This is a genomic window from Embleya sp. NPDC056575 (genome assembly GCF_042793325.1).
Taxonomy (GTDB): domain Bacteria; phylum Actinomycetota; class Actinomycetes; order Streptomycetales; family Streptomycetaceae; genus Embleya.
Genome location: NZ_JBHTVA010000015.1, coordinates 127,545 through 172,285, shown reverse-complemented (window position 1 = coordinate 172,285; position 44,741 = coordinate 127,545). Strand labels below are relative to the sequence as shown.

The window sequence follows — 44,741 nt, the reverse complement described above, 5'->3', positions numbered from 1 at the left end:
GTATAAGAGACAGCGGTTACAGGGCCACGCCGAGGATCGCGTCCAGCGCCCGCGAGGCCACGCCCGGGGCGGACATGTCCTCGCCGCCGTCGGCGAGTTGCCGCGCCGCCCAGGCGTCCATCGCGGCCAGCGCGCCCGGGGCGTCCAGGTCGTCGGCCATCCGTTCGCGGATCGCGGCGAGCAGTTCGGTGGTGTCCGGCCCGTCGGGACGGCCGACCGCCGCGCGCCACGTGGCCAGCCGTGCCTCGGCCTCGGCGAGGACCGTGTCGGTCCACTCCCAGTCGCTGCGGTAGTGATGGGCCAGCAGGGCCAGGCGGATCGCCATCGGGTCCACGCCCTCGCGGCGCAGCTTGGAGACGAACACCAGGTTGCCGCGCGACTTGGACATCTTCTCGCCGTCCAGCGCGACCATGCCCGCGTGCACGTACGCCTTCGCGTACGGCACCTCGCCGGTGACCACGTGCGCGTGCGAGGCGCCCATCTCGTGATGCGGGAAGACCAGGTCGCTGCCGCCGCCCTGGACGTCGAAGCCCATGCCCAGGTACTTCAGCGCGATCGCCACACACTCGATGTGCCAACCGGGGCGCCCCGCGCCGAACGACGCGTCCCAGGACGGCTCGCCCGGCCGCGCCGCACGCCAGAGCAGCGGGTCGAGCGGGTCCTTCTTGCCGATCCGCTCGGGGTCGCCGCCGCGCTCTCCGAAGATCTCCAGCATCCGGGCGGCGGTGTATCCGGACACGCCGCCGAAGCGCTCGTCCGACACGATCGAGAAGTAGATGTCGCCGTCGACCGAGTAGGCCGCCTCCTTGGCGAGCAGGTCCTCGATCAGCGGCACGATCAGCGGGATCGCCTCGACCACGCCGATGTAGTTCGCCGGCGGGAGCACCCGCAGCGACGCCATGTCCTCGCGGAACAGCGCGGTCTCGCGCTCCGCCAACTCGACCCAGTCGACGCCGTCGCGCACGGCCCGCTCCAGGAGGGGGTCGTCCACGTCGGTGACGTTCTGCACGTAGTCCACGGTGTGGCCGGCGTCCCGCCAGACCCGCTGGAGCAGGTCGAAGGCGACATACGTGGCCGCGTGGCCCATGTGGGTCGCGTCGTACGGCGTGATGCCGCACACGTACAACCGCGCGACCGGTCCCGGGGTGACCGCCACCAGCTCGTGCACGGAACTGTCGTGCACGCGCAGGGACGCACCCTGACCAGGGAGAACGGGGAGCTCGGGTGCAGGCCAGGCATACATACGTATGAGCCTAACGTCCGCGGGGGGTGAAGATCTTCCAGGGTTGGCAGACGAATTTCCGCGTCTTTACCCGCGCCCGGGGCGCGCCGGCCGGCACCGTCGGTCCGGAAGGCCCGGTCGACTCGTGCATTTCATGTCGAGTCAGATCGGCGGCCACGGAATCACGTGCCGGCGGCCGTCCGGCTTCGGCAGCCGGCCCTCGGCGAGCAGAACTCTCACCCGTTCGCGGGTGGCCTCGACCTCGTCCGGCGTAATCAGCTCGCCCAGCCGCACGCCCAGCGCGCCGTGCAACTCCTCGGCCAGCGAGGTCAGCGCGGCGCGCGCGGAGGCCGGCAGCGGCTCGCCCGCCCAACCCCACAGGAGGGTGCGGAGTTTGTCCTCGACGTGGAAGCAGATGCCGTGATCGATCCCGTACACGTGGCCGGCCGGGCCGGGCAGGAGGTGGCCGCCCTTGCGGTCGGCGTTGTTGATCACCGCGTCGAACACGGCGATGCGCCGGAGCGCGTCACCGGCGGCGTGCACGAGCAGCGCGGGCTGCTCCTTGCCCTGGTCGTCGGGGACGACCACGTGCGCGATCGGCTTCCACGCCGGTCCGGGGTCGACCGCCGGCAGGATCGCGACCGGCTCGGGCTCGTCGTCGGCCCGCTTGTGGTCGATCCACAACTGGCACATGCCCGCGCCGTACGGGCCCTCGCGGAACACCGTGGTCGGCACGATGTCCCAGCCCAGCGCCTGGGACACCTCGTACGCCGCCACCTCGCGCCCCGCGAGCGTGCCGTCGGGGAAGTCCCACAGCGGACGCTCGCCCGCGACCGGCTTCCACACGCACGGCAGCGACACGCCGTCGAGCGTCGCGACGCAGTACAGCGTGGCGTTGGAGGCGTCCTCCAGGCGCGCCCGCACCGTCAGCTCACCCCGGCGCAACAGCTCCGGGACGGCGGCGGCGTCCAGGACCGTGTCGGTCAACGCCGGTACCCGTTGGCGCGCGGGCAGATGTGGCCCTCGGCGTCCATCGGCAGCCCGCAGAACGGACACGCCGGCCGCCCGGCCGCGACCACGAGCAGCGCGCGCTTCGCGAACGCCCGGGCCTGACCGCCGGTGAGCCGCACCCGGAGCAGCGGCGGGCCGTCCTCGTCGTCGTCATCGCCGAGCAGGGTGTCCTCGGGGGAGTCGTCGTCGGGGACCTGGGCCTGCGCCTCGACCACGAGGCGTTCGTCGTCGGCGTCCCACGCGAGGGCCATCGTGCCGACCCGGAACTCCTCCAGGATCGGCGGCAACAGCGGTCCGGAGTCCTCCAGTTCGGCCGGCGTCACGGCCGGTACGGCGGTCTCGCCCCCGGTGCGGCGCACCAACTCGTCGAGGAGTTCGTCGACACGTTCGGCCAGGACGGACACCTGGGTCTTCTCCAGCGCGACGCTCGTCACGCGGCCGGCGGCGGAGGCCTGGAGGAAGAAGGTTCGCTGGCCGGGTTCACCCACGGTGCCGGCGACGAAACGGTCCGGGGGGTCGTACAGGAAGACCTGGCGGGGCACGATCTGCTCCGTGTTTCTGTCGAGAGCTGGACGGGGTGGTCGATCGGGTCGGTCGGCCAGGGCGTGCGGGGGGAGCGCGCCCTCCGAAGAACCCTACGGCGCGCCGGCTCCGCCGCCCACCACCGCGTCGCCGGACGCCGGCCCGTGCCGTCCGTCGGGCGGCGGCAGCAGGCCGGCCACCGAGCCGCCGGTGTCGTTGAGGCGGCCGACGGACGGCCGGTGGGTACCGTACGTGATCACCGTGAGCGAGCACGGATCCACCTGGATCCGCTGGAACAGGTCCAGGTGCATCCCGAGCGCGTCCGCGACCAGCGCCTTGATCACGTCGCCGTGCGAGCAGACCAGGTACATCGCGTCGGGTCCGTGCTCGGCGGCGATGCGCTCGTTCCAGTCGCGGACCGCGTCCACCGCGCGGGCCTGGGTGGTCCGCAGCGCCTCGCCGCCCGGGCCGGGGAAGGTGACCGCGCTCGGGTGTGTCTGCACGGTCTGCCACAGCGGGTCCTCGGCGAGCTTCTTCAGCTCCTGCCCGGTCCAGTCGCCGTAGCGGCACTCGCCGACCCGCTCGTCGACCTGCGCGCCCGCGTCGAGCGCGAACTTGGTCCCGAGCCGGGCCGTCAGCACCGCCTCCGAGGTCTGCCGGCAACGCTCCAGCGGGCTGGTCACCACCGCCGCGAGCGGCACCTCGGCGATCCGCGCCGCCAGCGCGGCGGCCTGTTCCTCGCCCCGAGCGTCCAGGAACACCCCCGGCGTCCAACCGGCGAGGACTCCGGAGGAGTTGGCCGTGGTCCGTCCGTGCCGAACAAAGAGCACCGTCGTCATGGGGTCAAGCCTATGTCGGCGTGGTGCGGGCGCCGTGCGCGAGGCGCGCGTGAGGGGTGGGTGGAGCGTGGGCGGGGTGTGAGTGGGGCGCGGCCGGGGTGTGGGTGGGGCGTGCGTGGGGGAGGTGCGGTGGTGGGTCGGGCCGGGTCGGTCGGGCGCGTGAGCCGGCAAACTGGCCGGGTGATCGTCGACTGCGCCATCTACACGAACGGCCGCCGGACCGAGGGACCCTCCGACTTCTCCGACGCGCTGGACGAGGCTCGGCGGGTCGGTGACTCGTTCCTGTGGATCGGGCTGCACGAGCCGACGCCGAGCGAGTTCGACCTGGTCACGAGCGAGTTCGGGCTGCACCCGCTGGCGGTCGAGGACGCGTTGCACGCGCACCAGCGGCCCAAGCTGGAGACCTACGACGACTCGATCTTCCTGGTCCTGAAGACGCTGCACTACTACGACGAGACGTCGTCCGTGGAGACCGGCGAGCTGATGATGTTCATCGGCGACTCGTTCGTGGTGACCGTCCGGCACGGTCCCGGCGCGGAGCTGAAGTCGGTGCGCCGCCGGGTGGAGAAGCAGCCCAAGCTGCTCAAGCACGGCCCCGGCGCGGTGATGTACGCGGTCGCCGACGCGGTCGTGGACGCCTATCTCGCCATCGCCGGCGAGCTGGAGACCGACCTGGAGGAGCTGGAGGCGCGGGTCTTCTCGCCGAGCCGGGAGAACGACGCCGAGCGGATCTACCTGCTCAAGCGCGAGGTCCTGGAGTGCCGCCGCGCCGCGCTGCCGCTGATCGAGCCGATACGGCGGCTGGCAACGTCCGAGATCGCCTTCGTCCCGGCCGACACCCGGCCGTTCTTCCGGGACGTGGCCGACCACGTGACCAGGGTCACCGAACAGATCGAGTCGTTCGACCGGTTGTTGTCGGACGTCCTGGGCGCGCACCTCGCGCAGGTGGGCGTGCGGCAGAACGAGGACATGCGCAAGATCTCCGCGTGGGCGGCGATCTTCGCGGTGCCGACGATGATCGCGGGCGTGTACGGGATGAACTTCGAGCACATGCCGGAGCTGAAGTCGGTGTGGGGGTATCCGGGGGCGGTGGCGCTGATGGTGCTGTCGTGCGTGGGGTTGCATCGCATGTTCCGGCGGAGCGGGTGGTTGTAGTCGTGGGGGCTGTGCCGGCTCCGTGTTCGGCCGCCGCCGTGCCGGTTTCGGTGGCCGGCGCGTCCGGGGCTGCGGTCCCGCGGGCGTGTCCTTTGTCGGCTGTGGTCGTTGAACTCGGTACCGGCCGTGGCGGGGATGCACTGGACTCCCCCGCCGCGGCCTGATTTCGTTCCGTGAGCGATCAAGCGGTGGACGCCGGCACCGCCCACGCCGGACTCTCGTAGGCTTCTGCTTGTACAGACGCGGCGGAAGCAGGTGGGGATGTTCGGCAAGTCGGGCAGGCAGCGCACATCGGGGACGCGCCCGGCCCAGGTTCCGGGGGCCGGAGCCGCCGGGGCCGACTGGTCCGCGCACACCCAGCTGGAGGACGCGGTGCGGTCCTACCTGCTGCACCCGGACGTGGCGATGGAGGCCCTGGGCTCGGTGCTGGGGCGCCGTCCGGTGCGCGGCTTCACGCTCGAACGGGTCGTGGACATCAACGCGAACGGCACCTCGGTCTGGCAGGAGGCGGCGGTCTGCGACGACCGGCGCCTGGTGTTGTGGCACAGCGAGGACATGACCGACCCGTCCGCGCCCGGCGGCACGGTGCTGGATTCCTCCGTGCAGGTGATTCCGCTCGGCTCGGTGTCGCACGTCGGGATACGCACCCTGGTGGGCACCGACAACGACGGACGGCGGCAACTGCGCGGCGCGTTCGTGTTCCTGGCCACGCCGACGCTGCAGGAGGTGGCGACGGTGCGCGGGGAGGACGGCGCGTCGACAGGGCGCTTCCGGCAGGAGGCGTACCGGTTCAGCAAGTCGTTGGAGGACGGCGGGCCGGGGCAGATTCGCCGGCTGTTGGAGTTCGCCGAGGTGATCGCGGCGCGGGTGCCGGGGCCGCGCTGAGGGTGTCGGTGCGGGTGGGTGCTTCCGGTGCCTCCGGCGTTTCGGGTGCTCCCGGTGTTTCGGGCGCGGCGTGATCGGACGTGCGGCGGGCCCGAGGTGTGTCGGGCCCGCCGTCGGGCGGGAGCCGGTGGCTCGGGTCAGGAGCCGGTGCCGGAGAGGTCCAGCGCCTCGGCGGCCAGGCGCAGCGCCGCCACCCGTTCGTCGAGGGTGCTGCCGTTGGGCGCGATGGTCAGGGTGGTCACGCCGGTCTCGGCGTAGGCCTGCATACGCTCCGCGATCCGCTCCCGGCCGCCGAGCAGGCTGGTCTTGTCGATGAAGTCGTACGGGACGGCCGCGCCCGCGCCGGCGTAGTCCTTCGCCAGGAACCTGTCCTGGATCTCCTTGGCCTCGGCCTCGTAGCCCATGCGGACCGCGAGCCGGTTGTAGAAGTTCTGGTCCCGGCTGCCCATCCCGCCGACGTACAACGCGGCGTAGCCGCGCACCTGGTCGGCCGCCTGCCGAGGGTCGTCGCCGACCACGAGCGGGACGGTCGGCACGACGTCGAAGTCGGTCATCGCCAGGCCGGCCTTCTCGCGGCCGGCGCGGATGTGTACGAGCGATTCCTCGGCGTGCTCCGGGGCGTGGAAGACGCCCAGCCAGCCGTCGGCGATCTCGCCGGTCAGCTCCAGGTTCTTCGGGCCCACGGCGGCGATGTAGAGCGGGATGTGCTCGCGAACGGGGTGCACGGTGAGCTTGAGCGGCTTGCCCGGGCCGCCGGGCAGCGGCAGCGTCCAGTTGGCGCCCTCGTGGGTGACCCGCTCGCGGCGCATCGCCTTGCGGATCACCTCGACGTACTCGCGGGTGCGGGCGAGCGGCTTGTCGAACTTGACCCCGTACCAGCCCTCGGACACCTGCGGCCCGGACACGCCCAGGCCGAGCCGGAACCGGCCGCCGGAGAGCACGTCGAGCGTCGCGGCGGTCATCGCGGTCATGGTCGGCGTCCGGGCCGGGATCTGGAAGATCGCCGAGCCGACGTCGATCCGGGTGGTCTGCGCCGCGACCCAGGACAGCACGGTGGCCGCGTCCGAGCCGTAGGCCTCCGCGGCCCAGCAGACCGCGTAGCCGAGCCGGTCGGCCTCCTGGGCGACCGCCAGATTGTCGGCGTCGTTGCCGGCGCCGAAGTAGCCGAGGTTGATTCCGAGTCGCATCTCCGCGGACCCCCTGTTCGACGTCTGTCCGACGTCCGTCTCACGCCGGGACGGCGTTCGTCCGGCGTTCGTCCGACTGGTTGGCGCTGCCTGTCGCCTCGGCCGACCCTACCGCGTGACCTACCCGTCGGTAACCTGTCTCGCCGGCATACCGCCGAACGGCCCCGCCAACGGCGGCGCGGGGGAGGGAACGGCTAGTCTCCGGTGCCATGGAGCAGCGACATCTCGGCCGCACCGGCCTGCGGGTCTCCCGCATGGGGCTGGGCACCATGACATGGGGACGAGACACCGACGAGCACGACGCGGCCGACCAGATGAAGGCGTACATGGACGCCGGCGGGAACCTCGTGGACACCGCCGACGTATACGCCGACGGTGAGGCCGAGTACATGATCGGCCGCCTCCTCGACGGGTACATCCCGCGCTCGGAGGTGGTGATCGCGACCAAGGCCGCGAGCGTTCCGTACAGCGAGCGTCGCTTCGACGGGTCGCGCGGCCACCTGCTCCAGGCGCTCGACCACTCGCTGGCCCGCCTCGGCACGGACCATGTCGACCTGTGGCAGTTGCACGCGTACGATCCGTCGACGCCGCTGGAGGAGACCCTGCACGCGCTCGACCTGGCGGTCACCAGCGGGCGGGCCAGGTACGTCGGGGTGTCCAACTTCTCCGGCTGGCAACTGGCGAAGGCGGCCACGTGGCAGTCGGCGGCCCCCGGCCGGGTGGTCGTGGCCAGCACGCAGGTGGAGTACTCGCTGCTGCAACGCGGCATCGAGCGCGAGGTCCTGCCGGCGGCCCTCGACCTGGGCGTCGGCCTGCTCCCGTGGTCGCCGCTGGGGCGCGGGGTGCTGACGGGGAAGTATCGCCACGCCATGCCGGCCGACTCCCGGGGCGCCTCCGCCCACATGGGCCCCTTCGTCGCCCCGTACCTGGACGACCACTCCCGCCGCATCGTCGACGCCCTGGCCACCGCCGCCGACGGCCTGGGCGCGGCCCCGATCGAGGTGGCCCTGGCCTGGGTCCGCGACCGGCCGGGCGTGGTCGCGCCGATCGTGGGCGCCCGCAACGCCGGCCAGCTCCGGGCGTCGTTGGCGGCGGAGTCCGTGACGCTTCCGACCGAGATCCGGAACGCGTTGGAGGACGTCTCCCAGCCGATGACGGGTTACCCGGACGATTCGTGGAGCCAGGCTTAGGCGGGGTGTCGGTGATCCGATCGGCTCGGGCTGGTCGGCCGGAGGAACGAACTCCGGGGCCTGGTCGGTCGGTACGGAGCCGCCGGTGATGCGAGTCGGGATGTTTTCGCAGACGGGGTCTGCCCGGTCGGGGTGTGGCGTGGCGCCTGCTTGCCGATCGGCGGGGGTTCCACCCACTCCGGCGTGTCGAAGAGGTCGACGTACCGCGTCGGGAGCCGGCCGGGTGTCGTAGCCGTGCGACATCCCCGCATGTGATCGAGGCTGCCCTCGGTGACGCGCGTGTCGCCCAGGGTGTCATCCGGGCTCCGACGCCCCGGCGGCCGATGGGCGTCTTGTCGGTCGGTCCTGGTTGGTTGGGTGTGGAGCGTGCGGTCGGCGGGACGTCGGGACGGATGGTCGGGTCTGCGTTGGTCGCCGTTGGTCGGGGTGAGGTCGGTGTTCGGGGGTGCGCGGGTCGGGGGTTTCGCTGGATGGGGTGGGTCGACGGGGGCGGCTGCGGTGCGGCGGAAGGTGTCGGACGGCCGGGTACGGCAGTTTGGGACCATCGATTCCGGCGAGGGTCGGTGACACCGGCGCGGCCGGTGTGTGTCGGGGTGTTCGAGCGGACGATGTGGGTCGGGTGTGGCTGACGTGAGTGTGGGCGGCGTGAACGGCGGCGGTGCGGGAGCCGATCCGGAGGATGTGACCGAGCGTCGGACCGGGGCCGGTCCCGGGGCCACGGAGACCCGGGCCGGCTCCGAGCACGCGCCGTCGGATCCGGAGCCCGAACCGTCGGACGCCCGGGACAGCCGGCCGAAGGCCGACCCGGTGGCCCTCCTCCGCGACCAACTCGCGAGGTTGGCTCGCGGCGAGGCCCCCGAGGTCGTCGGCGGCGTGGCGCATATCGAGACCGCCGACCCGACCCACGCCGAGCGCGCCCGCCGCCGTACGACGGTGGCCGCGGAAGCCGCCGAGGCCGCCGCGATTGCCGCCGCGGAGGCCGAAGCGAAGGCCGCCGCCGAGAAGGCCAGGGGCGAAGCGGCCAGGGGCGAGGGGGCTTCGGCCGACTCTGCCGCTGGGGAGGATCCGGCACCTGCTTCCTCTTCCTCTTCCTCGTCGACGGACGAAGAGGCCCGCCGAGAGGTCGAGGTCGGCGATGACGCGCCGTCTCGTCGAGATGACGAGGCCGGTGACGAGGCAGCGCCTCATCGAGAGCCGGAAGCGGGTGCCGAGGCACGGTCCCACCGAGAGCCCGGGGCCGGCGACGAAGCGCCGCCTCGTGGGGAGCCGGAGGCCGGCGACGAAGCGCTGCCCCATCGAGAGGCCGAGGCCGGTGAGGAAGCGCCGCCTCATCGGGGCACCCGGCGTGCCCCTCGGCGCATCCATGATCTGGACCTCCCGCCGGAGCCGGACAACGAGGGCGCCGCCGTCGAATCGGACGGACCGGCCCCTGTCGACGCGTCGCCGAGCCCGGCCACCGGCGACGTCGCCACGACCGAGCCGGTTGACGAGGGTACGGAGGCCGACACCCCCGACGGCACCGCTCTCGCCCCTCAGCCGTCGGAGCCGGTGGGCGGCCCGACCAACCGGGCCGGCAGCGGCGACGCCCCACGCGCGGCCGATGAGAGCGCGGTCCGACCGCCGACCGCCGCCGACGCGGCGGCCGCGACGCCCCGGCCCGCCGACGAGGGCGCCGAGCGCGCCGACCGGGATCGGGCAGCGGAGGCGACGTCACTTCATGCGGAGGCTGCGCGCGGCGCCGACGCCGTGGAGGCCGTCGACGTCGGTACCGAGGACGCTTCCCCCGGCGTGGACGCCGAGAACGATGTTGTCGCTGCTCCGGATGGCGACGGCGATGGGCCGGGCCCCGTGCGGGGCGGTGGTGCCCTCGCTTCCGGTGGTGACGGCGGCAGGTCCCCGTTGGCGGGCGAGAGCGGTACGCCTCGGCGGCCGGGCGTTGCCGAGGGTGGTGGGCGTGAGCCGGGGGCCTGGGGGCGGCCCGGTGGTGGCGGTGCCTCCGACCCGGAGGTGGGGGAGGTGGAGCGGCGGCCATTCGCTGTTGTGGTTGCCGATGTTGCCCGGCTGCTGGGGGCCGCCGGGGCTCCCGAGGGGATGGCTCCCCAGGTGGTCGCCGCACTGGGGGGTGAGGCGGCGGAGTTGTTGGCGGGTGATCCGTGGGCGTTGCTCGGCGTGGCGGGGATCGCGCCGCAGCAGGCCGACCTGTTCGCGCGCGGGGCGTTGGGTGTCGCCTGGGCCGCCGACGATCCTCGGCGGGTGCGGGCGATTGTGCTGTGGCTGCTTCGCCGGGCCGCTCGCCAGGGGGATACCGCGATCGAGGCCGATGCCGTTCGGGCGGCGCTCGGGCACTTCGAGGTGGGTGAGCCCGACACCGCGTTGCGCGCCATATTGGCCGAGGGCCGGGTGATGGCTTTCGCCGCCGTACCGGCCGCCTCCGCCGAGGCGGGTGGCGGGGAGGACGGCGACTTCGACGAAACGGACGACGGCGACGGGGACTTCGAGGCGGACTTCGCCGCCGACTTCGAGGAGCCCGACGAACTCGCCGCCGTCGGTGGTGTGCTGCTCGCCCTGGACGACTACGCCCTCGCCGAGGAGGCCATCGCCGAAGCGGTCGTGCGGCTGATGTCGACGGTCGATCCCTGGCCGGAGTTCGGCGACGGCAAGCTCGATCGTGCGCTGGCCTCGACCGGCGTCGTGCTCTACGCGGCCGGTCCCGGTGAGGAGCCGCCCGCCGCGATTTCGGCCGTCGTCGCGAAGGTTCGTGCGGCCGGACGTCGGGTCGCCATGGTCGCCCCGACCACCGACGGTCGGGATCGCCTCGGCGCCGGTGCGGTCGGTCTGCGCGAGTTGGCCGCGATGGAACGTGGCCCGGACGGCACTCTCGAACTCGACCTCCTCGTCGTCACGGACGCGACCCTGCTCGACGTCACGGCCGCGGCGGCGATCTTCGAGGCGGTCCCCGACGGCGCCAGGCTCCTGCTGGCCGGCGACCCGGCCGGCCTCGAATCGACCGGTCCGGGACGGGTGTTCACCGACTTGGCCGCCACCGGCGCGATCCGTGCGCTGGTCGCGCCGAATGTCCCGGACGGACCCCTCGAAGCACTCGCGGACGGCATCCGGGACGGCCGGCTGCCACCGATTCGCGATCCCGAGCGCCGCGTCGTACTGATCCCCGCCCGCACCGGCGAGGAAGCCGTCCATCGCTGCGCCCAGTTGATGGTCGACTCGATTCCGAGGGCGATCGGCATCGCGGCGCGGGACGTGCTGGTCGTCGCTCCCCTGGCCACGGGGCCCGCCGGCGCGAACGCGCTCAACGCCGCCCTGAAGGCGCGGCTCAACCCGGGTACCGGCGGCGGGAGTTCGCCGACGCCGGGCGCCATCGACGTCGGCGACCGGGTGATCCGGGCCACGATCGACCCGAGTTGCGGGGTGGTCCAGGGGACGGTGCGCGAACTTTTGCCCGACGGTCGGGCGGTCGTGGTCTTCGGGACGGCCGCGCCGGAGGCCGTACCTCCGACGGAGCTTCGTCACGGCTGGGCCTTGACGGCCCGCCAATCCCTGGGCGTGCGGCGCCCGGCCGCGGTGGTCGTACTACCGGCCGAGGGCGCCGACGCCTACACCAGGGCCCTGATGTACACGCTCGTCACGCGAGGCGAGCGCCACGTCTCGATCGTGCACGCGGCCGGTCCGGCCCTCGCCGCCGCGGTGGCCGCCGACCCGAGCCGGCAGCGAACCACCCACCTGCGGCAGGCGTTCGGGGAGGCGGCCGGCTGAGGGACCCTCGGCGCCCGGGCTCGGTGAGCCCGGGCGGGGGCGTGCGCGCGGGCGTGGAGTTCAGTCGGCGAGGCGTTCGCCGGTGGACGTCGAGAACTTGTGGATCTCGTCGACGCGTGGGGCCACCCGCAGCGTCTCGCCCTTGTGCGGAACCCGGTTGCCGGGCACCCGGACGACCAGGGACGCGGGCGAGCCGTCTACCCGGGCGGTGCCGTATACGTAGGCGTCGGAGCCCAGTTCCTCGACCACGTCCACCATGACGGGCAGGCCGTCGGCGTCGGAGGTGACCTCCAAGTGCTCGGGGCGGATGCCGATCGTGATCCGCTCGGCCTTCTCGGCACGGGCCGTTTCCAGCGCCTCGCGGGTGAGCGGGATCGGGACGTCGCCGAACCGGAAGCCGTCCTCGGTCAGTTCGGTGTCGATCAGGTTCATCGACGGCGAGCCGATGAAACCGGCCACGAACACGTTGTTCGGGTGCTCGTACATCCGACGCGGGGTGTCGACCTGTTGGAGGATGCCGTCGCGGAGTACGGCGACGCGGTCGCCCATGGTCATCGCCTCGACCTGGTCGTGCGTCACGTAGACCGTGGTGGTGCCCAACCGCCGTTGCAGGCCCGCGATTTGGATGCGGGTCTGGACGCGGAGCTTGGCGTCGAGGTTGGACAGCGGCTCGTCCATGAGGAATACGCGCGGTTCGCGGACGATCGCGCGGCCCATCGCGACGCGTTGACGCTGACCGCCGGAGAGCGCCTTCGGCTTGCGGTCGAGGTATTCGGTGAGGTCGAGGATCTTCGCGGCCTCGGTGACGCGTCGGGCGATCTCGTCCTTCGGCCGATGTGCGATCTTGAGCGCGAAGGCCATGTTCTCGGCCACCGACATGTGCGGGTAGAGCGCGTAGTTCTGGAACACCATCGCGATGTCGCGGTCCTTGGGTTCGAGGTTGGTGACATCGCGGTCGCCGATGCGGATCGCGCCCGAGTTCACGTCCTCCAGGCCCGCGAGCATCCGCAGGGCGGTGCTCTTCCCGGAGCCGGACGGGCCGACCAGGACGAGGAATTCGCCGTCGCCGATCTCGAGCGAGAGCTGGTCGACGGCGGGCCTGTCGCCCTTGGTGTACCGGCGGGTGGCCCGGTCGAACGTGACGGTAGCCATGGAGTCGCGCCCCTCACCCGGCGGGAACGTGCCGGACGGTCCTAGGTAGTGGGGGTATCAGCGTGTCGAGGGAGCGGGGGTGTGGGGTCGGGGCGCGCGGACGATGTCACCCACGTGAGTGACGCCGGTGCGCCGGGTGGCGGGGCGGGGGCGGGGTGGGGCGGGTGGTGTGACGCGGTGCGCGCGGGGCCGGCCGCGTCGTGGTCCGTCAGTCCGTTTCGAGGACTTCGAAGGTGTCACCCACGTGGAGGATGCCGGTGGTGTGGGCGGGGAGTTCGGGGATCAGGTTCTGGCCGAAGATCAGCTTCGTACCGAAGCGGCGGTGCCTGCCCAGGGTCCGGAGCGGTTCGGGGCCGCGTTCGCCGGTCCACTGGTCGGTGGTGGTGATGACGCAGCGCGAACACGGCTTGACCACGCGGAAGACGACGTCGCCGATCCGGATCCGACGCCAGTGGTCCTCGGCCCAGGCCTCGGGTTCGTCGATGACCACGTTGGGGCGGAAACGGTTCATCGGCAGCGGGGATTCGACGAGACCGTTCAGCGCTTCGAGTGAACCCGTCGTGGTCAGGAGCAGCGGAAAGCCGTCCGCGAAGCTCACTCGATCGGATGAGTCCGCGTACCTCTGATCGGGCAACCGTCGGGTCGGGTCGTCCAGGTGGACGAGCCGCACGTCGATGCCCAGCAACTTCCCGAACCACGTATGCGCGTCGTCCGGGCCCATGGCGGCCTCGACCTCGTCGTTCCAGACCGTCACCGGCACGAGCCGGACCTCGGCGGGCGGCTCGACCCGGAGTTCGTCCATCGAGGGCGCCCGGACGACCAGTCGTCCGCCGTCCTCCTGACGTACCGTCACGGTCGCGAGCAGGGGCTGCTTGCGCTGGCTGAGAAACCGTCCGGTGGCGTCCACCAACATCCAACGCCGGTCCCCGGCAAGGCCCCACGGCTCGACCACGGCCTCGGAGAGGTCGATGCCACGGGCGGACTTGATCGGGTACAGGTGCAGGGAGGCGAGATGGCGGTGGTGCATGGCTTCACTGTTTCACGCCGGCCCGTGAGGGCCGACGGCGGCTCGGCGCGGCGCTTCGGCTCGGGGACGGCCACGCGGGACGTACGGGTATGACGACTCTCGGTACTCGACCTCGTTCGGGCGTGCGCTCGGCGGCGTTCGCTCAGTAACGGGGCGGGAATTGGCCCGGCTCGCCCATGTTCGGCACACGCGGCGCGGGCACCTGCGGCGGCTGGACGTACTGCGCGGCGTACTGCCCGGCACCCGGCTGCGACTGGTGCACGGCCGGCTGCGGAGCCTGCGGCGCGGCCGGGGCCATCGACGCGTAGCCCGACATGGGCGCGTTGTTGTACTGACCGCCCCCGTACTGCGGAGCGCCACCGTACTGCGCGGGCACCGGCAGCGGCGCGGGGAGCGCGGGCATCGGCGCGGGCGCGTTGTAGCCGTAGCCCGGGGTCGACGAGCCGTACGCGGGCGCGGGCGACGAGTACGAGGAGGGCAGCGCCGGGAGGGCGGGGAGCGCCGGTCGTTCGCCGAAGAGCGGGTGCATGGCGAAGTCCGGGAGGGGCACGTTGAAGGGGCCGATCTCCGGCCGGCCCCGTTCGGCCACCAGCCGGTCGTAGATCGGGGTCTCCGAATACGGCGAGTAGATGCCGCCGTCATAGGCGCGAGCCGAGGTCATGGCCGATAAGGTACGCGATTCGCGGCGCTTGCGAACCCCCTGGGTCGTGACGAATTTCAGCGGGTTGCGTCTGAACTTCGTCAAGGCTTGCCAACAGCCCGCGCCGGGGTGCTTCCGCCACCTGCGCGGGCGATGTGATAGGGCGTCACATTTAGGTCGTTTCCGCAACTCCCGACACCCGGCGTCAACCAAGCCAACGGGCGTGTCGGGAAGGCGGCGCGGGGCACGGGGGGGCCGAGCCGGAGGGCCTGGCCGCCGCGACGGGAGGCATGCGGCTTTGTGTGCGGGGGCGGGTGGGGGTGCGGTTGTCGGTTTGGCGGGGCTTGGTCGTGATGGGAGGTATGCGGCTTCGGGTGCGGGTGCGGGTGCGGTTTCGTGCGCGGGTGCGGCGGTCGGTTTGGCGGGGCCTGGTCGCGACGGGAGGCATGCGGCTTCGTGTGCGGGGTACGGCTGCCGGACCCGGCAGGGCCCGACCCTGACGGGAGGCATGCGGCCTCACTTCCGGGGCGGGTTGCGGGGCGCGGCGGCCGATCCTGGCGGGGCCGACGCTTGACGGTAGGCCGCGGGTCGCGCCCTGGGACGGCGGCTGCGGGGCGCGGCTGCGTGACTTGGCGGGGCCCGACGTCGACGGCAGGTATTTGGCCTCGCCTGGGGACGTCGGCTGGGGCACCGGCGCGTGACTCGGCGGGCTTCAACCTCGACGGCAGGCCCAGCCGTCGCCTGCGGACGCCAACTCCGGCGGGCGGTATCGGACTTGGCGGGGCCAACCTCGACGGCAGGCTTCTGGGGTCGCCTGGGGACGTCGGCCGGGACGCGCCGCCGCGTGACCTGGTCGGCCCCAACCTCGACGGCAGCCCTCGCCGTCTCCTGCGGAGGCCAACTGCGGGGTGCAGCCGCGTGACCTGGCGGGCCCCAACCTTGGCGGCAGGCACTTGGCCTCGCTTGGGGACGTCGGCCGGGACGCGCCGCCGCATGACCTGGTGGGCCCCAACCTCGACGGGAGGACGTGGGCCTCGCTCCTGGACACCCATCGCGCTGACGGGCAGGCCCTCAGGTCGACCGCAGGAATCGGGCCTCTCTTGCGGACGTCCGCTGCGAAGTGGCGTCGCTAGACCGCCAAGCCGACCGCAGGGCTGGGGACTTGCTTGCGGACGTCTGCGGGGATGCACCGCTGCTGCTCCATTCGGCGGGTCCTCAGGCCGACCGCAGGCCTGGACCTCCTCTGGGACGTTCGCTGCGATGTGCCGCAGCCCGACCCCCAAGTCGACCGCAGGCATCGGCCCCACCTCGGACGCTTGACGCGCCTCCCGACCCGGCGGCCCCCTCAGCCGACCGCAGGGGTCGGGCCTCACCCTCGGCCGCCCGCCGCACCGCTGCGCCGGACCTGGCGGGCTCAACCTCGACGGCAGGGCTCGAGCCCTCGCCTGCGGACACCGACTGCGATGCGCCGCCGCGCCCGACCCGGCGGGCTTCGATCCCGATCACGGGGCTCGGGCCACGCCCACGGCCGCCCACGGCTGCCCGCGCCTGCCTGATCTGGCAGCACCATGCCGACCGCAAGGCTGGGACCCCGCCCCTGGACACCCACCGCGATGCACCGCAGCCCGACCCGGCAGACCGCCAAGCCGACCGCAGGGCTCGGCCCTTGCTTTCGGACGCCCGACGCACCGCAGCCCGCCCGGGCGAACCGCCGAGTCGAGTGCGGAGCTTGGGCCCGGTCGGGTTTCCCGGGGGCCTTCCCGGTTGGTCGGATGTTTCCGGGGGCGTCGCGCTTATTGCTTCGGGCTGGCTGGTGCGGGGTTGGTCCGAGTCGGTGGTGGGCCGCCGCCGGCGTGCGGGCTCCATGACCCGAAGCTCCCGACGAGACGGGCCTGTTGCTCGGCGGAAAACCGGCCGGCAACGGCGGGCAGGGTGGCGGTCGGGTCGAGACCTTCGGGGTGCCCTTCCCAGGGAGTCGGCTGCTCTCGGCGGGCGTTGCGCTTTTGGTGGCGGGTGGCTGGTGCGGGGCCGGTCAGAGTCGGTGGTGGGCCGCCGCCGGCGTGCGGGGCTCCGAGGCTGCCGGTCTTCGGCGAGGCGGGCGCGTTGGTGGGCGAAAAAGCGGCCAGCAGCGGCGGGCAGGGAGGGCGCTCGGGTGGGGTCCTCCGGGTGGCCTTCCCGGGTGGGTCGGGTGCTTCCGGCGGGCGTTGCGTCTTTGGTTGCGGGTGGCTGGTGCGGGGTTGGTCTGAGTCGGTGGTGGGCCGCCGCCGGCGTGCGGGGCTCCGAGGCTCCGGCTTCTGGCGATACGAGCGTGTTGCACGGCGAAAAACCGGCCGGCAGCGGCGGGTGGGGAGGGCGGCCGGGTCGAGTCTTTCGGGTGGCCTTCCCGGGTGGGCCGGGTGTTTTCGGCGGAGGTTGCGTTTGTGGTTGCGGGACCGGCTGGTGCGGGGTTGGTCTGAGTCGGTGGTGGGCCGCTGCCGGTGTGGGGGCTTGGGGTGTGGGGTTTCGTCGGGGCGGGGGCCTGGGTCGGGGGAAGGGCGACCTGCGGCGGGTGGCCGGGGAGGGGGTCGGGTTGGGTTCCGCCGGGCTTGCGTTCCCGGGTGGGTCGGGTTTGTTTCGGCGTGCGTTGCGGCTTTGGTTGCGGGTGGCTGGTGCGGGGCTGGTCAGAGTCGATGGTGTGCCGCCGCCGGCGTGCGGGGCTCCGCGCCGTCGGCTCCCGACGAGGCGAGCGTGTTGGTCGGCGAAAACCGGCCGGAAGCGGGAGGGCGGTCGGGTTGAGTCCTCCGAGGAGCCCTTCCTGCTGGGTTGGGACGTTTTCGGGGGTGTTTGGAGGGGAGTTGGGGTTCGAAACCGGATCGCGGTGGGTGGTTGTGGGCTTCGGGCTTCGGTGACCTGCGGTTTTGTGGGGTCGGGATGGAAAGTCGGGCGTCGAGTGCCGGTTTCGTGCGCTCCGGCCTCCTCAAGACCGCCGTGGAGACCGAAACTGCCCGGTCGGGGTCGGCTTCGGGCGCTGCGATCTCGCAGAGGCCGTCGAGCCAACCGAAAGTGCCCAGTGGGAGCCGAAACCGGATCCCGAAGCACACGAAAAAGCTTCCCTCCCCGCTGACCTGCGGTTTTCTCTCGTGCCGAGACTGCGGCACTCCACGCCGTCCGGTTTCGTGAACTCCCGCCCCCACACAAGCCCACCGCACCTCGAAACGCCCTGCCCAACCCACCCGGGAAGGCCCTCCGGAGAACTCGACCGGGCCGCCCTCCCCGCCCACCGCTGCCGACCGGTTTTCGCCGACCAACACGCTCGCCTCGTCGGGAGCCGACGGCGCGGAGCCCCGCACGCCGGCGGCGGCACACCATCGACTCTGACCAGCCCCGCACCAGCCACCCGCAACCAAAGCCGCAACGCACGCCGAAACAAACCCGACCCACCCGGGAACGCAAGCCCGGCGGAACCCAACCCGACCCCCTCCCCGGCCACCCGCCGCAGGTCGCCTTTCCCCCGACCCAGGCCCCCGCCCCGACGAAACCCCACACCCCCAAGCCCGCACACCGGCGGCGGCCCACCACCGACTCAGACCAACCCCGCACCAGCCGGCCCGCAACCAAAGCCGCAACGCCCGCCGAAAGCAGCCGACTCCCTGGGAAGGGCACCCCGAAGGTCTCGACCCGACCGCCACCCTGCCCGCCGTTGCCGGCCGGTTTTCCGCCGAGCAACAGGCCCGTCTCGTCGGGAGCTTCGGGTCATGGAGCCCGCACGCCGGCGGCGGCCCACCACCGACTCGGACCAACCCCGCACCAGCCAGCCCGAAGCAATAAGCGCGACGCCCGCCGAAAGGGCCCGGCTCACACGGCAAAACCCCCGGCGGGCTCGACCGGAGTGCCCTCCTTCCCCGCTGCTGCCGGCTGGTTTTCGCCGAGACATGCTCGTTGCGCCGGGAGCTTCGGGCCTTGGAGCCCTGCACGCCGGCAGCGGCCCCTCACCGACTCGGACCGGCCCCGCACCAGCCACCCCCAACCACCGGCGCAACGCCCGCCGAATGCACCCGAGCCACTCTGGGAGGCCCCTCGGCGGACTCGACCAAAGCGCCCTACCTCACCGCCGTTGCCAGCCGGTTTTCGCCGACCAACAGGCCCGTCTCGCCGGGAGCCCTGCGCCTTGGAGCCCCGCACGCCGGCGGCGGCCCATCACCGACTCTGACCAGCTCCGCACCAGCCACCCACAACCCCAGGCGTAACGGCCGCCGGAAACACCTGACTCATTCGGGAAGACCTCTGGAAACCCGACCGGACCACCTTCCCGCTCTCGCGTTGCCCGGCCGGTTTTCGCCGAGCGACTGAGATGCCGTTGACCTTCCGGAAAGTGATCCCGCGTAAGCGTGCAGGATCGTGGCCCACGCGGCCTGGCGACGCGCACCCGCGCGTCCCCGACCTGGTCCGCCCGCGATTTCACCACGGCCCGGCCGGGAGCCAAACTTGTCGGCGGCGTCGTCTCAATTCCGGCCCGGGAGGGGTTTCCTTGCCTTGCTGTCGTTATCGACTGCTGCGTTGAGGGTTTTTGCAATCGCTGACAAATTCTCTCAAGAGTGAGCTATTACATGCCGCTCGAAGCCCTGCGGGACCACGACGAATCCAGAATAGCGGCGTGAAAGGACAACAAGCAGAAGGCATTTCGGAAGACGTGAAGTGTCTCAGCTACGTCGTTGGGAGACGGGGTGGCCGGGCATTGGGTATCGAAGTCGGCCGGTTCGAAGCAAGAGGTTAAATTCAAGGCCTCCTCGGGATGTTCGAGGATGGCGATCGGATTCGTGAAAGTTGGCTTTCGGGTGGCCTGGGGCGAGGTTGCTTTTCCCGAGATGATCGGCTTGGGTGGTGATTTTATGGCGGGCCTGTGAGGTAACCCGATAAAGGCGAGCGCCGGTCGAAGATGATGAGGGCGAATTTGTCTGCGGGGAGTGATTTAGCGGGGGATGATCACGGCGACGGTCTGAGTAGTGGCGAACGGTCGGCGTCGAAAATGCATGACTGTGAGATCGTCGTGCCCGATACGGTTTGTTATCAGATGATTTAGTCCGAAATGGTCGCTATCAAAATAGGTCTCAGGGATGGACGCTTCGAGGCGTTTAACTCCGTGATGCTTACTTCAAGATGATTGGTGCTTAATTATGTGCTCTGGATATTAGTTCTGCTGAGATGAGTGGTGCTGAGATGATTGAGGCTAGGATGATTTGGCTTGAGATGGGCGCTCCGGAGACCGTTGGCCCCGAGATGCTTACGGGATGGATCGTTCTGGGCAAGAGCTTTTGGACCGGGTGTGATTCCTGGGAGCGTTGATGGGGCTCGATGGCTTTTGGGAGATGGATTGTTGCGAGACGGGTTGAGTCGGGAAAAGGGTGCGTTGGTTGATGAGCTGCTGCCGCCGGCCGGGGGGATTGATCCGCCGCCGGTTCGGGCCGTGTTGTTCGATCGGATACACGGGGGATGGATCGGGCGATGCCTTGGTGTTCATGAAGCGAGGCGGGGATCGGGTGCCGGGCTTGCCGAGGATCGCAGTGACGCGGTGGATCGGGCGGTTTTGAGTCTGCGGGTTTTGGAGTTGTACGGGCCGGGGTTCACGAGTGCGCAGGTTGGCGGATTGTGGTTGCTTACCATGCCGTTCCTACGGCCTTTTGGGGCGGAGCAGGCCGCGTTTCTGCGTCTGCTTGAGGGCGAGTTGCCCCCGGCCACGGCAGGTGACGGGAGTGGGTCGGGCGCATCGGGTGAGGCGATGATGCGGGCCGACCTGTACGGCTATGTGGCACCCGGGGATCCCCGGCGGGCGGCTCGGTTGGCTCGGAAGGATGCGGTGGTGTCGCATGCCGGGGAGGGGATGTACGCCGCTATGTGGTGTGCCGCCCTTGCGGCGGCGGCCTTCACGGCTCGGGATGTGGTGCAGGCGGTGGGAGTTTCGTTGCGGCACGTTCCGGTGGAGTCGGGGGTGTCGCGGGTGGTTCGGGACGTGTTGGTTGCGTATGCGCGTGGGTGGGCCTGGGATCAGGTGGTGGCCGACGTGGGGCCGGGGTCCGGGAGCGATGATCGGCACGACGCATCGGCGAGCGCGGGGCTGATCGCGGCTGGGTTGTTGTGGGGAGGCACCGACCCGGCTCGGCAGATTGGGCTGGCTGTGCGCGACGAGTGGGATGTTCATGCCATCGCGCCGCTGGTGGGCTCGATCGCGGGTGTGTTGTACGGCGCCGAGGCGGGATGGCCGGCGGAGGCGGCGACTCGGGTCGAGACCGCGTTGCCCGGGGAAGCTGCCTGCGCGTTGCGGGAGTTGGCGCGGCGCACTCTTGCGGTGAGCGGTACGGAGTTGCCCCTGAGGTGATGCTTGGACCACGGGCTGAGCGGCTTGGGGCGGCTGGGGCCTGGTCGATACCGGGTTGGTTGGCGGTTGGTTGGTTGGCAGGTTGGTTGGTTCGTTCGTTCGTGCGCGGGTTTTGTGGCCGGGCGCGGTGTGGCGGCCGGCTGCGGGTCCCCGTTGGGCGATTTGGATTATGGCGACTGCTGACGACTGCTCCGGGGAGGCGTCGGTGTGTCTGCTGGGGTAGTTGCGTTGTGGGTGTCGGCCGTCGGCGGTGCCGGACTGCCTCCTGAGGTGACGCTTGGTGGGTGGCCGCCGTTTGGGTTGGCGGCGGGCGACGTGTGGGGGCTGATGCGGGCGCCGGGTTGGACGAACCGGGTCCGTGGGGGTGTCCCGCCAAGGTCTTTGGGCGCTGGGGTAGTTGGCGCGGTGGACGTTGGCGGTGAGTCGTGCGGTGTTGCCTCCGGAAGGATCGGGGCGGTTTTGGTGGGTTGGGCTGGGGCCAAGGTGTGGTGGCTGGGCGCGGGGCCGGGTGTGTGGTGGCCGGCTGGCTGGGTGGGCCTGGCCGTGTCCGGCTGCGTCGCCAAGGCATCTGCTTTTTTGGGGAGTTGGCGGGGTGGCGTCGGGCAGCGGGTGGTGCTTGCCGGTGAGGGATGCGGCTGGGCTTCTGGTTCGGCGGGGGCGGCTGCGTTGAGAGGGGGCCTCGCCGGCGTGGGTTGGTTGCTGGGGCTGGTGGTGCGTGGGGTGTGGTGGCTGGTTGGACGGGCTCGGGCATGGCGGTTGCCCTGGTGGGGTGTGGCTGGCGGCGGTGGGGGACGGGCGGGCCCTGAAGGGTGGTTGGGCTGTGGGCTTGGTGGGGTGGGTGGACTGTGGTGGTGGTGGGTTGACCTCGGGCTTTCACGACGGGCTTGTGCTGTTCTTGATCGGATAGCCGGAGAGTACTGCTGAGCTGCAACGATGCGGCTTGCCGGGAGTTCTGTCCGCGCTGCGAACGAAGAAGCACTCCCCGGGTGAACGAGCGCATCGGGCCGCTCCCACCTGTTCGAGCCCTTGTCGGCGGTGGCGGTGGCGCGTAAGGACCCGCAAAATGGCTGGTCGCGGGTGTGACCTGTGCTGGATTCTGAGCGTATGCCTCGACGTCTGATGTTCGTGCAGTTGAAGACCGGCTACAACACCGACCGCGGACCCTCGTGGATCGGGTGGGTGGACTTCTCGAAGACCTGGAGCACCGCGTACTTTCATGGCCGGACACTGCGCCGGGCAGCGGGGATGTTCGACGCGAACTTCTACGACGTGCAGACCAACGAGGAGTTCTGGGTCTCCGGGCCGAAGCGGGACCGCACCGACACCCGCTACGGCCCCTCCAACTCCGAAATCGAGCCGGACGCCGTCGAGACCTATCACGCCTTCCTGGAGGGTGCTGCCCTGCCGGGCCGAGAAAACGGCTAGCCGCGCGCTCTCGTGAGCCGGCCTGTCCGCTTCTTGATCAGACACATGGAGAGTGCTCTGACCTGCAACGATGGGACTTGTCGAGGGTTCTGTCAGCTGCAAGGAAAGAAGCACTCCCCGGTGAAGCAGGCCATCGGGTCGTATCCGCCCGTCCGCGTCCGCGTCCGGGGCGACGGGGGCGCAATCGTCTCGCGGGCCGGCGGTGTGCTCCTGCTGGAGATCGTTCGCAAGTCCGGTCCGGAAGCGGCGATATCGGCGGCGTTGACGCCGTGGCGCAAACAGCGTGCGGTGCACGATCCGGGCACGGTGCTACCGGACCTCGCCCTCGCCCTGGTGGTGGCGCTGGGCGGGGGCTTCCTGGCGGACGTGGCCGGCCGTGCTGTGGGCCGAACCGCAACTGTTCGGGCCGGCGGCATCCGGCCCCACCGTCTTGCGCTTGGTGGAGACCCTGTCCGTGGCCGGGCCCCGCGCGCCGACCGCGATCCGCCGAGCCGGGGCCGAGGTTCGGACGCAGGTCTGGAAGCTTGCCGGGGTCGATGCCCTCGACGCGGACGGGCAGGTGATCGTGGACATTGACGGGGTGCCGGTGCCGGTGTCGGTGCACTCCGGGAAGCAGGGCGCGGCCGCGACCTGGAAGCGGACCTTCGGACACCACCCCCTGATGGCGTTCGTCGACCACGGAGCGGCCGGGTCCGGGGAATCTGTGGCCGGGCTGCTGCGACCGGGCAACGCGGGCGGCAACACCGCCGCCGACCACATCACCACCACCCGCCTGGCGCTGGGACAGTTGCCTGAGCACTACCGGTGCGGACGGCGGACCCTGATCCGCATCGACTCCGCCGGCGGCACCCACGCGTTCCTGAACCGGCCGACCGCGCGCGGCCGGTGGCCGTCCTACTCGGTTGGGACGACGATCACCGAAGTGGTCCACCACGCGGTGCCGCATATCCCGGCCCAGTCCTGGACGATTGCGCTCGAACCTGACGGCCAGGTCCGCGACGGCGCCCGGGGCGCCGAACTCGCAGGCGACGTCCTGAAGGGCCGGTCGATCGGGATGCGACTGATCGTCCGTAAGGAACGCCCGCACCCCGGTATGCAGTTGAGGTTCAACGACGTCGACGGGCTGCGTCTGACCCGTTTCGCCACCAACACGAACGGTACGGCGATCGCGGCCCTGGAACTGCGGCACCGCCAACGAGCCCGTGCCGAGGACCGCATCCGCGCCGCCCGCGACACCGGACCGGCCTGCGCAACCTGCCCCTGCACCACAGCGCCCAGAACCGGATTCGGCTGGAGATCGTGCAACTCGCCTTGGGCCTCCTCGCTTGGAGGCCGATGCTCGCCCTGACCGGCACCGCCCGCCGCTGGGAACCCAAGCGCATGCGTCTGCGGCTGTTCTCCGCCGCCGCCCGCCTGGCCACCACCGGGTGCCGCCGAATACACCGACTGGCCCGCCACTGGTCCCGGACGGATGCGATCACCACAGCCTTCGCCCGGCTACCAGCACTACCGAACCCCGCCTGACCTGCGGCAACGACTCACCGCGACGAGCGACCAAACACCCCGGAACCGCGGAACCCGGCGCCCACCCGACGCGACGGTCGAGCCCACAACATGGCCGCCACCGCCCCGCCAAGCCGAAGCGGCCCGCCAGGCAAACCGGCAGACCGTCACGAAAGATCGAGGTTAGGCGATCCAGGGCGGGGTGATTTGGGGGGATTGGGATTGGGATTGGGAGTCGGAGTCGGGGTCGGTCGTGGGAACGTATGCGTGGGAATGGGCGGGAGATGTGGCTATTGCGGAGAAGCCGGATTCCGGGTGGGAGTGGAGTTGGCGGGGGGTGTTGGCCGGGAGGATCAGGGTGTCGCCCGTGGTTGCGGCGAATTGTTCGCTGTCGATGGTGACGGTGAGGGCGCCGGCGATGATGGTCCAGATCTGTTCGGTGTCGATGACGTGGAGTGGACCGGAGATTGCCGGGGGCATGTCGACACGCCACAGGGCTGTGTCGGTGCCGCCCTGGGTGGGGGAGGCGTAGGTGGTCATGACGGCGTTGGGGGTCTTGGTGACGCGGGCTTCGGTGCCGCGGATGACAGGCATGTGGTGATCTCCTAGACTCGTGCGCAATTCGACAACGTTGTTGTCTTTGCTGGTGGCTCAGATAGTGAACCAGGTTGTCTATCTGTGTCAAGAGAGTCGTCAGGAGACGTGTTCATGGCTGCTTCGGGAGTGGGCGGAGCCGATGCGGACGGTGCGGCCGCGGAGCCGCCCGGCTTCGAGCTGCCGTTGCGGCTGTTGATGGCCTTTCGGGTGTTGATCGACGAGGTGCATGCGGAATTGGCTCGTCAGGGGCATCCGGACATGCGGCCCATGCATGGCTTCGTGTTTCAGGCGATCGGTCCACACGGGACCACGGCGGCGGATCTCGGGCGGCTGTTGGGGGTTTCGAAGCAGGCGGCGGGCAAGACGATCGATGGGCTGGAGCAGCTGGGCTACGTCGAGCGGCACACGGATCCGAACGACGCGCGGCGCAAGCTGGTTGGACTCACCGCGCATGGGGTCGACTCGTTGGTGAAGTCGGCCGCGATCTTCGAGGACGTCAGGGCCAAGTGGGCGGACCGGCTCGGCGCGGATCGGTTGCGTGCGCTGGAGGCGGATCTTCGGCTGATGACGCCCGGGGACGCGATCCACCTCGACATGCCGGCCTGGTTCGGCGGCGGCTGAGCGGCCGACCCGACGGCGGGCGAGCGGCCGAGTTGCTCGAACGGATCCGGGTCAAGTGCCTGCCGGTGCCCATCGGCGAATCCGCCCCGATCACCTCGGTGGCGACGAGGCCGGCAGCTCCCGCCGGGAGCGGCGCCACCTGCGCGGACCGCTGGATCAAGCACACCACCCCCGAACCGAAGTACCGCGCGTCACCCGCCGAAACGGAGGCAGCCGAGGCAGCCGAGGCGGCAGGCCGGCCCGGTTCGACAAGGAGAGGTACAAGCGACGCAAAGAAGTCGAGCCTACGATTACCGGCTCGAGCGTCCAGGAGCGTGGCCACTCGACATGACCGGCGTGCCTACGTGTTCACGGGCACCGTCACCGCGGCCTCGATCCGCCCGGGCTCGGGCCCCGACGCGCCGGTCCCGTCAGCGGGCTTCCAACTCTTCGGCCCGCCGCTCGAGTTCGGCCGCCACATCGTCCCAGTCCGGACCGTGCAGCCAAAGGTTCCGCGCGGCCTCCCGGAGAAGAGCCGGCTCGTCCGGCCGCTGTAGCAGTACGAGGCGATAGGCGAGGTTGCGGATCCACACCGGAAGCCGGCCGTCGACCAGGTGTGGACAGAGCTTCCGCAGCATCGACAAGATCGCGTCCGCGTCAGCGAACGTCAGCTCTTCGACGAAGTAGTGCTCACGGTGCTCCCGACCGCACGCCGGTGTCGGATCGTACTCATCTCCGTAAAGACACCGGGCGTGCTCGGTCAGCGTGCTGTGCATGCGCCGCAGCCTACGACGTCGTGATCCGCCGGACAGGCCCTACGAGGCGGCGTACGGCGGGGCGGGCCATCGGGCGGCGCCGATCGGGAACGCGGTTGCTGCGGGGTAGGGTTGCCCCCGCGCCGGGGCGGGGCGGCTCGCAGACGAAAGCGCGCTGCCCCGGGGAGCCCGTGCATCTGGCATCCGCGCTCCCGCGCCCGGGTTCCCGCTCGCGGCTCCACTTGGGCACACGTCCGCGCCGCGCCTTGATGCCGCGTTGGGCTCCGCGTCTGTGCCGCCCGGCCCTTTGCGCTCGCGCCCCGCGCCTTTGCGTCTCGCGCCCCGCGCCCCGCGCCCCGCGCCTCGCGCCTCGCGCTGTGTCCGTTCCCGGGGACTTCGCCCCTGTACCTCGTGCCGCGTTGATTTCCGGGGCGGGCTTGGGTTTGCGGTTCCGGTGCCCGGGAGGTGGGGGCTCCGGCTTGGGGCGGGGGGTTACTCCTCTGGGATTAGTGGGGGTCCCTTGACGTCGGGTGGAGTAATGCGGAGATCGGTCCTTGGCCGGACGAGTGGGGTGGGGTTGGGCGGAAGCCTTGGGGCATGGAGATTTTGGCGCGGGAAGAGAGCGGCTCGGGGGTCGACCCGGGCGTGCCCGTACGGTCACGGCCACGGCCGCCGCGGCGGGGGCGGTTGTGGGGGTTGCCGTGGGTTGTGGTGGGCGGATGGGTGCTGGTGGTGCTGGTGGCGGGGATGTTCGCCGCCAAGCTCGGTGACGTGCAGCGCAACGAGGCCGTGGACTACCTGCCCGCCAACGCCGAGTCCACCCAAGTGGCCCGGATCCAGGGCGGGTTGCCGGGCGGCGACGCCATGGACGTACAGATCGTGTATCGCCGCGACGGCGGATTGACGCCCGTCGACCGGCAGACGGCCGCCGCGGGGGTCGCCGACGTGGTGGCTCGGCATCCGCTCGTGGGTGGTGCGGCGCCGGCCGTGCAGGAGTCGGTCGATCACACCACGCTGCGCTACGCGTTGTCCGTCGACCGCCGGGGCGCCGAACCGGACGACATCGTGCCGGACATCCGAACTCTCGTGGAGCGGCATCCCGACGGGCTCGACGTGCGCGTCGGTGGGCCCGGCGGCATCACGGCGGACATGCAGGAGGTGTTCTCGTCCATCGACGGGACGCTGATGCTCGCGAGCGTGCTCGTGGTGGCCGTCTTGCTCATGCTGACCTACCGCAGCCCCTACCTCTGGATCGTCCCGCTCGTCTGCGCCGGAGTCGCGGTGGCCGTCGCGACGGCGACGGTGTACGGGTTGGTGCGGGCGTTCGGGATCACCGTCACCGGGCAGAGTTCCGGCGTGTTGACGGTGCTCGTGTTCGGGGCGGGCACCGACTACGCGCTGCTCCTGGTGGCCCGCTACCGCGAGGAACTGCGGGTACACGAGCGGCCGTTGGCGGCCATGCTCGCCGCGCTGCGCGGTTGCGGGCCCGCCGTGCTGGCCTCGTCGGGGACGGTCGTGGTCGGGCTGCTCTGCCTCACCGCCGCCGATCTGAACAGCAGTCGGGGCATGGGGCCGGTCGGGGCGGTGGGCGTGGTGTGCGCGCTCGCGGTGATGACGACCCTGCTGCCGGCGATCCTCGTGTTGCTCGGGCGGCGGGTGTTCTGGCCGTTCGTGCCGGTGTTCGGGAGTACGCCGAAGCCGGGGCGCGGGGCCTACGCGCGGATCGGAACGTCGGTGTCCCGGCGGCCGATCGCCGTGCTCGTCGCGGGAGTGGTGCTGCTCGGAGCCGCGGCGTTGACCGCGTTCGGGCTGCCGGGCGCGCTGCGGCAGAGTGACGGCTTCACGAAGAAGCCCGAGTCGATCGTGGCCCAGGAGATGTTGAGCGCGGCCTTCCCGGAGCAGTCCGGTGCGCCGATCGCGGTGCTGGTGCGGAGCGAGCGGGCCGAGGCCGTGCCGGCGGCGGTGGGCTCGACCGAGGGGGTCGAGCATGTGCGTCAGGGACGAACGGCCGGTGGGTGGACGGAGATCCTGGCCTTCGCGAAGGATCGACCCGAGTCGGCCGGGGAGCATGCCACGATCGAGCGCCTGCGGGCGATACCCGATGTCCGAGTCGGCGGCCCCACCGCGCAGCAGATGGACACCGCGCACACCACGGCCAGGGACCGCCGCGTCGTCGTGCCGCTCGTACTCCTCGCGGTACTGCTGGTGTTGATCGTGCTGTTGCGCAGCCTGGTGGCGCCGCTGATCCTGGTCGCCGCCGTCGGGTTGGTCTGGGCGGCGTCGCTCGGACTGGGCGGGCTGGTCTTCGAGCACGGCTTCGGGTACGCGGGCGTGGACGCGCAAACGCCGCTGCTGACCTTCGTGTTCCTGGTCGCGCTCGGAGTGGACTACGGCATCTTCCTGATGCACCGTGTGCGGGAGATGGCGCTGCGCGGGGATTCGGTCCGGATCGCCGCGCCGGCCGCGCTGGAGACCACGGGCGGGGTGATCGCCTCGGCCGGGTTCGTGCTCGCGGCGACCTTCTCGGTCCTCGCGCTGCTGCCGCTGGTCTCCCTCGTGGAACTCGGATTCGTGGTCGCGGTCGGGGTGTTGATCGATACCTTCCTGGTCCGGACGTTCCTGGTCACCGCGGCGAGCGTGGCGCTGGATCGGTGGATCTGGTGGCCCGGCCCGCTGTCCCGACGGTCCACGCGGGACACGACCGGGACCCGGCAGGCGCAACCGCCCGCGTCGTCCCGGAAGATGGCGGTGTGACGACACGAACGAGGTGGGGTGGGGCGTCCGCCGCGGACGCCCTGCTCGCCGTCCTGTTGGCGGCGGGGGCGCTCGGCGCGGCGCGGGTGTGGTCGGCGCAGCGGGCGCTGGACCCGGTCGGCGTGGCGCTGTTGGTCGGTGCCACGCTTCCGCTCGCCTGGCGTCGGGTCCGGCCGGGGACGGTGCTGGTGCTGACGTTCGCGCTCACCGTGCCCTACCACCACCGCGAATATCTGCACGAGAGCGCCGCGGTGCCGGCGTTGGTGGCGTTGGGGACATACGCGGCGTACGTGCGGCGCGGGGCGGCCGTCGTGGTCGGGGTGGCGGCGCTGACCGTGGCGATCGTGGCGATGACCCTGGGTGGTAGCGACGGGCCGAGCTGGCGCGATCGTTGCGGGATGGCGGGCTGGGTGGTCGCGGCGGTGATCGCGGGTCAGGCGTGGCGCAGCCATCACGACTACGTGAGCGCGATCATCGATCGGGCCGAGCGGGCCGAGCGCACCCGGGACGAGGTGGCCCGGCGCCGGGTCGCCGAGGAACGCCTGCGGATCGCGAGGGACTTGCACGATCTGCTGGCGCACAGCATCACGCTGATCGGCGTCCAGGCGGGGGTGGCCGCGCACCTGGCCGCGCAGGAGCCGCCGGCCGACCGCACGGTCATGGTGGGCGCGTTGGACACGATCGCGCAGACCTGCCGGGACGCCCGCCACGAGCTGCGGGCCACGCTCGCGGTGTTGCGGGACGCCGAGGAGGTCGCGTCGTACGAGGCGGTGCCGGGCCTGTCCGGTCTCGACGGCCTGGTCCCGCTGGCGGGCGCGGCCCGCTCCGCCGGCATCGACGTCACCCTGACCGGACACGACGGCCCGACGCCCGCGCCCGAGGTGGGCGTCGCCGTGTACCGGATCGTGCAGGAGGCGCTGACGAACGTGGTCAAGCACTCGCAGGCGCACACGGTCCGGGTGGAACTGATCGCCGATGACGCCGAGTTGCGGGTGAGCGTGGTCGACGACGGGCACGCGAAGGGGGTCGGGGAGGGCACCGGCTTCGGCATCCTCGGAATGACCGAACGGGCCCGCAGCGTGGGCGGCACATTGGTCGCGGGCCCGGCTCCCGAAGGCGGGTTCGCGGTCTCGGCGGTGTTGCCGATGGCACGGTCGGAGGACGCGGGGTGAAGGCGACGCCGTCGTGCCGACTGCCCGGCCGCGCCGGTTGTGCCGGCTGTGCCGACCGCCCCGGCCGGCGGGTTTCGGATGAACGGGGGAGTGTGTGATGGGCGATACCTTGCGGGTGTTGCTGGCCGACGATCAGCATCTGGTGCGGTCGGCGTTCGCGATGTTGGTGGCCTCGGCGGCCGACATGGAGGTGGTCGGTGAGGCCGCCGACGGGCGGGCCGCGCTCGAACTCGCCCGGGAGTGCGAGCCGGACGTCGTGGTGATGGACATCCGGATGCCGATCCTCGACGGCATCGAGGCGACGCGGCTGATCGCGGCGGATCCGGAGTTGTCCCGGGTCCGGGTGCTGGTGTTGACGACCTACGAGGACGACGAGAACGTGCTGGCCGCGTTGCGGGCGGGTGCCGGCGGGTTCCTGGTCAAGGACACGCGCCCGGCCGAACTCCTGGCCGCCATCCGCACGATCGGGGCCGGCGAGGCGCTGCTGTCGCCGGGCCCGACCGCACGGTTGATCTCGCGCGTGTTGCGGATGCCGGCGACGGCGAGCACGGGTGCGCCGGGCTCGACGCGGGTGGCCGACCTGTCGGCGCGCGAACGCGAGGTGTTGACGCTGGTCGGACGAGGGCTGACGAACGCGGAGATCGGCACGCTGCTCGGGCTCAGCCCGCTGACGGCCAAGACGCACGTGAGCCGCATCATGGCCCGGCTCGGCGCCCGGGACCGGCCACAACTGGTGGTCATCGCCTACGAGTCGGGGCTGATCGTGCCGGGGGACGACCTGTCGCCGACGTAGCGTTCGGGCCACGGCGTACCGGGACCGCCACCGAGGCCCCACCGAAACCACGACCCCCGGACCCCGACCCGCCCGGACGGCCCGCGCCGCCCCCCGGCTTCGCGCGCCGCTCAGTCCCGGTACTCCGCCTCCGGCGCCGTCGCATCCCCCGACTCCGGGATGTAGCGCCCCAGGTAGGTGTCGAACAACCGACGCCAGGTGCCGTCGCGCCGGATGCGTTCGAGGGACGCGTTGACGAAGCGGACCAAGTCCGTTTTGCCCTTGGCGATTTCGAGCCCATAGGGCTCCCTGGTCAACTTGGGCCCGACCATGCGGATGAAGCGGTCCTGCGCCTGGAGGCCGGCCATGACGGTGTCGTCGCCGACCGCCGCGTCGGCTTGGCCCTGCTGGATGCGGACGAGGCAGTCCGTCCAGTTGTCGCCGGTGACGTCGACCAGGCCCCGCGTGGCGTGTACCGCGTCGGCGGCGGTGGTGCCGCCGACCGTACACACCCGGGTCCCGCTCGGCAGACCGGCGAGGCCTTTCGTGTGGTCGGCGCCCGCGGCCGGGGTGTCGTCGACGATCAGTACCCGCTGGCCCGACTCGTAGTAGATCGAGCTGAAGTCGACCACGGCCCGGCGTCGGCAGTTGACGGTGACGGACTTCGCCACGATGTCCACCGTGCCGTCCGCGACCGACTGTTCGCGGATGTTGTTCGGCACCACCCGAAAGCGCAGTCGATCCGGGTCGTTGCCGCCGAACAGGTCCGCGGTGATCTCCCGCACCAGGTCGACGTCGAAGCCCTTGAGCCGGTTGTGGTCGGTCACGTCGGCGTAGCCGAACGGGTAGGCGCTCTGGTCGATACCGACGATCAGGTAGCCCCGCTCCAGGATGCGGGTGAGCGAACCGTCGGTGCGGTAGTCGGCCGCGCGGGGCGGGCCGGAGGCGGGCCGCAGGCTCGCGGTGGGGTTCCCGCAGGCGGCGGGTGGTTCGGTGCCGGCTCCAGGGGCGAACCCGGGTGCGGTCGCGCCGGCGTCGGCGGGTGCGCCTGACGTCGTGGAGCGGGCGGACGTACAGGACGCCAGTGCCGCGAGCACGATCAGTGCGACCGCCATCGACAGCGCGGACGTCCGCCGAAGTCCGGTTCTCCGGCCTCGCCGAAGCCGGACCCCCCGGTCGCTCCGACGTCGCGGGTGTCGAGCCGCGCGCGGAGCGCTCCCGTCGGGACACCGAAGTCCCGTGCACGGTAAGGCCCGAAGCGGGCGGCGGGTCGTGCCGTGCGGTCGCACCGCGTGCCTGTACATGACGCGTCACCTCCCGGGGCGGTGTGCGCGACACCGCTCGACGCGGCCGATACGGCCTTGATCGAGACGCTACCCGGGCGAACTCGCGGGCTACCGGGGGTAATCCCCCGGATTGTCGAGACCGTACGCGGGCGCCCGATCGGCGTCGGGGCCGTCGGCCCCCAGGCTCCCCGTCAAGCAGCGTTGGATCTGGGGACCGAGCCAGGCGACCACCTCGGGATGCGTCATGGCCACGATCGGTGGCAGTCGCAGAACGTATCGGCACAGGGCGAGGCCGAGTACCTGGGTGGCGATCAGGCCGGCGCGCCGGGGCGCCTCGGCGGGGTTCGGGCAGGTGCGGAGTACGAGCGGGGCGAGCTGGTCCGCGAAGACCGCGCGCATACGCTCGGCGGCGTCGTCGTTCGTCAGCCCGGTCCGCAGCAGGATCAGCATCGCCTCGTCCCCCTCCCACCGGTCGAGGAAGTGTGCCGATAGCACCGCTCCGAGCTGTGAGCGCGGGACCGCGTCGAGCGCGGGCAATCGCAGATCGACGTCCGCCGCAGCGGCGAACAACTTCTCCTTCGTGCCGAAGTAGCGCATCACCATCGACGGATCGATCGCCGCGTCCGAGGCAATCGCCCGAATCGTCGCCCGTTCGTAGCCGTCGGCGCCGAATCGTTCCCGGGCGGCGGCCAGGATCACGGCCTTGGTCTCGATGGACGACCTTCGCGGAGTACTCATGCCAACGATTGTAGGCCAACGTCTGTTGACTTGGCGCCGCAGGTGGGCCATGGTTATGCCAACAGACGTTGGCCAACAAACGTTGGCCTTCGTGTCCGGCTTTCGGTCTCGGCCTTCGACCCCAACCCCAGGAGCCCCCGATGAGCACCCGACTCCCCGCCACCACCGATGTCCTCGTCGTCGGCGCCGGCCCCGCCGGACTGACCCTCGCCCTGGCCCTCGCCGCCCGGGGCCGGGACGTCACCGTCGTCGACGCCCACACGGCCGCCGAGCAGACCTCGCGGGCCGCCGTCGTACACGCCCGCACCCTCGAGGTGCTGGCCCCGCTCGGAGTGGCCGCCCCGCTCGTCGCGCAGGGCATCCCCGCACCGACGTTCACCGTCCGCGATCGGGATCGCGTGGTGGTCCGGATCGAGTTCACCGACCTGCCCACGCGATACCCGTACTCGCTGATGGTTTCCCAGGCCACCACCGAGGCCGCGCTCCTCGACCGCCTCACCGCACTCGGCGGCACCGTCTTGCGGCCGTATCGGGTGACCTCCCTCGACCAGGACGCCGACGGCGTGACCGCGACCTTCGAGAGCGGCGAACGTCTCCGCGCCGGCTGGGTGGTCGGCGCCGACGGCATGCACAGCACGGTGCGCGACCAGGCCGGGATCGGCTTCCAGGGCGGCACCTACGCCGAGTCGTTCGTCCTCGCCGACGTACGGCTGAGCGGCGCGGTCGCGGGCGACGAGGTGGTCCTGTACTTCGCGCCCGCCGGCCTCGTCGTGCTCGCCCCGCTCCCGGGCGGCCGGCACCGGATCGTCGCACCTGTCGCCGACGCGCCGCACGAGCCGTCGGCGGCCTACGTCCAGGAACTCCTCGACGTTCGCGGTTCGAAGACCGGTCGCGTGGTGGTCGAGGAGGTCGTCTGGGGCTCGCGCTTCCGGGTTCACCACCGGATCGCCGACACCTACCGCGCGGGCCGGATCCTGCTCGCCGGTGATGCCGCCCACGTACACAGCCCGGCCGGCGGCCAGGGCATGAACGCCGGCATCCTCGACGCGGTGACCCTGGCCGAGGCGCTGGGCTCGGTACTCGACGGCGGCCCCACCACGGCCCTGGACACCTACGGCGCCACCCGCCGCCCGATCGCCGAACGCATCGTCAAGCTCGCCGACCGGATGACCCGGGTGGCCACCCTCACCCCCGCGCTGCGGCCCCTGCGCAACATGGTGCTGCGCACGCTCACCCGAATCCCCGCCGTGCGCCGCCGACTCGCACTGCAACTCTCGGGCTTGACCTACCGCTGACCCCGCCGGGACCGGCCCCGCCCCTCAGACCCCCGCCGGCCACAGCGCCGCGCCCGGTGCCGCGTCGCCCATCCCGACCCGCGCGTCCGGAATCGGCGATGCCCCGACGTGCTCCCCGCCGGTCCGGTCCAGCGCCCCCGACAGGTCCGCCCACAGGTCCGCCTCGTGTTCCAGGCCGATCGACAGGCGGAGCAGACGCGGGCCGATGTCGCCTTCGGCGCGCGCCGCGTCGTCGATGACCCGGTGGGTCAGCGAAGCCGGGTGCTGGATCAGCGTGTCGACGCCGCCGAGACTCACGGCGGGGGTGATCAGGCGGAGCGCGCCGACCAGCCGCATCGGGTCGCCGGTCGGTTCGAAGGCCACCAGGGCGCCGCCGATGCTCGGATAGTGCACCCGCGCCACCGCCGGGTGTGCGGCCAGTCGGGCGGCCAGCGCGGCGGCCGTCGCGGAGGACCTGGCGACGCGGATCGGCAGGGTCGCGAGGCCGCGCAGCAGCAGATAGCCCGCCAGGGGATGCAGCAACGCCCCGGTCGCGAACCGGATTTGCCGCAGCGCCTTGGCCCACTCCGGATCACAGGCCACCACACCGCCGAGCACGTCGCCGTGTCCGCCGAGGAACTTGGTCGCACTGTGCAGGACCAGACGGGCACCCGAGGACGCCGGCTGCTGCAGGACCGGCGTGGCGAACGTGTTGTCGACGAGCAGCGGTATCTCGCCCGCCTGCGCCGCGAGTTCGGCCAGGTCGAGTTCGGCCAGCGTCGGATTGGCCGGTGTCTCGACCATGACCAGACCCGTGTCGGGCCGCAACGCCGCCGCCACGCCGTCCGGTTCGACCCAGGTGACCTCGGTGCCGAGCAGGCCGCCGGAAAGCAGGTGGTCGGTGGTGCCGTACAGCGGCCGGACCGCGACCACGTGCCGTCGCCCCCGCGCGGCGGCGGCGAGCAGGCACGCGGTGACCGCCGCCATGCCGGTCGCGAACGCCACCGCGTCGGCGCAGCCCTCCAGTTCGGCGAGCGCCTGCTCGAAGCGGCGCACGGTCGGATTGGTCAGCCGACCGTAGATCGCCGAGCCGTCGGGCAACTCGCCCTCCGCGTAGGCGTCCAGGGCGAGCGCCGCGGCCGGCAGGTCCGGCAGGGGATAGGTGGTCGACAGGTCGATCGGCACCGCGTGTACGCCCAGGGCGGCCAGGTCGTCGCGGCCGGCGTGCACCGCACGGGTCTCGAACGTGTGCCGCGCGACGGGGCCGGTGGAGCCGGCGCCGGCAGCGGTGGTGCCGGAAGGGGCGAGGCCGGCGGGCGCGGTGTCGGTGCGGCCGGCGGTGGCGGGGGAGTCCGGTCGAAGGTCCATGGACGTCATCCTGGGGCGACCCCCGGAGAATCTGCCCGGACGCCGAATTATCATCGCCCGATGAGCCAATCCATCGCCCTCGATCCGACCGACCTGGGCATTCTCCGGGCTCTCCAGAACGATGCCCGGATCAGCAACAAGGCGCTCGCGGCCGAGGTCGGCATAGCACCCTCGACCTGCCTGGACCGGGTGGCCCGGATGCGCGCCGCCGGGGTGGTGAAGGGCGCGACGGTGGAGGTGGACGCGGCTGCGCTCGGGCGACCGCTGCAGGCGATGCTCGCGGTGCGGGTACGGCCCCATCACCGCGCGGTGCTCAACCCGTTCGTCGGGCATGTGCTGAAGCTGCCGGAGACCCGCGCGCTGTACCACCTCGCGGGCCCCGACGACTTCCTCGTGCACGTCGCGGTCGCCGACGCGACCGGGCTGCAACGACTGGTGGTGGACGGGTTCACGGCGCGCACCGAGGTGACCCAGGTGCACACGATGCTGATCTTCCAGCAGTGGTCCGGCGGTCCGCTCCTCCCGCCCGAACCGTCGGTTCCCGCACGGCGCCTGACAGCGGGTTAGCCGTACACCCCGGACTCAGTCGGCGTCGGGCACCGGCTCCGGGCGCGGGTCGACGTCGTCGGCGCCCTCGCCCTGTCGGGCGGACGACACCACCCCTGCGGCCACGGTCAGCGCCGCCACCGCCCCGGCCGCCGGCACCGCCGCCTCGCCCAGGAACGTGCAGGCCAGGACCAGGACCGCGGCGGTCGGCAGCAGTATCTGCTGGGCGGCACCGCGCTTGTGGTGGCGGGCGTGCAGCGCCCATGTGGCGACCAGGAACAGCCCCGCGGGGATCGTGACGCTCGCCGCGGCGGCGATGTCGGAGATGTGCGCCTCGCCGACTGCCTGCTCGACGGCGACCTCGAGACCGGCCCCGATCGCGGCGGCGGAGCCGAAGATCACGTAGTGGCCGTAGCCCCACAGGAACGCCTGTCGACTGGATCGCAGGTATTCGTGGATCGGCGCGGCGAAGTAGATCCAATAGGCCGCGAACACGATCAGCAGCCCGCCGGCGGCGATCGGCAACAACTCGTCCAGTGCGGCCTGGTCGTCGAGCGCGGTCTGGATCGCGACGGTCGCGGCGGACACGCTCTCGCCGAGCATGATGAGGGTGAACAGGCCGTAGCGCTCGGCGATGTGATGCGGATGCCAGCTGGTGGAGCGTCCGCGTTCGGCGATGGCCGGTACCGCCATCTCGGCGATCGCCAGCGGCGGGAAGCCCCAGTTCCAGGCGGCGTCGGGGAGGAGCAGGAGCAGCACCCAGCCGATCTGGACCAGCACCACGCCGGCCGCGTAGCGCAGCGCGGTGCGGCGGGCCGCCGGGTCGGTCTCGTCGTGGGCCGCGCGCAGCCACTGGAAGGTCAGCGCGAGGCGCATGATCAGGTAGCCGACGATGGCGACCGTGTAGTCGCTGTTCTCGAACGCGCGCGGGACACCGGCGGCCAGGACCAGGACACCGGTGATCTGGATGAGCGTGGCGACGCGGTACAGCGGGTCGTCGCAGTCGTACGCGGAAGCGAACCAGGTGAAGTTGACCCACGCCCACCAGATCGCGAAGAACACGAGCAGGTATCCCGCGATCCCGTGCCCGGGGTGGCCCTCCGCGAGCGAGTGCACCAGGCGGCTGCCGGCTTGCGCGACGGCCACCACGAAGGTCAGGTCGAAGAACAACTCCAACGGCGTGGATGCGCGGTGCGGCTCCGTGGAACTGCGCGAGGTCATGCGGCGCAGGATCGCGGCGGGGCGCGTGGGGTGGGTCACGGGGTGGGTCCTCTCGATCCGGGCGTGATCATGCGCGGAGGGTATCCGAGAGGGGCGGGCAAAACGGGGTAATCCCAGCGGGCGGTGCGGTCGAGGTGGCCCGGGGTCGATGGGGTGGCCGGCCTGCGTTTGTCCTCAAACGCCGGACGGGCTGGGGGGTTGGTTGGATTGCGCCGCCGAGTGTCGCCAAGTGTCGGGTGGCGTTTGTGGTGTCCTCAGGCGCCGGACAGGCTGAGGTTGGTGGGCTTGTGCGTTGTGGTGTGGGCTGATGCGGTTGGTTGCGCAGGCGTTGTCCTCAAACGCCGGACGGGCTGGAGTTGGTTGGTGTTCGTGTGAGGTGTTGACGTGTGGCGAGGGGTGCGTTTGTCCTCAAACGCCGGACGGGCTGGGGGGTGCCGGATGGGCCGGAGGGGTGTTGGGTGGTGGGTCAGGTCAGGGTCGACGGGGTTAGGGATTGTGGGTGGGTGTGGCCTGATAGGGCCATGGACAGGTCGAACTCGGCCAGTAGGCAGCGGAGTACGTGGGTGATGCCTGGTGTGCCGCCCAGTGCCAGGCCGTAGATGTAGGGGCGGCCCAGGAGGACTGCGCGGGCGCCCAGGGCCAGGGCCTTGAGGATGTCGGTGCCGGTGCGTACGCCGCTGTCGAACAGGACCGTCACGTCGTTGCCGACCGCCGCCGCGATCTCCGGGAGGGCGTCCAACGCCGGGATCGCCCCGTCCAGTTGGCGGCCGCCGTGGTTGCTGACCACGATGCCGTTCATGCCGGCGTCTCGGGCCTTTCGGGCGTCGTCGGGGTGTAGGACGCCCTTGAGGACGATCGGTCCGATCCAGTTGTCGCGCAGGAATGCCAGGTCGGACCAGGTTTTGGTCGGGTCGGAGAACATTCCGGCCCAGTGCACGATCGCCGCCGTCGGGTCCTCGGCGATCGGGCGGCTCAGGCCGGCCAGGAAGGCCGGGTCGCTCAGGTAGTTGGCCAGGCCGATGTGCCGCAGGAAGGGCAGGTACGCCCGGTCCAGGTCGGTCGGCCGCCAGCCCAGGTACCAGGTGTCCAGGGTGACCACGAGCACGGTGTAGCCGGCCGCCCGCGCCCGGGCGAGCAGGCTGATCGTCACGTCGTCGTCGCGCGGCCAATACAGCTGGAACCACCGGGCGCCCGAGCCGGACGCGGCCGCGACCTCCTCCAGGGAGTACGAGGACGCGGTGCTCAACACCATGGGCAGCCCGAGCCCGGCCGCCGCCCGCGCGGTCGCCAACTCGCCCTCGGGATGCACGATCGACTGCACGCCGACCGGTCCGAGCAGCACCGGCGCGGGCGAGTCGGTGCCCAGTACCGAGCAGGACAGGTCCCGGACGCCCACGTCCCGCAACATGCGCGGGACGATCCGGCGCCGCTCGAACGCCTCGCGATTGGCCCGCATCGTCGCGCCCTCGCCCGCGCCGCCCAGAACGTAGCCGCGCGGCCCCGGATCCAGCCGTTCGCGCGCCGCCTCCTCCAACGCGCTCGCGCCCGTGGGGTACGGGGGTGTCTCCCCGGTCAGCAGTCCGTCGAGATAGAGCGAGTCCTGAAACGCGGAGAAGGGCCCGGCGGTCTGCGGCTCACCAATTTGCGCCTCACCGGGCTGCGGCCCACCGGCCCGCGCACCATCGGACACCGGGCCATCGACCATGACTGACACCCTTTCGCCGCACGGGATCCCGCAGAACCCTGCCGCAGCAATCTTCCCGATGCGGCGGGACAACAAGCACCTTCCTCCGGTGGAATGTCACAGCACACCCGAACGCCACGCACCCAGGGGAGGAATCCGCATGACCCGCACGACCCGCATCACCCGGATCCCGGGGATGGCCCTCACCGATCACACCTTCGTCGTCCCGCTCGACCACGCGCGTCCCGACGGGCCGACCATCGAGGTCTTCGCCCGCGAGGTGGTCGATCCCACCGCGACGGGCCGCGACCGGCCGTGGTTGTGCTTCTTCCAGGGTGGCCCGGGTCAGAAGGCCCAGCGGCCCCCGCGCGCCGGCGGTTGGCTGGCCCGTGCGCTGAAGACCCACCGGGTGCTGCTGCTCGACCAACGCGGTACCGGCCGCAGCACACCCGTCACACCGAGCCTGGCGGCGCGCACCCCACCCGACGAACTCGCCGCCCTGCTACGGCACATGCGCGCGGACTCGATCGTCGCCGACGCCGAGCTGATCCGCCGTCGACTGTGCGGCGACCAGCCGTGGGAGACGCTCGGCCAGAGCTACGGCGGCTTCATCACCCTCGCGTATCTCTCCCGAGCCCCCGAGGCGCTGAAGTCCTGTTACGTCACCGGGGGTTTGATCGGCCTGGACGTCACCGCCGAGGACGTCTACCACCGCACCTACCCGAGGGTGCGGACCAAGAACGCCGAGTACTACGCGCGCTATCCGGACGACGTGGAGGCGGTCCGCCGGCTCGCCGACCACCTCGCCGAGCACGACGTCCGGCTGCCCGACGGCGACCGACTGACCGTGCGCCGGCTGCAGTTCCTCGGCTCGGTGTTCGGGATGGGCGACGGTTTCGAGCGGGTGCACTGGATGCTGGACGAGGCGTGGGACGGCGACCGGGTCTCGGACACCTTCCGTGCCGCCGCCATGCAGGCCACCGCGCTGACCGACCAACCGCTGTGGGCCGTGCTCCAGGAGCCGATCTACGGGCAGGGCAAGGTCGCCACCGGGTGGGCCGCGGAGAAGGTGCGCGCGGGGCTGCCGGAGTTCGCGGAGAGCGCCGATCCGCTGCTGTTCACCGGGGAGATGATGTACCCCTGGATGTTCGAGGAGATGGCCGCGCTGCGCCCGTTCCGCGAGGCCGCCCACCTGTTGGCCGAGCACTACGACTGGCCCGTCCTGTACGACGTCGAGCGGCTGCGCGCGAACGCGGTCCCGGTGGCCGCGGCGGTCTATTTCGACGACATGTACGTGGACGCCGACCTGTCCCTGAAGACCGCGCGCGAGGTGGGCAACCTGCGCGCGTGGGTCACCAACGAGTGGGAGCACGACGGCTCCCACGCCTCCGGCGGCGCGGTCCTCGGCCGCCTGATGGACATGGTCGCCGGCAAGGTCTGACGCCGCCGACCGCGCCCGGCCGGCCCCGGGCACGTGGCCCGGGGCGCGGAGCCGGCGACGCGACGTCGATCCCGATCCCGCTCCCGGCTCAGCCCTCCCGCTCCGGCCCCGCCCACAGATTGCGGACGTGGCCGATGTGCCGGGCCATCACCTGCTCGGCCGCGGCCGGGTCGCCGCTGTCGAGCGCGTCGAGCAGTTCGAGGTGCTCGGCGGCGGACGCGGCGAGTCGGCCACCGCGCGCGAGCCGGGACAGCCCGTACAGGCGCGAACGTTTGCGCAGATCGCCGACCACCCGGACCAGGTGCTCGTTGCCCGCCAGCGCGAGCAGCGACAGGTGGAAGCGGCGGTCCGCCTCCACGTACCTGATCAGGTCGCCCGCCTCGGCCGCCGCGACGATCTCCTCGGCGACCGGGCGCAGCGCGGCGGTCTGGGCCGGGGTGACCACGCCCGCGAGGCGGGCCACCACCGGAACCTCGATCAGCGCGCGCACCTCGGTGAACTCGTCCAACTCGCGGTCGGACAGCTCGGTGACGCGAAATCCCTTGTTGCGTACGGCCTCGACCAGTCCTTCGTTGGCGAGGTCGAGCATCGCCTCGCGCACGGGCGTCGGCGACACGCCGAACTGAGCGGCCAACGCGGGCGCGGAATAGACCACGCCCGGCCGCATCTCACCCGCGATCAACGCCGCGCGCAACTCTCGTGCCACCCGATCCCGCAGGATCGGCCGATCGTCGAAGGACGGCAGCGCGAGCGCTCCGTGTCCCGTGTCCATGGTGCCTCCTCCCGCCATGTTACTGACGGTCAGTCACCGCTGGGGCGGGATCGCGACTCCGCGTGCGGAAGATCACCGAGGGTGAGTAGGGAACCGACCGCGCGCCCGCCCCTCAGAGCCGGAACCCCGCCGGGAACGGATCCTCCGGGTCGAGCAGATACTGCGCGGTCGCGGTGATCCACGCCCGCCCGGTGATCTCCGGCACCACCGCCGGCCGCCCGCCGACCTCCGCCTCGGCGACGATCCGACCGCGAAAGCGCGTCCCGATGAACGACTCGTTGACGAACGCCTGACCCACCGTCAACTCGCCCCGCGCCGCCAACTGCGCGATCCGCGCGCTGGTTCCGGTGCCGCACGGCGAACGATCGAACCAACCGGGGTGGATCGCCATCGCGTTGCGTGACAGCGCCGCGTCCGAGCCCGGCGCGAGGAACTGCACGTGGTGGCAGCCCGCGAACTCCGGCTGCTCCGGATGCACCGGCCTGGCCTGCTCGTTGATCGCCGCCATGATGGCGAGGCCGGTCTCCAGGATGCGGGTGCCCTCGGCCCGGTCGAACGGCAGGCCGACCTTCTCGATCGGCAGGATCGCGTAGAAGTTGCCGCCGTACGCCATGTCGTAGGTGACCGCGCCGAGCCCCGGCACGTCCACCGTCGCGTCCAACTCGTGGGCGTACGCGGGCACATTGCGCAAGGTCACCGAGCGGGCCGCGCCGTCGCGGACCTCGACCCGGGCGACCACGAGCCCGGCCGGGGTGTCCAGGCGGACCGTGGTCACCGGCTCGACCACCTCGACCATGCCGGTCTCGACCAGGACGGTGGCCACCCCGATGGTGCCGTGCCCGCACATCGGCAGACAACCCGACACCTCGATGAACAACACGCCGTAGTCGGCGTCCGGCCGGGTCGGCGGTTGCAGGATCGCCCCGCTCATCGCCCCGTGCCCGCGCGGCTCGTACATCAACAGTGTGCGGATGTGGTCCAGTTCGGCCATGAAGTGGCTGCGCCGCTCGGCCATCGTGGCGCCGGGGATCACCCCGATGCCGCCGGTGATCACCCGGGTGGGCATGCCCTCGGTGTGCGAGTCGACCGCGTGGTAGACGTGTCGGGAACGCATCAGTTCAACCCCTCCGCGAGTGCCTTCTCGGTGGATTCCCGGACGAAGGCTTCCTGTTCGGGCAACAGCGGCAGCCGCGGCGCGCGGCACGGCCCGCCGCGCAGACCCGCCAGATCCATCGACAACTTGATCGACTGCACGAACTCGGTGCGCGCGTCCAGCCGCAGCAGCGGGTGCAGGAGGCGGTACAGCGGCAACGCCGCGCGCGGGTCGCCGTGCACGGCCGCGCGGTACAGCTCCACGCTCGCGCGCGGAAAGACGTTGGCGTAGCCCGCGATCCAGCCCACCGCGCCGGCCAGCCCGAACTCCAGGGTGACGTCGTCGCTGCCGATCAACACATCCAGCCCCGGCGCGAGTTCGGCCACCTCGTAGGCCCGGCGCACGTCCCCGGTGAACTCCTTGACGCCGACCACGAGGCCTTCCTCGTACAGGTCCGCGAGCAGCCGGGGGGTCAGGTCGACCTTCGTGTCGAACGGGTTGTTGTAGGCCACGATCGGCAGCCCGGCCCGGGCCACCGTGCGGTAGTGGTCCATCACCGTACGGGTGTCCGCACGATAGGAGTTCGGCGGAAGCAGCATCACCGCACGCGCGCCCGCCTCGGCCGCCTGCTCGGTCCAGCGCAGCGACTCGGCCGCACCGTACGCCGCCACGCCCGGGAGCACCCGGTCGCCGCCCACCGCGTCGACCGCGACCCGCACCACGCGGGCTCGCTCCTCCGGGGTGAGCGATTGGTACTCGCCCAGCGAGCCGTTCGGACAGACCCCGTCACAGCCCGAGTCCACGAGCCACCGCACGTGTTCGGCGTACGCGTCGAAGTCCACCGACAGGTCCTCGCGCAGCGGCAGGGCGGTGGCCACCACGACGCCGTGCCACGGCTTGCGGTCGGCGCCGTCCTGCGGGGCGGAGCGCTCCGGGGCGGGAAGGTGCGGGTTTGTGCTCATGAGGCTCCTTGGGCGAGATCTCCGAGACGGATGGGGACAGCGATCGGACGGGTGGGCGTGGGCGCGGCGATCGGCCGGCCCAACACGTCGGAGAGCACGCACGCGGTGGCCTCGGCGCACATGCGGCCCTGACACCAGCCCATGCCCGCGCGGGTGAGCAGCTTGATCGAGCGTACGTCGTCCGCGCCCTGCCGCGCCGCGTCCGCGATCCGGCCGCGCGGCACCTCCTCGCAACGGCAGATCGGGGTGTCCTCGTCGGACCACGACGGCCAGCCCGACCGGATCGGGTAGAGCGCGCGCAGCCCGGCGGCGAAGCGGGTGAGCCGAGCCCGCCGGCGCAGCAGCGCCTTCGGCGGCGTCCGGCCGGCGACGGCGTACGCGGCCAACTCGCCCTCGACCTCGGACAGTTGGGCGCCGCCGATGCCGGTGCTCTCGCCCGCGGCGTACAACCCGGGCAGGTCGGTGGCCTGACGGGTGTCGACCGCGACGAAGCCGTCGGGGGTGCTCGCGCAGCCGAGTTGGCCGGCGAGTTCGAGTTGCGGGGTGAAGCCGTAGCCGACCGCGAGGGTGTCGCAGGCCAGTTCGCTTTCCGTCCCGGGCCGCACCCGCCAGTCGGCGTCGAGCCGGGCCACGGTGACCGAACCCAGCGCGCCCCCGTCGCCGTGCGCGGCGACCACGGCCCGGCCGGTGCGGTACGGGATGCGCCGCCGCGCCAACGCGGCGGCGTATCCCGCGGCCTCGACCACCCGGGCCGGGCTGTGCGGGGCGAGCGCGGCGGCCCGCGGCGTGGGGCGCGAGGCCTCGACCACCGCGAGCACCCGCACACCCGCGTCGGCGAGCCCGACGGCGACCGGCAGCAGGAACGGACCGGTACCGGCCACCACCGCCCGCCGCCCGGGCGCGACGCCGTTGCCCTTGAGCAGGGCCTGCGCGCCGCCGGCGGTGAACACCCCGGGCAGATCCCAGCCGGGGAAGGGCAGTTGCCGGTCGTAGGCTCCGGTGGCCAGGAGCAGTCGGCGACCGCGCACGGTCACCGCGACGCCGTCGCGCTCGCCCGCCACGGCATGCACGGTGAAGTGGTCGTCGCCGCGTTCGACCGCCCAGACCCGGTGTTCGGCCAGGTGCTCGACGGTGTGCAGGCGCGCGAGCGGCGCCCAGGCGGGCGGCCGGCCCGCACGGTGTCGGTAATACTGGCCGCCCGCCCGGGCGTTCGTGTCCAGGACGGCGACCCGCAGGCCGAAGCCGGCGGCGGTGACGGCGGCGGCGAGCCCGGCCGGCCCGGCGCCGACGACGACGAGGTCATGGAGGGTGCCGCGGCCACCCGAGTGGAGGCCCTTCTCGTGGTTCATCCCCTGGCCCATCGCGTGGCTCATGACGTGCTCACCTCGTCGTCGGGGCGCGCGGTCACCAGGCAGGCCCGCAGCGACGGCGTGCCGTTCACCGTGACCAGACAGTCGAAGCACACCCCGATGCCGCAGAACAGGCCGCGCGGCTTGCCCGCGAACCGGGTGGTGCGCCAGGACCGGATCCCGGCGGCGAGCATCGCGGCGCCGACCGTCTGGCCGGGCTCGACCGGGACGCGGCGGCCATCCACGGTCAGGTGGAAGCCGGCGTCGCCGGAGCGGTCGAGGGGGGCGGGGCCGGTTTCGTCGGTCACGCGGCTACCTCCGCGAAGCGGGTCGGGGCGAACGGGGCGAGGTCGACGTCGGGGCGCTCCCCGGTCAGCGTGCGGGCGATCAGCAGGCCGGTGGCGGGTGCCAGACCCACGCCGGCGCCCTCGTGGCCGCACGCGTGCAGCAGGCCGGGCGCGCGCGGATCCGGACCG

General features: G+C 71.8%; 34 protein-coding genes and 2 pseudogenes (1 of these 36 only partly in view). 15 read left to right on the top strand and 21 right to left on the bottom strand.

All coding sequences use genetic code 11. The features are described from left to right. Positions 1 to 16: 16 nt before the first annotated feature. The 4 genes from mshC to ACFRCG_RS14760 all read right to left on the bottom strand — a co-directional run bounded on the left by mshC (position 17) and on the right by ACFRCG_RS14760 (position 3,594). On the bottom strand, positions 17 to 1,243 hold the full coding sequence (gene mshC / locus ACFRCG_RS14775; RefSeq protein WP_380031532.1) for a cysteine--1-D-myo-inosityl 2-amino-2-deoxy-alpha-D-glucopyranoside ligase: 1,227 nt from the start codon (positions 1,241 to 1,243) through the stop codon (positions 17 to 19). Between the two features lie 141 nt (positions 1,244 to 1,384). Next, positions 1,385 to 2,209 (bottom strand): SCO1664 family protein, encoded by an 825-nt coding sequence (locus ACFRCG_RS14770; RefSeq protein WP_380031530.1) that lies wholly within the window; start codon positions 2,207 to 2,209, stop codon positions 1,385 to 1,387. Further along, on the bottom strand, positions 2,206 to 2,775 hold the full coding sequence (locus ACFRCG_RS14765) for a DUF3090 domain-containing protein (RefSeq protein WP_078978035.1): 570 nt from the start codon (positions 2,773 to 2,775) through the stop codon (positions 2,206 to 2,208). The genes ACFRCG_RS14770 and ACFRCG_RS14765 overlap by 4 nt, the downstream gene beginning before the upstream one ends. A gap of 93 nt (positions 2,776 to 2,868) precedes the next feature. Then, a complete protein-coding gene (locus ACFRCG_RS14760; protein WP_380031528.1) occupies positions 2,869 to 3,594 on the bottom strand; it encodes an MSMEG_4193 family putative phosphomutase in 726 nt (241 codons plus the stop codon). Between the two features lie 180 nt (positions 3,595 to 3,774). On the opposite strand from ACFRCG_RS14760, the gene corA reads away from it, so the two are divergent. After that, on the top strand, positions 3,775 to 4,749 hold the full coding sequence (gene corA, locus ACFRCG_RS14755; RefSeq protein ID WP_380031542.1) for a magnesium/cobalt transporter CorA: 975 nt from the start codon (positions 3,775 to 3,777) through the stop codon (positions 4,747 to 4,749). A 261-nt stretch (positions 4,750 to 5,010) separates the two neighbouring features. Next, positions 5,011 to 5,634 (top strand): hypothetical protein, encoded by a 624-nt coding sequence (locus ACFRCG_RS14750; protein WP_379998438.1) that lies wholly within the window; start codon positions 5,011 to 5,013, stop codon positions 5,632 to 5,634. A gap of 137 nt (positions 5,635 to 5,771) precedes the next feature. Here the strand turns inward: ACFRCG_RS14750 and ACFRCG_RS14745 are convergent, their stop codons facing one another. Beyond that, positions 5,772 to 6,821 (bottom strand): LLM class F420-dependent oxidoreductase, encoded by a 1,050-nt coding sequence (locus tag ACFRCG_RS14745; protein WP_380031525.1) that lies wholly within the window; start codon positions 6,819 to 6,821, stop codon positions 5,772 to 5,774. A gap of 209 nt (positions 6,822 to 7,030) precedes the next feature. Here ACFRCG_RS14745 and ACFRCG_RS14740 point away from each other — a divergent pair, with 209 nt between their 5' ends. Together ACFRCG_RS14740 and ACFRCG_RS14735 are read left to right on the top strand one after the other, a co-directional pair. Beyond that, positions 7,031 to 8,011 carry an aldo/keto reductase gene (locus ACFRCG_RS14740; RefSeq protein WP_380031524.1) on the top strand — a complete coding sequence of 327 codons (981 nt, stop codon included), beginning with the start codon at positions 7,031 to 7,033 and terminating at the stop codon, positions 8,009 to 8,011. 621 nt (positions 8,012 to 8,632) lie between these two features. Further along, a complete protein-coding gene (locus ACFRCG_RS14735) occupies positions 8,633 to 11,782 on the top strand; it encodes an AAA family ATPase (RefSeq protein ID WP_380031522.1) in 3,150 nt (1,049 codons plus the stop codon). Between the two features lie 60 nt (positions 11,783 to 11,842). On the opposite strand, the gene ACFRCG_RS14730 is transcribed toward ACFRCG_RS14735, so the two are convergent. The 3 genes from ACFRCG_RS14730 to ACFRCG_RS14720 all read right to left on the bottom strand — a co-directional run bounded on the left by ACFRCG_RS14730 (position 11,843) and on the right by ACFRCG_RS14720 (position 14,622). After that, on the bottom strand, positions 11,843 to 12,934 hold the full coding sequence (locus ACFRCG_RS14730) for an ABC transporter ATP-binding protein (RefSeq protein ID WP_380031519.1): 1,092 nt from the start codon (positions 12,932 to 12,934) through the stop codon (positions 11,843 to 11,845). Positions 12,935 to 13,142: 208 nt separating this feature from the next. Then, positions 13,143 to 13,961, bottom strand: coding sequence for an MOSC domain-containing protein (locus ACFRCG_RS14725; protein WP_380031517.1), 819 nt, complete (start codon positions 13,959 to 13,961; stop codon positions 13,143 to 13,145). A 142-nt stretch (positions 13,962 to 14,103) separates the two neighbouring features. Then, entirely contained in the window at positions 14,104 to 14,622 is a 519-nt protein-coding gene (locus ACFRCG_RS14720) for a DUF6643 family protein (protein WP_201260900.1), read from the bottom strand. A gap of 5,281 nt (positions 14,623 to 19,903) precedes the next feature. Here ACFRCG_RS14720 and ACFRCG_RS14715 point away from each other — a divergent pair. From ACFRCG_RS14715 to ACFRCG_RS14705, 3 genes and pseudogenes are all read left to right on the top strand, one after another. Next, the gene (locus ACFRCG_RS14715) at positions 19,904 to 20,953 is read left to right on the top strand and encodes an ADP-ribosylglycohydrolase family protein (RefSeq protein WP_380031515.1); all 1,050 of its coding nucleotides are present in this window, start codon (positions 19,904 to 19,906) and stop codon (positions 20,951 to 20,953) included. Positions 20,954 to 22,057: 1,104 nt separating this feature from the next. Further along, positions 22,058 to 22,378, top strand: a complete 321-nt coding sequence (locus ACFRCG_RS14710) for a hypothetical protein (protein ID WP_380031513.1) — start codon at positions 22,058 to 22,060, stop codon at positions 22,376 to 22,378. A 120-nt stretch (positions 22,379 to 22,498) separates the two neighbouring features. Continuing rightward, positions 22,499 to 23,902, top strand: a pseudogene (locus ACFRCG_RS14705) (IS1380 family transposase). 162 nt (positions 23,903 to 24,064) lie between these two features. Here the strand turns inward: ACFRCG_RS14705 and ACFRCG_RS14700 are convergent. Next, positions 24,065 to 24,475 carry a cupin domain-containing protein gene (locus ACFRCG_RS14700; RefSeq protein ID WP_380031510.1) on the bottom strand — a complete coding sequence of 137 codons (411 nt, stop codon included), beginning with the start codon at positions 24,473 to 24,475 and terminating at the stop codon, positions 24,065 to 24,067. Positions 24,476 to 24,589: 114 nt separating this feature from the next. On the opposite strand from ACFRCG_RS14700, the gene ACFRCG_RS14695 reads away from it, so the two are divergent. Further along, positions 24,590 to 25,099, top strand: coding sequence for a MarR family winged helix-turn-helix transcriptional regulator (locus ACFRCG_RS14695; RefSeq protein WP_380031508.1), 510 nt, complete (start codon positions 24,590 to 24,592; stop codon positions 25,097 to 25,099). 61 nt (positions 25,100 to 25,160) lie between these two features. After that, a pseudogene (locus ACFRCG_RS14690) lies at positions 25,161 to 25,479 on the top strand (IS5/IS1182 family transposase); the annotation flags it as partial. Positions 25,480 to 25,509: 30 nt separating this feature from the next. Here the strand turns inward: ACFRCG_RS14690 and ACFRCG_RS14685 are convergent. Further along, positions 25,510 to 25,854: a hypothetical protein gene (locus tag ACFRCG_RS14685; RefSeq protein WP_380031506.1), complete on the bottom strand. Its 345-nt coding sequence runs from the start codon at positions 25,852 to 25,854 to the stop codon at positions 25,510 to 25,512. A gap of 576 nt (positions 25,855 to 26,430) precedes the next feature. Between ACFRCG_RS14685 and ACFRCG_RS14680 the strand changes: the two genes are divergently transcribed. The 3 genes from ACFRCG_RS14680 to ACFRCG_RS14670 all read left to right on the top strand — a co-directional run bounded on the left by ACFRCG_RS14680 (position 26,431) and on the right by ACFRCG_RS14670 (position 30,552). Then, positions 26,431 to 28,587: an MMPL family transporter gene (locus tag ACFRCG_RS14680; RefSeq protein WP_380031504.1), complete on the top strand. Its 2,157-nt coding sequence runs from the start codon at positions 26,431 to 26,433 to the stop codon at positions 28,585 to 28,587. Continuing rightward, positions 28,584 to 29,759, top strand: a complete 1,176-nt coding sequence (locus tag ACFRCG_RS14675; protein ID WP_380031503.1) for a sensor histidine kinase — start codon at positions 28,584 to 28,586, stop codon at positions 29,757 to 29,759. Before ACFRCG_RS14680 ends, ACFRCG_RS14675 begins: the two co-directional genes overlap by 4 nt. Before the next feature lie 97 nt (positions 29,760 to 29,856). Continuing rightward, complete coding sequence (locus ACFRCG_RS14670) at positions 29,857 to 30,552, top strand: response regulator (protein WP_380031501.1); 696 nt, start codon at positions 29,857 to 29,859, stop codon at positions 30,550 to 30,552. 110 nt (positions 30,553 to 30,662) lie between these two features. Here the strand turns inward: ACFRCG_RS14670 and ACFRCG_RS14665 are convergent, their stop codons facing one another. Together ACFRCG_RS14665 and ACFRCG_RS14660 are read right to left on the bottom strand one after the other, a co-directional pair. Then, positions 30,663 to 31,646, bottom strand: coding sequence for a transporter substrate-binding domain-containing protein (locus ACFRCG_RS14665; RefSeq protein WP_380031498.1), 984 nt, complete (start codon positions 31,644 to 31,646; stop codon positions 30,663 to 30,665). A 279-nt stretch (positions 31,647 to 31,925) separates the two neighbouring features. Further along, the gene (locus tag ACFRCG_RS14660; RefSeq protein WP_380031496.1) at positions 31,926 to 32,555 is read right to left on the bottom strand and encodes a TetR family transcriptional regulator; all 630 of its coding nucleotides are present in this window, start codon (positions 32,553 to 32,555) and stop codon (positions 31,926 to 31,928) included. Between the two features lie 140 nt (positions 32,556 to 32,695). On the opposite strand from ACFRCG_RS14660, the gene ACFRCG_RS14655 reads away from it, so the two are divergent. Further along, positions 32,696 to 33,850, top strand: coding sequence for an FAD-dependent oxidoreductase (locus ACFRCG_RS14655; RefSeq protein ID WP_380031493.1), 1,155 nt, complete (start codon positions 32,696 to 32,698; stop codon positions 33,848 to 33,850). A 24-nt stretch (positions 33,851 to 33,874) separates the two neighbouring features. Here the strand turns inward: ACFRCG_RS14655 and ACFRCG_RS14650 are convergent, their stop codons facing one another. Then, complete coding sequence (locus ACFRCG_RS14650; protein WP_380031491.1) at positions 33,875 to 35,197, bottom strand: trans-sulfuration enzyme family protein; 1,323 nt, start codon at positions 35,195 to 35,197, stop codon at positions 33,875 to 33,877. Positions 35,198 to 35,257: 60 nt separating this feature from the next. On the opposite strand from ACFRCG_RS14650, the gene ACFRCG_RS14645 reads away from it, so the two are divergent. Continuing rightward, positions 35,258 to 35,764: an Lrp/AsnC family transcriptional regulator gene (locus ACFRCG_RS14645; RefSeq protein ID WP_078978055.1), complete on the top strand. Its 507-nt coding sequence runs from the start codon at positions 35,258 to 35,260 to the stop codon at positions 35,762 to 35,764. Positions 35,765 to 35,779: 15 nt separating this feature from the next. On the opposite strand, the gene ACFRCG_RS14640 is transcribed toward ACFRCG_RS14645, so the two are convergent. Both ACFRCG_RS14640 and ACFRCG_RS14635 read right to left on the bottom strand, forming a co-directional pair. Continuing rightward, the gene (locus ACFRCG_RS14640; RefSeq protein WP_380031540.1) at positions 35,780 to 36,964 is read right to left on the bottom strand and encodes a low temperature requirement protein A; all 1,185 of its coding nucleotides are present in this window, start codon (positions 36,962 to 36,964) and stop codon (positions 35,780 to 35,782) included. 466 nt (positions 36,965 to 37,430) lie between these two features. Continuing rightward, positions 37,431 to 38,669 carry a lactate 2-monooxygenase gene (locus ACFRCG_RS14635; protein WP_380031488.1) on the bottom strand — a complete coding sequence of 413 codons (1,239 nt, stop codon included), beginning with the start codon at positions 38,667 to 38,669 and terminating at the stop codon, positions 37,431 to 37,433. Between the two features lie 139 nt (positions 38,670 to 38,808). Between ACFRCG_RS14635 and ACFRCG_RS14630 the strand changes: the two genes are divergently transcribed. Continuing rightward, complete coding sequence (locus ACFRCG_RS14630) at positions 38,809 to 40,089, top strand: alpha/beta fold hydrolase (protein WP_380031486.1); 1,281 nt, start codon at positions 38,809 to 38,811, stop codon at positions 40,087 to 40,089. An 88-nt stretch (positions 40,090 to 40,177) separates the two neighbouring features. Here ACFRCG_RS14630 and ACFRCG_RS14625 read toward each other — a convergent pair whose 3' ends face one another. The 6 genes from ACFRCG_RS14625 to ACFRCG_RS14600 form a co-directional block, all read right to left on the bottom strand. Next, complete coding sequence (locus ACFRCG_RS14625; RefSeq protein ID WP_078978057.1) at positions 40,178 to 40,861, bottom strand: GntR family transcriptional regulator; 684 nt, start codon at positions 40,859 to 40,861, stop codon at positions 40,178 to 40,180. A 112-nt stretch (positions 40,862 to 40,973) separates the two neighbouring features. Further along, positions 40,974 to 41,975, bottom strand: coding sequence for a proline racemase family protein (locus ACFRCG_RS14620; protein ID WP_380031484.1), 1,002 nt, complete (start codon positions 41,973 to 41,975; stop codon positions 40,974 to 40,976). Beyond that, entirely contained in the window at positions 41,975 to 42,916 is a 942-nt protein-coding gene (locus ACFRCG_RS14615) for a dihydrodipicolinate synthase family protein (RefSeq protein ID WP_380031482.1), read from the bottom strand. Before ACFRCG_RS14615 ends, ACFRCG_RS14620 begins: the two co-directional genes overlap by 1 nt. Continuing rightward, a complete protein-coding gene (locus ACFRCG_RS14610) occupies positions 42,913 to 44,289 on the bottom strand; it encodes an FAD-dependent oxidoreductase (protein WP_380031480.1) in 1,377 nt (458 codons plus the stop codon). Before ACFRCG_RS14610 ends, ACFRCG_RS14615 begins: the two co-directional genes overlap by 4 nt. Then, positions 44,286 to 44,573, bottom strand: a complete 288-nt coding sequence (locus ACFRCG_RS14605) for a (2Fe-2S)-binding protein (RefSeq protein WP_380031478.1) — start codon at positions 44,571 to 44,573, stop codon at positions 44,286 to 44,288. The genes ACFRCG_RS14610 and ACFRCG_RS14605 overlap by 4 nt, the downstream gene beginning before the upstream one ends. Beyond that, a protein-coding gene (locus ACFRCG_RS14600; RefSeq protein ID WP_380031476.1) for an NAD(P)/FAD-dependent oxidoreductase crosses the window boundary here: on the bottom strand, positions 44,570 to 44,741 show its 3' end. The gene runs 977 nt beyond the window's last position; 172 of the gene's 1,149 nt are visible here — the last part of the coding sequence; its start codon lies beyond the right edge, outside the window — the gene reads right to left on this strand; its stop codon occupies positions 44,570 to 44,572. The genes ACFRCG_RS14605 and ACFRCG_RS14600 overlap by 4 nt, the downstream gene beginning before the upstream one ends.

Bases quoted from the DNA above. Each gene is read 5' to 3' on its own strand.
- mshC (WP_380031532.1), bottom strand. From the start codon at position 1,243: ATGTATGCCTGGCCTGCACCCGAGCTCCCCGTTCTCCCTGGTCAGGGT.
- ACFRCG_RS14760 (WP_380031528.1), bottom strand. From the start codon at position 3,594: ATGACGACGGTGCTCTTTGTTCGGCACGGACGGACCACGGCCAACTCC.
- ACFRCG_RS14750 (WP_379998438.1), top strand. From the start codon at position 5,011: ATGTTCGGCAAGTCGGGCAGGCAGCGCACATCGGGGACGCGCCCGGCC.
- ACFRCG_RS14745 (WP_380031525.1), bottom strand. From the start codon at position 6,821: ATGCGACTCGGAATCAACCTCGGCTACTTCGGCGCCGGCAACGACGCC.
- ACFRCG_RS14740 (WP_380031524.1), top strand. From the start codon at position 7,031: ATGGAGCAGCGACATCTCGGCCGCACCGGCCTGCGGGTCTCCCGCATG.
- ACFRCG_RS14730 (WP_380031519.1), bottom strand. From the start codon at position 12,934: ATGGCTACCGTCACGTTCGACCGGGCCACCCGCCGGTACACCAAGGGC.
- ACFRCG_RS14725 (WP_380031517.1), bottom strand. From the start codon at position 13,961: ATGCACCACCGCCATCTCGCCTCCCTGCACCTGTACCCGATCAAGTCC.
- ACFRCG_RS14720 (WP_201260900.1), bottom strand. From the start codon at position 14,622: ATGACCTCGGCTCGCGCCTATGACGGCGGCATCTACTCGCCGTATTCG.
- ACFRCG_RS14710 (WP_380031513.1), top strand. From the start codon at position 22,058: ATGCCTCGACGTCTGATGTTCGTGCAGTTGAAGACCGGCTACAACACC.
- ACFRCG_RS14700 (WP_380031510.1), bottom strand. From the start codon at position 24,475: ATGCCTGTCATCCGCGGCACCGAAGCCCGCGTCACCAAGACCCCCAAC.
- ACFRCG_RS14695 (WP_380031508.1), top strand. From the start codon at position 24,590: ATGGCTGCTTCGGGAGTGGGCGGAGCCGATGCGGACGGTGCGGCCGCG.
- ACFRCG_RS14685 (WP_380031506.1), bottom strand. From the start codon at position 25,854: ATGCACAGCACGCTGACCGAGCACGCCCGGTGTCTTTACGGAGATGAG.
- ACFRCG_RS14680 (WP_380031504.1), top strand. From the start codon at position 26,431: ATGGAGATTTTGGCGCGGGAAGAGAGCGGCTCGGGGGTCGACCCGGGC.
- ACFRCG_RS14670 (WP_380031501.1), top strand. From the start codon at position 29,857: ATGGGCGATACCTTGCGGGTGTTGCTGGCCGACGATCAGCATCTGGTG.
- ACFRCG_RS14665 (WP_380031498.1), bottom strand. From the start codon at position 31,646: ATGGCGGTCGCACTGATCGTGCTCGCGGCACTGGCGTCCTGTACGTCC.
- ACFRCG_RS14660 (WP_380031496.1), bottom strand. From the start codon at position 32,555: ATGAGTACTCCGCGAAGGTCGTCCATCGAGACCAAGGCCGTGATCCTG.
- ACFRCG_RS14655 (WP_380031493.1), top strand. From the start codon at position 32,696: ATGAGCACCCGACTCCCCGCCACCACCGATGTCCTCGTCGTCGGCGCC.
- ACFRCG_RS14650 (WP_380031491.1), bottom strand. From the start codon at position 35,197: ATGGACCTTCGACCGGACTCCCCCGCCACCGCCGGCCGCACCGACACC.
- ACFRCG_RS14645 (WP_078978055.1), top strand. From the start codon at position 35,258: ATGAGCCAATCCATCGCCCTCGATCCGACCGACCTGGGCATTCTCCGG.
- ACFRCG_RS14640 (WP_380031540.1), bottom strand. From the start codon at position 36,964: ATGACCTCGCGCAGTTCCACGGAGCCGCACCGCGCATCCACGCCGTTG.
- ACFRCG_RS14635 (WP_380031488.1), bottom strand. From the start codon at position 38,669: ATGGTCGATGGCCCGGTGTCCGATGGTGCGCGGGCCGGTGGGCCGCAG.
- ACFRCG_RS14630 (WP_380031486.1), top strand. From the start codon at position 38,809: ATGACCCGCACGACCCGCATCACCCGGATCCCGGGGATGGCCCTCACC.
- ACFRCG_RS14625 (WP_078978057.1), bottom strand. From the start codon at position 40,861: ATGGACACGGGACACGGAGCGCTCGCGCTGCCGTCCTTCGACGATCGG.
- ACFRCG_RS14620 (WP_380031484.1), bottom strand. From the start codon at position 41,975: ATGCGTTCCCGACACGTCTACCACGCGGTCGACTCGCACACCGAGGGC.
- ACFRCG_RS14615 (WP_380031482.1), bottom strand. From the start codon at position 42,916: ATGAGCACAAACCCGCACCTTCCCGCCCCGGAGCGCTCCGCCCCGCAG.
- ACFRCG_RS14610 (WP_380031480.1), bottom strand. From the start codon at position 44,289: ATGAGCCACGCGATGGGCCAGGGGATGAACCACGAGAAGGGCCTCCAC.